The following is a 57671-nucleotide window of genomic DNA, read 5'->3' as shown; positions in this document are numbered from 1 at the left end:
CCGATGGCCTTGTTCAGAAGCGTGGCACACACCGAAGAGTCTACTCCGCCCGACAGTCCGAGGATAACACGATCATTGCCTAATTGTTCTTTAAGCTCTTTTACGGTTGTTTCAACGAATGAAGAAGGGCTCCATTCCTGACGGGAATGGCAGATATCTACGACAAAGTTACGGAGCAGTGTTTTACCTTGTGTGGTATGAAACACCTCCGGATGAAACTGAACCGCCCATAACGGGACCGACGAACCGGCATAAGCGGCGAATTTTACGTCGGCCGTAGAGGCGATGACATGGCAATCTTGCGGAATTGCAGTAATGGTATCGCCATGACTCATCCATACTTGTGAGTTTTCATCAAAGCCTTTGAACAGTGGATTTCTGGCATCGAACTGCTGCAAGTTTGCCCGTCCGTATTCGCGAACGCCCGTCTGTTCCACCTTTCCGCCGTTGGCATAAGCAATGAACTGCGCACCATAACAGATGCCGAGCACGGGATATTTACCGATGAAATCGCCCAAATCGCACTTGAAAGCCTCCTTATCGTGCACGGAATAGGGCGAACCACTCAGGATTACTCCGATTACAGAAGGATCGTTCTTTGGGAACTTATTGTAAGGAAGAATTTCGCAGAAGGTATCCAGTTCGCGCACCCGTCGGCCGATGAGCTGCGTTGTTTGCGAACCGAAATCAAGAATTATAATCTTCTGTTGCATAATATAAAATGAATTTAAAAGCCTCACACCACGCTCTACTCTGCAGACGAAAGCCGACAGGAAGCCTTGCTCGGGCCATAATATATATTTACTTATTTAGTTCTTTCAAAAAGCTGTCTGCCTCGTGCAGCGAGTCTAATTTTCCTACATCCAGCAATTTCAAGTCTTCCTTCACGCATCCGTGAACGGAATAACGGCTACACCATTTCAGATAAAAGTCTACAATACCGAATTTGCTCGGCATTTCTTCCATACAAGGAAACAGAGACGGAGAAAGTACATGTATGCCGCTAAAGGCATACATATCGCAGGACGCGGGATCGAATCCTTCGTATGAGCTCTTTACTTCGCCCGTCTCGACGTTCGTCCACCCTTTCAGAAAGCGAGAAGCATCTTTGGAGAAAAGCAGATAACGTTTGGTTTTTCGCCGACTGACAAGCAACGTAGCATCGGCATTTCGCCCTTCTTCGTAAATACATTTAAGGTCTACGTTGCTTAGAATATCCACATTATGAATTAAGATTGGGCTATTGGCATCGAAAAAGTGCATAGCTTTTTTGACACCTCCGCCGGTATCGAGCAACATTTCGCGCTCATCACTCACACAGATGTCCAGTCCGAAATTATTATTTGTCCTTAAATAGTCTATGATTTGGTCGGCAAAATGGTGTATGTTTACGACAATTCTTTCAAAGCCGGCACTTTTCATTTCCATGATCACATACTTCAGCAACGGCTCACCGCCCACCTTTACCAACGCTTTGGGTATCGTATCGGTGATAGGCTTGAGGCGTGTGCCCAATCCGGCCGCAAAAATCATTGCTTGCATCATAGAAATGTCTTTAATGCATGCAAAGATAGCGAATATATTTCAGTCTGCAAAAAGTTTCATAAACAAGATATAAAAAGAAGAGGCGCGAAATGTAAACGATATATAGTGCTTTTATCGGGCATAGACAGCATTTTTATCCGGCTTAGATGTCGCCTCTATCGATAACTGGCATGTCGCCTATGCAACATATTTTCGACCGTCGGGATTGATGAAGGAAACAGATATAAAAAGCATGGGCGACGAAGATGGTATGTATCTTTGCCGCCCATGTGATGAAAATATTTTGTTTCTTTGCTTATTTCTTTGCTTCAAGCACCTGTGAAATGCCTTGCTCGCGATGCACGATATGCACTTCGACACCGAATTTATCATGCAAATGCTCGGCTAAATGCTGCGCGCTGTACACAGACCGGTGCTGTCCGCCGGTGCAACCGAACGAAAACATCAGGCTCGTGAACCCGCGCTGTATGTAACGCCTTACGTGGTGATCGGCCAGTTTGTACACGTTTTCCAAGAACGTAAGTATCTCGCCGTCGTCTTCGAGGAAACGTATAACGGGCTCGTCGAGCCCTGTAAGCTTTTTATATGGCTCATATCGCCCGGGATTATGCGTAGCCCGACAGTCGAACACATAACCTCCGCCGTTGCCGGAAGTATCTTCGGGCAGTCCTTTATGATAGGAAAAACTGTACACGGTGATCACGAGAGGGCCTTTTCCATCATATTTCGAAAACGTTGCAGGCCCATCGAGCGGGTTCGCAGGATATACCTTGCTGTCGGTTATCTTGTATCCGTCGGCTCTATTCACCAAGGGTTTCTCGGCTATAGCGAATTGCGGTAGCTCTGTCAGCCGCTTCAACATATCCATCATATAAGGATAAGGGAAGACGTCTGCACTCAACTTCAGCAGTTCTCGTAAATTCTGCATCGCTGCAGGTATCGAATCAATAAAATGTTTCTTGTGTTCAAAGTAGCCGCGAAAGCCGTATGCGCCCAGCACTTGTAATGTCCGGAAGAGCACGAACAGGTTAAGACGCGCCACGAAATGCCTTACGGTGGGCACTTCGGTATAGTTCTTCAGCGAATTGTAGTACTCGTAAACCAGTTCTCTGCGCAATTTAAAAGGATAATGTGCCGAAGCTTGCCACAGAAAAGAGGCAAGATCGTAATAGAACGGCCCTTTCCTACCACCTTGAAAATCTATGAAAAAGGGATGTCCTTGGGCATCGAGCATAACATTTCGGGCCTGAAAATCGCGATAAAGAAAGCTCTCACCCTTCTCTGCCGTCAGGTCTTTGGCAAACATACGGAAGTTTGCCTCGAGTTTAAGTTCGTGGAAATCGAGTTCCGTAGCTTTCAGAAAGCAATACTTAAAGTAATTAAGGTCGAAAAGCACGCTGTCTTCGTTAAATTCCGGCTGCGGATAGCAGTTCGACCAGTCGAGTCCGTGGGCGCCGCGTATCTGAATATTCGGCAGTTCTCGTATGGTATTGATGAGCAATTGCTTCTCATGCTGGTTATATCTGCCGCCTGCATCGCGCCCGCCACGTATGGCTGAAAACAAAGAAACGTCGCCGAGGTCGGTCTGAAGATAGCACAGCTCGTCGGCGCTTACCGCCAACACTCTGGGCACAGGTATCCGATTCGTGGCGAAGTGATTGGCTAAATAGACGAAAGCGTGGTCTTCATCGCGGCTCGTACCTATGACTCCAATCACTGTTTCGCCTTTATTGTCGGTCATACGATAGTAAGCGCGGTTGCTACCTGCGCCGGGTATTTTCTCTACATTTGCAGGCTGCGCCCCCGACCACTTTAAATATAAATCGTTCAACTCACTCATAAACGGTAATATTTTACCGGCGGAACAGCAGCGATACCGGTCTTTTCTCCATTCGCATCCTGTCCGCCCACTTCTTTTCAGCTTTTTCTGTTACAAATCTTTATTCTTTTTCCGTTTTTCATCCCACGCCGCGATCAGGTGTTCCACAACAAAGAGCAGAAGGAAAATAGCAAGCGATAACACGAAAGAACCGGTAATAATAATCAAACCGCCGGCAACTATCACAAATATTCCGAGGCGTATCCAGTCGATATTATGCTTCATACTGCCGACAAAGATACTAAAAAGTTGAGAGTTGTACGGCGAATGCCGAAAGTTTTTTTGCTTTTATTACTCCTATTCATCCGCTTTTTAGTACCTTTGCCACGTTAGCAATCGAACATTATGCAGACGAACAAATACTTGATAGCCAACGATACAGACCTGCAATGGGGACTAACCGTAAGCACCGTGGGCTACGAAGAAATAAAGCGAAACGAACCCTATCCGACGACCGGCCACGCAGACGGATACTACTTCCACATCGACAAAGGCAGAATACTGAACGAATATCAAATGCTCTATATCGTCGAGGGCAGCGGCACGTTCAGTTCAGCCCACCTGAAAAACGTATCCATAAAGGCCGGCGACATCTTCTTCCTTTTCCCCCGAGAGTGGCACTCGTATCACCCGCAGCCGCAAACGGGCTGGAAAAGCTATTGGATCGGCTTCAAAGGAGAGAATATGGACAAGCGCGTGGCATGCGGCTTCCTCTCGCCCGCCAAAGCCATCTATCACGTAGGATATTCTGCCGATATCATCCGGCTGTACGAACTGGCGCAAGACACGGCCAACCGCGAGCAGGCATATTCGCAGCAGATGCTCGCCGGCATCGTGAACCATCTTATCGGGCTGGTGTATTCGCTCGAACGAAACATGTTCTTCAACAAAGATTCCGCACAAGTGGAACTAATCACCAAGGCCCGCCTAAAAATAAGACAAAACCTTCAGACCGACATAACCATACAAGACATCGCCACCGAGCTGGGCGTGAGCTACTCCACCCTGCGCAAATTATTCAAGGCATATACCGGATTTCCGCCCGCCCTGTATCAGCAGGAGCTTCGGCTTCAACGGGCCATGGAGCTGCTGTCGTCTTCGGAAATGAGCGTCAAAGAAATTGCCTATCTGCTGAATTTCGATTCTTCGGGCTACTTCTCCACCAAATTCAAAAAGAAAACGGGAGTCACGCCAAAGGAATTTAGGGAGAAAATAAAATAATTTCCCAAACGCTTCATGATAATCCCGCGCATAAAACGGATTTTCAGTCCGAACGAGCCCCTCGATTGCACATAAAACAATTTTTTAGCCCGAGCAAGCCCCTCGCCCGCGCACAAAACAAATTTTCAGCACAAGAAAGCCCCTCGCCTGCGCGCAAAACGGATTTTCAGTCCGAGCGAGCCCCTCGATTGCGCGCAAAACAGATTTTCAGTACAAACGAGCCCCTCGCCTGCACGCAAAACTGATTTTTCGCCCGAGAAACCCCATCGCCTGCACGTAAAACAGATTTTCAGCCCAAGAAAGCTCCTCGCCTGCGCATAAAATCTTTCGAGGGTTGCGGCGGGCGCGCTACTCCCCCACCGTGCGAAGCATTTCTTCGGAAAACAAAAGCAGGCTGCCCGTGTATGAGGCAACCTGCAAAACTTATCACCAATTATAAACCTAACGGGGAATACCCCATGAAGATTATTCTTCTGCCGGCTTCATGTTCGTGTAGACATTCTGCACGTCATCGTCGTCTTCAAGCAAATCTACCATCTTGTCGATCGTCTCGCGCTGCTCCGGCGTAACGTCTTTCAAATCGTTCGGAATGCGCGTAAACTCGGCTCCTTTTACTTCGAAACCGTTGTCTTCGAGATATTTCTGAATGTCGCCGAAGCTTTTCGGATCGCCGTAGATGGTAATTTCGCCCTCTTCCTCATCGACGTCGTAATCATCGTCTACCCCGAAATCGATCAGTTCAAGTATCAGCTCATCCATGTCTACGCCGTCTTTCTTCTTGAACGTGAACACGCATTTATGATCAAACAGGAAGGAAAGCGAGCCCATTGTGCCGAGGTTGCCGCTGAATTTGTTGAAAACGGCGCGCACGTTCGCCACCGTTCGGGTTGTATTGTCCGTAGCAGCGTCTACAAAGATGGCGATCCCATGAGGGCCGTATCCTTCGTACGTCATTTCCTTATATTCGCTCTGATCCTTGCCCATCGCGTTTTTAATGGCGCGCTGCACGTTGTCGTTCGGCATGTTCTCGCGCTTTGCGGTTTGTATGATGGCGCGAAGATGCGGATTGTTTTCCGGATCGGGCCCTCCGGCTTTCACCGCAATAGCGATTTGTTTGCCGATCTTTGTGAACGTGCGGGCCATGTGCCCCCATCTTTTTAGCTTTGTTGCTTTACGATATTCAAATGCTCTTCCCATTGAAGTTTATTGTTTTAATTGTTTGTCGTTTCTAAAATGTTGTTATCTCAATTGTGCGCCGAGCTTCGTGGTGAGCTGCGTTATGAGTTTATTCATAATGGCATCGATCTGCTTGTCGTTAAGCGTTTTCTGCTCGTCCTGCAAAATAAAGTTCACGGCATAGCTCTTCTTGCCCGCGGGCAGATTCTTGCCTTCATACACATCGAACAGTTCTACGCGTTTCAGGAGTTTCTTTTCGGTCTGTCTTGCCAGCCGGTCTATCTGCTCGAACTGCACATCTTTGTCTATCAGCAATGCCAAGTCGCGACTCACGGCGGGGTACTTGGATATTTCTGCGAACTCAACCTTATGCTTGCGCACGGCTTTCATAACTGCCGTCCAGTTTATGTCTGCAAAATATACATTGCCGGAAATGTCGGTCCGCTTCTTCAACTCTGTGCTCAAGATGCCCATCTCGGCAAGCGTCTTGCCGCCTCTGTTTTTAACCGCCAAACCTTTTGAAAAGATGTTGTTGTCGCTGTTTTCCACAACATACATGCCCGGCACAATGCCTAAACGGGCAAAAACGTTCTGCACATAAGCCTTCAGTTCAAAAAAAGAAGATACTTCATCAGGATGCGCCCACGATCCTTCTACGCGCTTTCCTGTTACCCAAAGTCCGAGGTGGCATTCTTCCGTATAGCCTTTAATCGGCTCATCGGCCGTCCATTTGTCCTTATCATAATGGTAACAGTTGCCGAATTCGAAAAATTTCAGGTTCGAATTCTTGCGGTTCGCATTGCGCATGATACTCTCCAAACCGCCGAAAAGTAATGTCTGCCGCATCACACCGAGATCTGCGCTCAGCGGATTCATCACCTTTACCGTGCTTTCTTCCGTGTAATGATTGAGCCCGGCGTAATAAGAAGTCTTCGTCAACGAGTTATTCAATATCTCGCTGAAACCGCACCCCACGAGCTGTTCGCTAATAATATTTTGCAGGTGATCGGCTTTGTCTTCCTCCCCCTGAACAGTCAATGAGTTCTTGAGCTGTGCGGGTATCTCAACGTTGTTATAGCCATAAATGCGCAGAATATCTTCCACAACGTCGCAAGGGCGCTGCACATCCACCCGATAAGCCGGCACAAGAAGTTCCAAGCTACGGTCTTCTTTCTCGGCTTCAATCTTCATTTCCAAGCTCGTTACAATGCTTTTTATCGTATTATGACCGATCGCTTTGCCAATCAATCTATCCACATAATCGTATTCAAGCATTACTCTGCTGCCGGCAATCGGCTCGGGATACACGTCTTTGATCTGCATGGAAATCTTTCCTCCCGCAAGTTTTTTACATAGAATGGCAGCCTGTTTCAGTGCATAAACGGTACCATCGGGATCGATTCCGCGCTCGAAACGATAGCTCGAATCGGTGCTTAGTCCATGTCTGCGCGCGCTCTTACGAATCCACGTAGGATGAAAATAAGCGCTCTCGAGTACCACGTTCTTGGTCGTATCATACGTTCCGCTGCCTTTCCCGCCGAATATTCCGGCTATGCACATAGGCTCTTCGGTATTGCAAATGCTTAAATCGTGTGATCCGAGCGCATGTTCCTCACCGTCTAAAGTTACGAATTTTGTTCCTTCGGGCTGCGTCCGCACGACAATCTTCCTACCTTTCACCATGTCGGCATCGAAACAATGCATGGGCTGTCCGTAAGCCATCATAATATAATTGGTAATATCTACGATATTGTTTATCGGGCGCAAACCTATCACGCGCAGTTTATTTTGTAGCCATTCAGGGCTTTCCTTTACCTCGCAATCCGTTATAGAAACGCATGCATAACGCTTGCAGGCATCGGTATTTTCTATTTCAACATCTATCGGCAGCGCCTCGTTGTCTACTTTAAATGCACTGCAATCCGGTCGGTGTAACGATGTTCGATAACCGTTCTGCAACAGCCATGCATACAAATCGCGTGCTACGCCGTAATGACTTAATGCATCCGACCGATTCGCTGTAATATCTATTTCGATCAGCCAATCGCTTTCAAGATGATAATATTCTGCTGCCGGGGTTCCCACAACAGCATCGCTCGGAAGTACGATAATTCCGTCATGTCCGGTACCTATGCCTATTTCGTCTTCGGCACAGATCATCCCGAACGAGTCTACACCGCGAAGACGCGATTTCTTTATGGTAAATTCATTATCCCCCTCATAGAGCACACAGCCCAGATCGGCAACAATAACTTTCTGCCCTGCGGCCACGTTCGGGGCTCCGCAAACAATCTGTTGCGGCTCTTCTTTACCGAAATCCACCGTTGTGACATGAAGATGATCGCTATCGGGATGCGCCTCACAGGTAAGAACTTTACCGACAAACAATCCTTTCAGACCTCCCTTCACGGTCTGTACCTCTTCGAGAGAGTTTACTTCAAGACCGATAGAAGTCAAAGCATCCGCCGTTTCCTGTGGAGTTAAATCGAAGTCTACATACTCCTTAAGCCACTTATAAGAAATATTCATATGCCGTTATTGTTATGTTCAGAAATATTGCTGCAAAAGTACGAAAAAAACGTCATTATGCAAAAATAATCTTACGAAAGTTCATTACGGAAACCGATTTGCACAATTGTAAACCTTATATCCGTTTTCTGCCGTAAAAAGATTACATATCTATCAATGATAGACACGCCACCTATATCCGATAGAAAATACATCTATGCAGTGTAGATATACCATGTTCCGAAATATCTTATTTATCCCGTCGCACAAAGATCATTTGCTTAGGCAACTTAACCCACTTTCGGTTTCTTGCTATTTTAAGGGAACTGCCGCTTATTTGCTTAAAGCTAAAAGTGCTGTCGGCATTGAATGTCAGTGTTGCATGAAAATCTTCACTGCCATAATCATTCGTTAAGTTCAACTCAGCAAAATGGTTATTCACACACTTAGCAGAGGTAATGAACCATTTCCGGGAGTCTGTATAATCGCCGAAGAAGCCGGCCATCTCGCCCAAAAACTCTTGTCCGGGCACTTTTATGTTATTAGCATAAAAATCAATTGTCAGATATACATTGTACTCCTTATTATATATAATACCCTTAAAGACACCGTCGGTTTGTGCCATGCAGCCCGATAAAGGTATTAAAAACAATGCTATCGTTAAAATAATTTGCTTCATAATCTCGATTAATTATTTAATACAAAGGTACTTGATTATATCAAGAAAACAAGAACTTTTATAAAAATATATCTGCTTAAATTGCGTTTTTATGAATTTTATGTTATCTTTGCCCACATTATCATCAATTGTATATGGGCAAAAACAGATTGTTTCCTGATTATATTTTTGAAGCAAGTTGGGAAGTATGTAATAAAGTAGGCGGTATATACACCGTTCTTTCTACAAGGGCAGAAACATTGTGTAAACGGATGAACGACCACCTTATTTTCATAGGTCCCGATTGTTGGAAAAACACAGGTTGCCCTTATTTCACGGAAGATAAATCTTTATTTCACGATTGGCGGGAATCTGCCATTGCTGAAGGACTAAAATTAAAGATAGGCCGGTGGGATATACCCGGCCAACCGATAGCCATTCTCGTAGATTTCTCCACATTCTTTGCTCAAAAAAACGATATTTATACCCGCTTATGGGAATTCTATCAGGTGGATAGCCTGCACGCTTACGGCGATTACGACGAGGCTTCGATGTTTTCGTACGCAGCAGCTAAGGTGGCAGAAAGTTTCTATCATCATTATTTAGACAAAACTAAACGGGTTGTTTATCACGGGAATGAATGGATGACAGGCTTGGGATTACTCTACTTGCGCCATGAACTTCCGCAAATAGCCACAGTCTTCACTACTCATGCAACCAGCATTGGGCGTAGCATAGCCGGTAACAATAAGCCGCTTTACAAATACCTTTTTGCTTATAACGGCGACCAAATGGCGGCCGAACTCAATATGCAAAGTAAGCATTCTATTGAGAAACAGACAGCCAAGCATGTAGACTGCTTTACCACGGTAAGCGATATTACAGCCAACGAATGTAAAGAATTGCTCGACAAGCCCGTCGACTTTGTATTGCCAAACGGTTTTGAAGACAGCTTTGTTCCTAAGGGAAATGCCTTTACTGCCAAACGAAAAGCAGCACGAAAACGTATGCTTTCGATTGCCAATGCGCTGATGGGAACCAATTTAAACGATGATACTTTAATCATATCAACAAGCGGACGCTACGAATTTAGGAACAAAGGAATAGACGTTTTCATAGAATCTATGAACCGTCTTTCGCAGACAAACGAACTTAATAAAGATGTTTTGGCATTCATTGATGTTCCGGCGTGGGTGAGCGAACCGCGGCAAGACCTTATTGAAAGGTTGGGAAGTGGTAAACAATACGATACGCCTCTCCCCTATTCAATGCTGACGCATTGGCTCCATAACATGGATAACGACAATGTATTGGGCATGATGAAGCATCTCGACATGCAGAATAAAAAAGACTGCAAAGTGAAAATTGTATTCATGCCTTGCTATCTTACCGGAGACGATGGTATTGCCAACATGTCTTATTATGACATTATATTGGGTAACGATTTGTGCATCTATCCCTCGTATTACGAGCCTTGGGGATACACACCTTTAGAATCTATCGCATTCAAAGTGCCTTGCATAACCACGGATCTTGCCGGTTTCGGCCTGTGGGCCAACTCTGTTAAAGGGGCTTACAGCGAGATAGAAGACGGCGTAAAAGTAATACATCGCACCGATGATAACTACTACGAAGTAGCCGAACAAATCAAAGAAACTGTTATCAAATATACTGCTTTCGGCGATACTGAAATAAAAAAGGCACGGAGCAATGCCGACAAATTATCAAAAAAGGCACTGTGGGAGAACTTTATCGAATATTATTACGCCGCATACGACTTTGCATTAAGGCGTGCAGAAAGAAGAAAATAAATAACAAATAAACAAAAACATTTTTTATGAAAATTAAAGCCGATTACGCTAATGCTCCCCAATGGAAAAGCATGACTATCAAGTCGAGGCTTCCGGAGGAGATGAAGTGTTTGGACGAGTTAGCCCATAATATGTGGTGGGCATGGAACTATGAAGCCCGAAACCTATTTAAAAGTTTGGATGAGAAACTTTATGAAGAGGTTGGACACAACCCTGTTCTGTTATTGGAACGTCTCAGTTACGACCGCAAGATGGCGCTTGTAAAAGACAAGGTTGTGATGAAGAATATAAATAAAGTATATACGGATTTCCGTACATATATGGATGTAGAACCCGATAAGAAGCGCCCCTCCGTGGCTTATTTCAGCATGGAATATGGACTAAATCAGGTTCTGAAGATTTATTCAGGCGGGCTCGGTATGCTTGCGGGCGACTATCTGAAAGAAGCATCAGATAGTAACGTGGATATGTGTGCGGTTGGTTTTCTTTATCGTTACGGATACTTCACACAGTCGTTAAGCATGGATGGTCAGCAAATAGCTAAATACGAAGCGCAGAACTTCAGCTCGTTGCCGATCGAACGTCAACTGGACGAGAACGGTAATCCCGTCGTTGTAGACGTTCCGTATCTGAATTATCTGGTCCATGCTTATATATGGCGCGTAAACGTAGGGCGCATCAAACTGTATTTACTCGATACAGACAATGAGATGAACTCCGAGTTCGACAGACCTATCACCCACTCCCTTTACGGCGGTGATTGGGAAAATAGGCTGAAACAAGAGATACTTCTCGGCATCGGCGGTATATTGACATTGAAGAAACTGGGCATAACCAAACAGATATACCATTGTAACGAAGGCCATGCCGCCCTCTGCAACCTGCAGCGACTCTGCGATTATATAGATGGAGGCCTGTCGTTCAATCAGGCTATGGAGTTGGTGCGTGCTTCGTCTCTCTATACTGTTCATACCCCCGTACCTGCCGGTCACGACTATTTCGACGAGACTCTTTTCGGTAAATACATGGGCGGCTATCCTGCAAGACTCGGCATCACATGGGATGAGTTCATAGGTATGGGACGCCAAAACCCTGAAGATCACAACGAAAGGTTCTGCATGAGTATCTTCGCATGTAACACTTGTCAGGAGGTAAACGGTGTTAGCAAGCTCCACGGATGGGTAAGTCAGAAGATGTTTGCGTCGATATGGAACGGGTATTATCCCGAAGAAAATCATGTCGGCTACGTAACGAACGGCGTACACTTCCCCACATGGACGGCCACAGAGTGGAGAAAATTGTACGATAAATACTTCGCCCCTAACTTCATAAAAGACCAAAGTAACGAAGAGATATGGCACGCCATCTACGATGTTTCCGACGAGGAAATATGGAAGACACGTATGGCATTAAAAGAAAAACTTATCAAACACATACGTGAGAAGTTCACCGAAAGCTGGCTGAAGAACCAAGGTGATCCTTCGAAAGTCGTATCTATTATGGAACGCATTAACCCCAATGCATTGATGATAGGCTTCTGCCGTCGCTTTGCCACGTATAAGCGTGCCCATCTTTTGTTCACTGATCTCGATCGTCTGTCAAAGATAGTAAACGATCCGGAGCATCCTGTACTGTTCTTCTTCTCCGGTAAAGCCCATCCTGCGGACGGTGCAGGACAAGGACTCATTAAGAAGATTTTTGAAATAAGCCAGCGGCCAGAGTTTTTGGGGAAGATTATATTCCTCGAAGACTATGATATGCAATTGGCAAGACGCCTCGTTTCGGGCGTGGACATCTGGATGAATACGCCCACACGCCCGCTCGAAGCATCGGGTACATCCGGCGAGAAAGCCGAGATGAACGGCGTTGTAAACCTGTCGGTTCTCGATGGATGGTGGGTAGAAGGCTATCGCGAAAACGCCGGTTGGGCACTTCCGCAGAAACGTACCTATCAAAATCAAGAATACCAAGACCAGCTCGATGCCGCAACCATCTACTCGCTTCTCGAAAACGACATCATTCCGATGTACTATAAGAAGAACAAGAAAGGCTATAGCGAGAACTGGATCAAAGTCGTTAAGAACTCTATAGCAACCATCGCACCTCATTATACGATGAAACGACAGCTGGATGATTACTACACAAAGTTCTATACGAAAGAAGCAAAACGCTTTGAGAAACTCGCTGCAAAAGACTATCAGCTGGCCAAAGAAATTGCTTTATGGAAAGAGACCGTTGCAGAGCGTTGGGATGGAATACACGTTGTTTCCAAACAGACAGGACTACTTGAGAAAGGTGGTGAGACCGGTGTCAAGTATAAAATGCAATACGTAATCGACGAACAGGGATTGGATGACGCTATAGGATTGGAACTTGTAACGCTGAAAAACGAGCAAAGCGGCGATGAACGCGAAATATTCAGCATACATCCTTTTGAAGTCGTGGCGCACGATGGCAACAATTACACTTTTGAAGCTGTAATAGAACCGGACGAGGCTGGTGCTTTCCGCACATGCGTACGTATGTATCCGAAAAATAAGAACCTACCCCATAGGCAAGATTTTTGCTATGTAAAATGGCTTGAATAATCGGAGATATCCGTATAAACATATAAAAAATGCACCAAAGACACGGAAATATCTTTGGTGCGTTTTTCGTATATTGCATTTTACTATTATTATATCACGGTGTGAACTACGGAGGTTGACGCCATGAACCACGGAGGTTGACATCGTGAACTACGGAGGTTGACATCGTGAACCACGGAGGTTGACATCATGAACTACGGAGGTTGACGATTGAGAGCACCCATTCTGTCGCGGTACACATATATCTTATCTGCAACAGAAATGCAACCTATCGGACTTATCTATAGCATGTTTTTCCGGTAAATCGCAACCTATCCGGCACACATATTACTATTTTCCCCAAATAACGCATACAAAAACTTTACTATCAATAACCGGGATTTTGCACCAGATTGGGATCTATCTGCATCTGATCGATAGGAATAGCAAACCAATAACTCTTTGGAGCTGTAAATTTAGACCTGTCTATATACGTCCCATCATTCATCTCCGTTAATTTATAGTACGCATCAGCTGTTTTTCCCGTAATGTCCCATGCTTTTTCTTTATGTTGGAGCACCTTTTCAGCAATCTTCCATCTGCAACATTTTGTCGGTATTCCACTCTTTTACAGTAGTGGGCCCGCCGTTATTTAGCAATTTAGCCTGCAGTGTTATCAGGCTTGATTCGAACAACAACAAAAGCATCAAAAGTTGCCTTTGCCAATAACAAAATTTACTTTTCATCTGTTTTCAAGTTATAAAATTATTATATGGTTCATTGACTAATGAATTGTCAGGTCTTTATATCAATTTATCAGGCAATAGTTTATCAAACTACGCCAAACAGGTCTAAGTAATAGTTTTTCAATAAATTATTGTAGTTTCACGATACCAGTATAATATTGGATTGTAACAAAATAAAGAATAGCCATTGGATGGTCGCAAAAATAATTAATTTTAGTTAGAAATCCAAACTTTTTCTTGCAAAATATTAAATGTAAAACGGATTTCTGATGTTTTTACATGATTTAAATCTATCAAATAGTTCTGCCAATAAATAAAGGCATAAAAAATAAAATTTATGGATATATTACAATGAAAAAACCTAATTGAAATATGTCTTGAGATGATATACATAACTCCTAATCACGCCATATACAGCCTCTATCAGCATTAGGATAATCATATATGAACAATAAACATACTGTGGGTTATAACAATATCAAAACAACATTTTCATGCTTCCTTATTTTCATTATCCACCGAAAGTATATAATATCTTGTTCAAAATAACAAAAAAGCATGTAAAACATATCGCAACCGTTCTTTATCAGCAAACTGTTGCAACATGCTTTACATGCCCTATCTGTATCAGAAATTTATTCTCCCTCGGGAGTAATCAGTTTATAACCCTTGCCATGGATATTAATGATTTCGATTTGATCATCGTCTTTCAGATGTTTGCGTAACTTCGTGATATATACATCCATAGAACGAGCATTGAAATAGTTGTCATCTATCCATATCGTTTTCAGTGCAAAATCTCTTTGCAGTATTTCATTGGCATGAGCACACAACAGAGCGAGCAGTTCATTCTCCTTTGTTGTGAGCTTTGTCTGCTTATCTCCGATAGAAAGTAACTGCTTCTGTGTGTCGAATGTAAAGCGCCCGATATGGTAAAGCGTAGACTCTTTATTCTTCTTTCCGCGCACACGACGCAGGATTGCCTCTATACGTAAAACCAATTCTTCCATAGAAAATGGCTTGGTAATGTAATCGTCTGCCCCGATTTTAAATCCTTCAAGGATATCTTCTTTCAATGTTTTAGCCGTAAGGAAAATAATAGGTATCTCTGCATTAGCTTGGCGGATTTCCTGTGCTAATGTAAAGCCATCTTTCTTAGGCATCATTACATCGAGTACACAAATGTCGAACTTACTCTTCAAGAATTCCTTATAACCAACTTCACCATCAGGACATAATACTGCCGTATAGTCCTTTGCCTGTAAATATTCGCGAAGTAACATACCTAAATTTTCATCATCTTCGCACAATAAAATTTTCAACTTATCTTCCATAATTTTTAATGTTTATATATTAATAATTCTTATCAGCATAATCAGTCTTCCTTAATAACAGGAAGTTTGATTGTAAATTCCGTACCTTTTCCGAACTCACTGTCTACACGAATTTCGCCATTATGCAGATCAATAATCTTCTTTACATAAGCCAAACCAAGCCCGAAGCCCTTTGCATCGTGCACATTACCCGTATGCACACGGTAGAACTTTTCGAATATACGCTTCAAATTTTCTTTTTTGATGCCAAGTCCTGTATCGCGAACTGACAAATATAGATAATCGTTATCATTCCATGTCTTCAGATAGATATCGATAGGCTTATCTTGTTTTCTATATTTTACGGCATTATCCATCAAATTAAATATCACATTTTGGAAGTGCATTTCATCCACATAGATAGTAGAATCGATGGCACCTATATCAGTATAAATCTTTCCTCCCGTATGCTCTACGCGCAATGTGAAAGAGTTAGCTATATTCTCCACAATCTCATTCAGGTCGAGACGTTTCTTTTTGAACACCGCTTTCTTGCGGTCGAACATTGACATCTGCAATACTTTCTCAACAAGGAAACGCAAACGTTTGGACTCATCGTTGATCACTCCACCGAGATGTGCCATCATTGCCTCGCTCTTGCTAACCGACTTATCATTAAGCATCTGGGCTGCAAGCGATATACTTGCTATAGGTGTTTTTAATTCATGAGTCATGTTATTGATAAAATCGTTTTTGATTTCTGTATATCTCTTTTGCCTAAAGATGATAACTATCGTGAAAACAAACGTTACCAAGAGCACGAAAGTAAACACAACTGCCGGTATAAGGAACCGCACAGAAGAGAATATGTACTCGTTCATCTCCGGAAAATGTATCTTGACAACTCCCATATTCGACTGTGGATCGTTGCGAAAGAGCACTTGAGAATAGGTATATTCTTCTCCATCATCAGAATAATCCGGACATCTATAGACTTCTCGCCCGTCTTGTGTGCTTACAGTAAAGTGGTAAGGTATATTAATTCCGTTATTCATCAGCTCCGCTTTCAAATCCTGATCGAGCAATTTAAAGTTGACTCTTTCCTTTAATGGTTTTTCTGAAGCTGAATATAATATGGAGTATACTACCTCATCGAGCAATGCCTTTTGATAAACATAGCGATTTTTAACGATTTCCTGTAACGACTTGGAAGCCTCTGACAATGAATTTTTATCGTTATGTAGGATCATCGCTTTAGGCATTTGAGACGGTTTCGTTGTTATTGTTTTCAACTCGAATGATGAATAGACCGTTCCATCATTACCTGCAACGGAATATTGATGAGACTGTTGAATAGTACCATCAGGTTGCCCCGATCTCGTGCCAATAGAGTCTTGTCGGAAGGCTTTGCGTTCTGTTTCGTTTACATCCTTCTCAAGATAGCGTAAAGTTTCATTGAGTTCCAAATTACGTGCAGCCTGATAAAGCGCACGGTTCACAGACTCATCGAATTGTTCTTTCTTCATATTTGTCATTTCGCGAATATATTTCAATTGCAAAAATAGCAATGCAAGGAAAGAAAATCCCATTATAATCGATATAATCCAAATCGTTTTCTTCTTCATGTCAGCAAAGATAACGAATCTCTTAACTCATTAACACAACCATGTTAAACAAACATATAAAATTTAACAATATTAACATTATGTGCCGTTTTACATTCGTATATATGCACAATGGTAAAAGATGTGAGTGTATTCATAAAAAGAAACAATAGATTTATTGAAGGGCAACACGAGCGGGATAAAATAATAAATAACAAAAATATGTATTCTTACTTCACCTTATTAAGGTTTTTGCAAGAGTAAGAGATAAACTAATTTCCTATTTAAAACTGTATGTACACAACATTTTGCTTTCTTGTCATCAGCATCAATCAGGCATTAATTTCCCTGTAATCAACAGATTACATACTCTGCAACTCTATGACAGAGAAATTAGATCAACATAAAACTGTATATAAAGACTTCTCGATATTCACTGAATTCATGTATATAGATGCTAATCCATAATATGTTTTTCTTAAACTGTATACATTTATTAAGGCACAAAACAAAAGCAGGAGAGAGGCAAACATAGTCTCATCTCCTGCGTAAACTTGATTTTAAAATATATCGTTAATTATTGACACTTCCTCCGACAATATCAAGCAATTCGTTTGTAATAGCCTGTTGCCTACTCTTGTTATATTGTAAACTCAAATCACGCAATAATTCATCCGCATTATCTGTTGCCGTCTGCATTGCTACCATGCGTGCAGCATGTTCGCTTGCATTACTGTCCAACAATGCGGTATACACCATTAAGTTGAGCAATTTCGGAGTTAAAGTCTTCAATACTATCTCAAGATTTGGCTCTACAATAAAGTCATCATTCAATGGTTTCACCTCTTCGGCATTCGATTGTTCTTTCTGTTTCTTCTTACGTAGATATTCCTGTGCCTTAGCAGTCGCCATATTTGAACTCAAATCACGATCGTTATCTGAACCGATCTCTGTAGATAAATCTATCGGTAAGAAACATTTTCTTGTTAATACCTGAGAACCGGCACTCTTAAAATGATGATAAATCATTTCTACCTTATCAACTTCTCCTTTCAAAAACTTTGCAGATAACTCCTTGGAAATTTCAGCACATTGCTTTGCATCCGGTTTTTCGGCAAGCTCAGTAAAGTTACCGACACATCGTAACCCGAGTCTTACCGCTTTTTCGGCAATCTTTCTTCCTATAGGATAAATAGTAATATCATCAATGCCTTGCTGTTTATATTCACCAACAGTTTGCTGCATCACCTTGATAATATTGCTATTAAATCCTCCGCAAAGAGAGCTGTTAGAAGAGAATACCATAAGCACCACTTTCTTAACGTCCTTATGTCCGATCTCAAATGAGCTTTCGGCTTCCTGTCTGCTTGCAAGAAATGCCTTAAGAATATGCTCCAACAAATTTTCATAAGGAAGCATATTTTGAATGGCGATCTGAGCATGATGCAATTTAGACGATGCCACCATCTTCATAGCACTCGTTATTTTACGTGTACTATTGACAGACGCTATACGTGTTTTGATCTCTTTTAATGATGGCATAGGCTATCAAGCTTTATATTGTCCAGCTATATCGGCCATAGTGTTTTCTATCGTGGCCGTCACTTCATCGGTAAGTTGTCCGTTTGCCAACATCTCAATAACATCCGGATGCGATGTACGCATCTTATCAAGGAATGTATCTTGGCATTTTCTTACTTGATCGACTGGCACGCTTTGCATCAGTCCATGAACTCCACAATACAGAATAGCAACCTGTTCACCCACCGGCATTGGTGTATATTGAGGCTGAATAAGAAGCTGGTTATTCTTCCGCCCACGATCAATCGTCATCGCCGTTACAGGATCCATATCGCTTGAGAATTTGGAGAAAGCCTCCAGTTCACGGTACTGTGCTTGATCTATTTTCAGTGTTCCGGCAACCTTCTTCATGCTTTTTATCTGCGCAGAACCTCCAACACGAGAGACGGATATACCTACATTGATAGCCGGACGGAAGCCTTCATTAAAGAGATTAGTCTCCAGATAAATCTGCCCATCTGTAATAGAAATTACATTGGTCGGGATATATGCGGAAACATCTCCAGCCTGCGTTTCGATAATCGGGAGAGCAGTTAATGAACCTCCGCCTTTTACATGCCCTTTCATACATTCCGGCAGATCATTCATTTGCTCTGCAACTTCCTGCTGATCGTTTATACGTGCTGCACGTTCAAGTAAACGGGAGTGAAGATAGAACACATCGCCGGGATATGCTTCGCGCCCAGATGGACGTCGGAGAATTAATGAAACTTCTCGATAAGCAACAGCCTGCTTACTAAGATCATCGTATACAACAAGGGCAGAATATCCTCTGTCACGGAAATATTCACCGATGGCCGCTCCTGCAAACGGAGCATAATACTGCATGGCTGCAGGATCGGCAGCCGTTGCACTTACAATAATCGTATAAGGCATAGCCCCATGCTCTTTAAGTGTCTGCACAAGTGCAGCAACGGTAGATGCTTTCTGTCCGATTGCAACATAAATACAATACACAGGCTTTCCTGCCTCATAAAAACTTTTCTGATTAATAATAGTGTCAACCGCAATTGCAGTCTTTCCCGTCTGACGGTCACCAATGATAAGCTCTCGTTGTCCACGACCTATAGGAATCATAGAGTCTACAGCCTTTAGACCTGTCTGTAAAGGTTCTTTTACTGGTTGACGATAGATGACACCGGGTGCTTTCCTATCAAGAGGCATTTCAAATGCGTCTGTAATGTCAATATCTCCTGATCCATCAATAGCCTGTCCCAAAGGATTAACGACACGTCCGAGGAAGTTATCATTAACGCGGATAGAAGCAATTCGGTGAGTACGTTTTACCGACAGTCCTTCTTTGATACCTGTAGTAGAACCGAGAAGCACACAACCGACATTATCTTCCTCCAAGTTCATCACAATAGCCATCGTACCATTCTCGAATTCAAGGAGTTCATTCGCCTCGGCATTGCGAAGTCCATAAATACGAGCGACACCATCACTGACAGTCAGCACTGTACCAATTTCTTCAAAATGTTCTCTTTCGTTAATCTGTCGGAGCCGCTGAAGCAATACCTCAGACACTTCACTTGGTTTTATTTTATCTGACATTTTATTTATTTTATTTCTTAAATTCTGTTAGAATACGGCGAAGTTTAGTCTTTACACTGGCATCCAACCGATATGTATCATATTCTAAGATAAATCCACCAATGATATCAGGCTCTACTTCCGTATTAAACTTTACAGTTCCATGAGTTTTGCTTTCGACCATCTGCTTCATTTTCTGTTCTGTAACAGCATCTACAGCAGTAGCAGTGACAAGTTTTCCGAGAGTGATATTTTTATCTTTCCTGTAAAGAGTAATATACGATGCAGCTATGAATTGCAAAGCATACTCCCTATCCTCACTCAATATAAGAGCGATAAACTTCCTTGTTAACGGATTGGCAGTATTACCACAAGCTGTTTCAAGTAACATCTGCTTCTTACTCTTTGAGAGAATAGGATTATCTATCGTAATTCTCAGTTCAGGCACTTCGACATAACTCGCCATCAGATATTGCATCTCATGATAGAGTTCGTCTTCCCGCTTTTCCATAACTGCACATTTGAGAAGGGCACGGGCATATCGAACTGATATTACACCTAAATTCATAAACTACAATTTAATCTTTATTTTTGCTTTTAGAAACGTCATCTAACAGTCGATCAATCATTTCCATTTGCATATCATTTGAGGATAATTTTTCGCGTAAGATATTTTCTGCTATTTGAATACTAAGCTCAGCCACCTGAGTTCTAATATCCCGAACAGCATTCTGCTTATCATTTTCGATTTGCGCCTTGGCATCTGATATTATACGAGCACTTTCTTCATGTGCCTTTACCTGTGCCTTCTCGACTATAGCATCACGAGTTACGGCAGCTTCATTTATGACTTGGGCCTGTTTCTCACGTGCTTCTTGCAATATAGCATCTCCCTCCTGTTTAATATTATCAAGACGTTCCGAGGCTTCATGTGCCTTGCGCAGGCTATCATCTATATATTGCTTACGCCCCTCCACCATCTTAATAATAGCGGGGAACCCGAATTTAGCAAGGACACCAAAAACCACCAAGAACGCCAAGAACATCCAAAACAGCAGTCCGAAATCTGGCGTTAATATTGATGGGAAATTATTCATCTATATTTTTATTACTTGATAACGAATGCACAGGCTGCAATAGCAAAAAGAGCACATCCCTCTACGAAAGCCGATGTCAATATCATATTTGTCATAATCTTACCAGAAGCTTCGGGTTGACGTGCAATAGCATCCATTGCGTTACCACCGATTTTACCAATACCCAAACCTGCACCAATTGTTGCAATACCTGCACCGAGACCGCAGCCCAGCTGTGCCAGACCTTCAGCAGCCAATAATGTTGAAATCATCATAATTCTTTTTTATTTATTAATTATTTGTTATTATTCTTTTTATTCTGTTTGTGTTACTCAACTTCATGCTCTTTATGAGCCATACCGATAAACACTGCGCTCAATAATGTAAACACATAGGCTTGAACAAATGCCACCAATAGCTCAAGACAATTCATAAAGAGGAGCATAATTACACTAAAAAGATTTAAACCTATACCATAACCAACTCCCATAGACCAACCAAGGAAAATCACACATGTGAAACTCAATATTACTGCATGGCCAGCCATCATATTAGCAAAAAGACGGATCATCAAGGCAAAAGGTTTTGTAAATATTCCGAATAATTCTATTACGGGCATCAGAGGTATAACTTTTAAAAAAATCGGAACCTCCGGCCAAAAGATTTCTTTCCAATACTCTTTGTTGCCAAATAGATTAATTGCAAGCATAGTACACACTGCAAGAAACATTGTAATATTAATATTTCCCGTAACATTTGCACCTCCGGGAAAGATAGGAATTAGTCCTACCAAATTACATGCAAGTATGAAGAAAAATACAGTAAGCAAATAAGGAGCATATTGTTTATAATGCTTCTCACCCACCGATGGCCTTATCACTTCATCATGAATGGTCATCACCAGCATTTCCATTGCTCCAACAAAACCTTTCGGGGCATCGCTCTTTTCATTCCTTTGGGTATACCACCGCGCACATGAAAGAAAAACGATAATAAGTATTATCACCACTATCCATATTTGCAAAACAGCTTTCGTGATACTTAAATCAATAGGATGTACACTACTGCCATCTTTCAAACGTTCATATATTTTACCATGATGATTTTTATCGAAAAAGAAACCTTTAGGCAAACTATGAACAGTACAAAAATGCCACTCACCTGTAGATTCACTCCTTATAATAATAGGTAGCGGGATACTTAAATATTTTCCATTATAAGTCGTTATATGCCATTCATAAGAGTCTGATAAATGCTCAAGTACAATCTCCGATATATCCAACTTGCTATTATTGCCCTCGTTGGCTTGGCTCTGCATCGGGACAAGCATCACCATCATTAGAAAAAGTATTGCTTTTATCTTTTTCATTATTTTAATATCTATATTCATTTCATACATGTTATATTCATCCTCATGATTTCTGCATTTTCGCAAAAAACAGTGTGTGATGTATTATCAACATAAGGTAGAATACAAGAAATATCAAAAAGAAAACTGATATTTCACTACGCCCTGCAATAAGATAATAGACAAAGAATACTATCAAAGCCAAAAGCATTCTAAAACCAGACACAGCCATAAAAAATGTAGGTAGGCTGTCAACCGCCCTTTGAGCAACACGACACCAGACCTTAGCTTCTGTTATTTCAGACATAAGAGAAAAGACAACAGCTACAGTTAAGGGAACAAGCATCCCTTTTATTGCTCCGATCCACATTATAGACAGTATAAGAAAGCTCAAAGCAATAATTGCCCAAAGGCCCTGCTTGATATACAATTTGCACAATTTGTTTATATCTGTCATCTTTTCGTCCATATTCTTTCGTACGAAAAATTAGATTTCAACGCACATACTCACTTCATTTTTCTGAACTTCTACAAATCCCCCCAAGATGTCTATTGCCGTCTTTTCACCTTTAGGCATAATAAACCGGATCGTTCCTTTTTCAAGAGAAGATATGATCGGAGCATGATTAGATAAAATCTCAAATTCTCCGAGAGTTCCCTGAACAACTACGCTGTCTACTTCTCCAGTGAAAATAATTCTTTCGGGAGATATAATTTTAAGTTTCAGCATATAAACTTATAATTGCTAACATTTACCACCTTACACATTTGCTGCGGCAAGAAGTTTTTTTGCTTTCTCCTTGGCATCTTCAATCGTACCCACATTAAGAAACGCTTGTTCCGGCAAATCGTCAACCTCTCCATCAAGAATAGCATTAAAGCCTTTTATGGTTTCTTCAATCGGAACCATCACACCGGGTAACCCTGTAAACTGTTCTGCAACAGCAAACGGTTGAGATAAAAATCTTTGTACACGACGCGCACGGTTCACAGTTAATTTATCTTCGTCTGACAATTCATCCATGCCAAGGATAGCGATAATATCTTGCAACTCGTTATAACGCTGAAGCAATTGTTTAACACGTTGAGCACAATCATAATGCGCCTTCCCTACTATCAACGGATCAAGAATACGCGATGTACTTCCCAGCGGATCCACCGCCGGATAAATTCCGAGCTCAGCTATTTTACGTGAAAGTTCTGTTGTTGCATCCAAATGCGTAAACGTCGTAGCTGGCGCCGGATCAGTCAAGTCGTCTGCCGGTACATATACAGCTTGCACAGATGTAATAGAACCTTTCTTGGTAGAAGTGATGCGTTCCTGCATAGCTCCCATTTCAGATGCCAGCGTAGGTTGATAGCCAACAGCAGAAGGCATACGCCCTAATAATGCAGATACTTCCGAACCTGCTTGTGTAAAACGGAAAATATTATCGATAAAAAACATAATATCAGCCGGTTCACCATTCTGACCTCCATGGTCACGGAAGCCCTCGGCAACGGTCAAACCAGACAACGCAACAGAGGCACGTGCGCCCGGTGGTTCGTTCATCTGTCCATAGACAAGAGTCGCCTGAGACTTTTGCACTTCTTCCGGATCAACGAGACTTAAATCCCATTTGCCTTCTTCCATAGCCTTACGGAACTTATCTCCATAACGGATAACTCCCGATTCAAGCATATCTCGAAGCAAATCGTTACCTTCACGGGTTCTCTCTCCGACTCCAGCGAACACAGAGTACCCATTGTGTCCTTTAGCTATATTATTGATAAGTTCCATAATAAGTACGGTCTTACCAACTCCCGCGCCACCAAATAATCCGATTTTACCACCTTTCATATATGGTTCCAACAGGTCAATAACTTTGATACCTGTTGCCAACATTTCTTTATGAGTAGATAATTCGTCGAACTTAGGAGCTGCACGGTGTATCGGATATGAGCCTTCCATATTCAATGCACTCATACCGTCTATCGGCTTTCCGATAACATTCATCATTCGTCCTTTTATCTGATCACCTGAAGGCATTGTAATAGGACTACCCGTAGGAATAACTTCCAAATTACGTTGCAGACCGTCGGTATTATCCATAGCTACGCAACGCACGGTATCTTCGCCAATATGTTGCTGAACTTCTATGACAAGATCACTTCCGTCAGGACGCTTCACTTTCAGCGCATCATAGATTCTCGGAAGCACCTTTTCGGGCTCTTCTCCTTTTGTATCAAAATAGACATCAATAACAGGTCCGATAATCTGAGATATTCGTCCGCTAATTTGTGACATAATTATTATATTATATAGTTTTACTTCTGCAATATTGTCGCAAAGATAAAAATAAAATTCAGCACAAACAAATTTATGCTGTATAATTCTTACAATGCAGACCTAATTTAAATACTCAATTCATCTAATACTTTTATCAGTTTTCTATCGAACGGCTTATCAGATCTTATTGCCTCGGATAAAGGTACGTATACTACTTCGTTATTGCGCACTCCGACCATGACATTCCGCTGTCCTTGCATGATTGCTTCTATAGAACCGACACCGGTACGTGATGCAAGTATACGGTCATGAGCTGTCGGCCTTCCACCACGCTGCAGATGTCCTAAGATAGATACCCGGACATCATATTGGGGAAATTCATTACGTACACGGTCTGCATAATACAATGCACCACACTTAGGACTTTCGCTTACTATAACAATACACGAACGTTTAGACTTTCTTATACCACGTTCCATGAACTGTGCCAATTGGTCTACATCTGTACGGTCTTCAGGTATAATGGCAGCTTCTGCACCAGATGCGATCGCACTATTTTGCGCCAAGAAACCGGCATCCCTACCCATAACTTCTACAAAGAATATGCGTTCGTGGCTTTGAGCCGTGTCTCTTATGCGGTCTACACATTCCACAATCGTATTTAATGTCGTATCATAGCCTATCGTAGAATCTGTTCCATAGAGGTCATTGTCAATTGTTCCCGGGAGTCCTATACAACATACGTCATAATCTTTGGCAAACTCCATCGCTCCGGTGAGCGAACCGTTACCGCCAATCACCACCAAAGCGTCTATTTGATGTTTTACAAGAGTATCGTAGGCATTACGTTTACCTTCGTCGGTCATAAACTCCATAGAACGAGCAGTCTTAAGTATTGTCCCTCCGGACATAATAATGCCGCTGACATTTTCCGTTGTAAAATCGGTCACTTCATTGTTTATCAATCCATCATAACCCCTGTAAATTCCTTTTATTTTAAATCCATTGCATATCCCCGCACGAGTAACAGCTCTTATTGCGGCATTCATGCCCGGAGCATCGCCGCCGGAAGTAAGAATTCCTATTGTTTTTATCTGTGCCATTTTAACTTTATAGATTAATTATAATATACAACACTGCAAAACCGAATATGCCGCCGACCAAAGTCTTTCCGCCTATTGTTTTCAGATACCATCCCATACGCATGCGTTCGGTCTTCATTAAAATCAGCCCACTCATCGAACCTATCCCAAATAGATTTCCTCCTACTGCAATGGCATAGGCTATAATTTTCCAATATTCGTCATTGAGAACCGGATTTGTCTTTAATGCAAAGAAACTGATTGCCGTAACAAAGTTGTCGAGAATAGTACTTGCCAAACCTGCAAATATGCCCATCAACCAGTCGTTGTCTATATATTTCAGGAAATGAGACACAAACCATTGCACAGCACCGGTCTCTTGTACGACACCTATCGCAAGCATAAATCCCATTACAAACAGCATCATTTGTATGACACCATATTGGAATATCCGCGGTATTCGGCGTTGTACCAGCACATCCGCATTCATCAACTTCCTATTGAATATCTCATTAACGATCCACAACACTGACAATACGCACAAAGCACCGAGGAAAGGACTCAGTTGAGTGATATTATGAAAGGTGGGAATAAACCAAAGACCTCCTATTCCAACGAACAACATCAAGGCACGTTGCCATGTATTTAATCGTGTATCATCGCCACGATAAGGCATCGTTACCCACTCTGTCTCAATACGTTCAGGCAGTCTGGCGCTTATCCACCATGTAGGTATGGCCCATGCAACCAAGCACGGCAGCAACAAGGTCATAGAATAATCGGTAGGAGTTACACAACCATTATTCCACAAAACCAACCCCATTGGCTCTCCGATTACCGTTAAAACACCTCCGCAGTTGGCCGATATCAACACTACTGCGCCGTATACCATACGATAGCGCCGATTAGGGATAATTTTATGAATAATGGCAAGCATCATTACCGTGGTCGTAAGGTTATCCAAATTTGCAGATATAATAAATGTAACACTTGCCAATATCCATAACATCGCCTTGCTTTTGCGTGTACGCAGCAATTGAGGAATGAAATCGAAACACCCATTGATATTCAAAATCTCTACAATAGACATCGTTGCCAATAAAAATAAAACAACCTCTGATGCTTTTCCTACATATTTCAGAAAAATATTTTGGGCAATAAATTGTTTTACGGTATAGCTCGTAGACAGTCCGTTTTGCAAGAAATTATGATATTCCGAGCTGTGTAATCCCATAACAAAGTCGGCACCATAGCATATATATAAAACCCAACCAACCGTACCTGCGAATATTGTTACGGCAGCTTTGTTTATATTTGTCATACGCTCTGTTGCCAAGAGAATATAGCAAAGAAACAATATCGTTACTATAATGGGAGCCATCATTCTATCTTCATGGCAAAAGTAACAAATATTCTTTATAATTCAATATGTAATCTTTAGGTTTTATATCGATTTAACACTGAAAACAATTGAAACAAACAAAAAGACTACAATTAATTACAAATCGGATATAATTCATAATAAATCAGTCGCGATTACGACTGCTGAACTTCCTACTCACCTTATTTTTCAGACTTTCCCATAACTTTGTTTTATCACGCATAATTCTCAAAGAGAAACAGGAACTTACGCCTATCCATAAAATTCCCACACTCCAATAAAGAACATCGGATACTATATGTGTCGAAGCATAGGCAAATAATCCTAAAAGGAATTGGAAAGAAAAATATTTCATTACCGGAACAGACATGCGATACGAATATATCAAATGGGTATAAACTACGACAAATAACGTTTCCACCACCGCTGCCAACGCCATAAAAATACCAATTCCTTTTAGTCCGTAACTGTTGTATCCCCAAACAACGAATACAACAAGCAAGACTGCACTGAAAGCTTCCTGAAAAAAATATATCAACGAATTGCCGCGAGAAAGTGCTATATATTCCATAGGAAGGTAAACCGCCCGCAAAAACATGGCCAGTACGGCTGCCTGAGTCATACCAAGAATAGCCATAAACTCACTGCTATACAGCAATGGCAGTAGTATAGGCAATACGATCATCAATGCTATAAGCAACGGTGAAATCAGCAGTATCGACACTTCTATCTGCTCGTTCACCGTACGGTTCAGCTCTATACCCGTATTTCTCACGGCAGACAAGCGCGGATAAAAGTCTGTTTCCATGGCCGAGAATATCATGCCAGCATAAGTTATCGTTATCATGAACCCCGCATTATATAACCCCAAAGCCTCCAATGAACCATGGTTATTAAGGTAAGAGCGTATCAGAAACTCGGCTCCACTCCCCATTATACCGGCCACAACAAATGCCAATCCCAATTTCACCATACCGAAACCCTTACGTATGAGTACACCATTGAAAGACAGGTGTAAGGGATAATTCCGGTAGGAGTACATAACGGTCAGCAACATCTGCACAAAAGCTGCAATAACAAGCGACGGTACGATCGCTGCCTCGCGCCAAACGACGTAGAGAGGCACCGATATAATCAATGCGGCTATCACACCATACAGTGATATGCTGGCAAGGTTCATGAGCTTTCGGGTACCTTTCAGTATGGCAAGTTCGCCTCCTGTAACTGCTGTAAAGCCTATCACCGGAGATAATAATATAAAATGAAGCGTATGATCTCCCCACTCAAAAGTCCACGCATTGAGCAACGGGCTCAATGCCACGCACGCAATAGTTCCGATAAATGCCGTAAATATCGTCCATAAACGTACCGTCTGAATGGAATAGACCAAACGCCTATCGTCATTACTTTTATAATCTTCCGCTATTTCCCTTACCGCACTGATCGGAATACCCAACCCTGTACCGTCGGAAAATAGCCTTATAGTGGAATTAAACAGAGAAATAAGCCCCATACCATCCGGCCCTAAGAGCATTGCCACAACCTTATTGCGTATGATCCCGATAAATATGCTCAACCCTTGCACGCCGCCGAAGATACCCATATATTTAAGTATGTGGGAATAGTTGTTGTCTTTTTCCTTATTTTCCATTGCTTTCTTAACGCGAATAAAAACTTTTTATTATCTTTGTAGGTATGAAATTGAGCATTGTTGTTCCGGTTTTTAATGTGGAAAACTCTCTTGATGAATGTATAGAAAGTATTCTTCAGCAATCATTTCATGATATTGAAGTGATATTGGTCGACGATGGTTCTACAGATAATTCTCCTTCTATCTGCGACAGATGGGCAGATAAAGATACGCGGATTATCGTTATTCACCAACCGAACGGTGGTTTAAGCAATGCAAGAAACAATGGGATAGAACATGCTAATGGCCACTATATTACATTTGTAGATAGCGACGACAAGATCAGCCGTGACACCTATGAACGGCTGATGGACATATTGCTTGCTCATCCCGAATATGATCTGTTGGAATATCCCGTAACCGAGCGATACGGAAATCGTAACCGACAGCACTTGCTTACCTTTCCGACACGAACATACCACGATATGAACACATATTGGCTGGCATGCCGTGCCTACGACCATGCCTATGCATGGAACAAAATATATAAGAAAACTTTATTCAACAATGTACGCTATCCCGAACAACACGTCTTTGAAGACGTATATACACTACCGAAAATTCTTTCAAAATGCCATATCGTGGCAACTACAAACCAAGGAATGTATTACTATTGTTGGAATTCAAACGGCATTACGGCACAAGCCGATGGCAAACAACTGCAATATCTATTGCTGGCACATGTAAATATTTGGAACGGATTATGCAAACAGAAAGGACGGTTAGACTCCCGTTTGATGCGCGATTATTATGCCCGTTTGCTGAATATACAGTTGGATGTATATGAACTTACCGGTAATGAACCGATACTTCCCCAAGCAGATTACACAGGTAACTATAAATTAAGACTCTTACATTTTATTGGACTGAAAAAGATATGCCGACTCAACAAATTACTACACCGAATAATAAAACGGAGAAGATAAGCTTTATCATTACAGCTTATAACCTCCCTTTGCACATGATCAAAGAGTGCCTAAAAAGCATTTTAGTATTGTCTTTGAACCGCAAAGATAGAGAAATCATTATCGTAGACGATGGTTCCGATCTTTCTGTAATAAACGATCTGATAGATTATAGGGACGATTTCGTCTACCTAAGACAACCGAATAGGGGTGTCAGTGCTGCAAGGAATGCAGGCTTGAGATTGGCAACAGGCAAATTCATACAGTTTGTAGACGGTGACGATTACATCTTGCAAGCACCCTATGAGCACTGCATCGATATTGTAAGATATTACAATCCCGATATCGTTCTTTTCGATATGACGAATAAGAAGCACACCGAACCGCAATATGATTTTACAGGTCCTGTAGACGGAAGTGAATACATGTTGCATAACAATATCCATGGAAGTGCATGCTGTTGTATTTTTAAAAGGGATATGTTGATAGACCTTCAATTTACAGAAGGCAGAAAATACGGAGAAGACGAAGAGTTTATTCCTCGTTTGATACTACGTTCGGAACGACTTTTCTACACTAATTCGCAAGCATACTATTACAGAAAGCACGCTGCTTCCGTACTCCACAAAACTTCCCCAAAAGATAAAATCAAGCGATTAGACGATAATGTTTCCGTTATCCTCCGCTTATCTCAGCTGGCAGATACACTGACACCTCTTGAAAGAGAAGCACTGAACAGGAGAGTTGCTCAACTCACTATGGATTATATCTATAACGTAATAACACTTACTCATAACAGTCATTACCTTGAGAATTGCATCAGAAGACTCTACGAACGAGGATTATTTCCACTACCCGACAAAAAATACACGACAAAATACGCGTGGTTCCGAAAATTCACCATGACTAAAACCGGACGAAACTTCTTATGTAAATTTTTACCTCGGCTCTCATGAAGATATTGCTAATAGGAGAATATAGTAATGTACACGCCACACTTGCCGAAGGATTAAGGTACTTAGGACACGAAGTAACGGTACTTTCGAACGGTGATTTCTGGAAGAATTATAAACGGGATATCGATTTAGTGAGAATTCCGACTAAACTCGGAGGACTTATTTATCTGCTGAAATTGATGCGTATACTGCCTAAACTGCGGGGATACGATGTCGTACAGCTTATTAATCCTATGTTTCTTGAATTGAAAGCCGAACGCATCTTTCCCATCTACAAATATCTCAGGAAACATAACAAAAAGGTTTTTCTCGGTGGTTTCGGTATGGATTGGTATTGGGTAAGCACATGTCGCACGACAATGCCATTGAGATATAGCGATTTTAATATTGGGAAATCACTCAGAACCAATCATGATGCGATAAAAGAAACCAAGGATTGGATCGGGACAACTAAAGAAAAACTCAACAAATACATTGCCGCCGACTGTGACGGAATTATAACCGGACTCTATGAATACTGGGCTTGCTACTATTCATATTTCCCTGATAAGGCTGTATATATCCCATTCCCAATTGAGATGCCTTTGCATCTACCCGCCATACCGCAGGCACATAAGAAGCTAAAACTCTTCATCGGTATCAACAAAGCACGCAGTGAATATAAAGGTACAGATATTATGTTGGCCGTTGCACAAGATATTAAAGCAAAATACCCACATCATATAGAACTGCGTATTGCAGAAAGTGTTCCTTTCGAACAATACCAAGAAATGATGAATGATGCGGACGCTATTCTCGATCAACTGTACAGCTACACACCCTCTATGAATTCTTTGCTGGCGATGAGCAAAGGAATTATCTGTATCGGCGGAGGCGAACCGGAATGTTACGATATTATCCATGAAGAGATTTTAAGACCGATCATCAACGTTCAACCTACCTATGATAGTGTGTACCATGAATTGGAAAATCTCATACTACATCCGGAAATTATTCCAACATTAAGAAAACAGAGTATCGAATATGTAAAAAAACATCATGATTACATAAAAATAGCGCGGTTATATGAACAGTTTTACAGCCGTACACCCACAATTTAGCAACGTAAGATTATTTCATAAAAAACAAAAAGAAATATTTGGTACTTAGAAAAAAACACTGTACCTTTGCCGTCGCAATTGAAAATAAGCGCCCTTAGCTCAGTTGGTAGAGCAACTGACTCTTAATCAGTGGGTCTAGGGTTCGAGTCCCTAAGGGCGCACTTTTCAAAGGCCAAACAAGCGCCCTTAGCTCAGTTGGTAGAGCAGCTGACTCTTAATCAGTGGGTCTAGGGTTCGAGTCCCTAAGGGCGCACCGCTCTCTACACGAATTACAAATTTCCAATTCTTTTTTCTCTATAAAGATTTATATTGATTAAAAATTCCTTTTAACTGAGTTCTTCATAACTCGCATCGTATATTATCTCATAAATAAATAGCCTCACTAATTTCGTCAATCTCGTGTAAAAATAGTACTTATTCTTTATATTCATAAATTAAATATTACACTGATTTTGACTAAAAGAACAAAGAAGATAAAAAATATGTGTTTTATTACCATCTACTATTACCCGCATAACCTATTGCTTATCACTAAATATAATTATTTTATAAATGACAGTATGACAGGAAAATGGCAAAAGTTTTCAGCATACAGAACTATTTTGAGTAAGATTCTTCTTTTTTATAACAATGATATGCATCGATATAGAAATAGATATTCTACACCAAAAATAATCGTCTAAAATTAGCATACATTATCGATAGGAATAGATATATTGCCTATATCTCATATCAAACTTTAGTAAAAATTTATCTTTACATCCTAAAAATATAAATAACAAAAAAGAGAAGCTATTCATACGAATAACTTCTCTCTGTCGGGGCGACAGGATTCGAACCTGCGACCGCCTGGTCCCAAACCAGGAGCGCTACCGGGCTGCGCTACACCCCGATGAGAAATATTCCGAAGTAATACCTCCTCTATTTGCGAGCACAAAGGTAATGATTTTACTTGGGCTTTGCAAATTTTGCACTTGCTTTTTTATGATCCGTCCGCTGTAGCATGCTCATTACTTACTACTATGGAAACTTTTTATTTAATAATTCCTTCCTGCACGAAGATCTTTTTCAAGGCTTGAACACCACGTTCTACCTCCTCTTCCGTGTGAGTTGCCATCAATGCAAAGCGTACTAAGGTATCCTGTGGAGCACATGCAGGTGGTATAACCGGATTGATGAATACTCCCGCATCGAAAGCCAGCTTCGTTACATAAAACGTTTTATCTATATCGCGCACATATAAAGGAATGATCGGACTCTCGGTATCACCGATTTCGAATCCCTCTTCACGAAAACGTTTCAACGCATATTTTGTAACATTCCAAAGATGTTCTATGCGTTCCGGCTCCTGTTGCAAAATATGTAAAGCCTCCATAGCGGCAGCCGTTGCTGCCGGGGTATTAGATGCACTGAAGATATAAGTACGACAAGTGTGGCGCAGATAATTAATCGTATCCTTATCGCCGGCAATGAAACCGCCGATAGAAGCCAAACTTTTAGAAAATGTACCCATAATTAAGTCTACATCATCCGTAACACCAAAGTGGTCGCAAACTCCTCTACCATCTTTACCGAACACACCTAATCCATGGGCCTCGTCTACCATGAGCGAACAGTTATACTTATGTTTCAGCGCAACCATTTCCGGTAATTTGGCTAAATCGCCTTCCATGGAAAATACACCATCTACAATAATGAGTTTAATAGCCTCATGAGGAAGTTTCTGAAGCACACGCTTCAAATCTTCCATATCATTATGTTTGTAATGTAACTGCGTTGCGAACGATAAACGACGCCCGTCAACGATACTTGCATGGTCGCGATCGTCGCAAATCACATAATCGTTTCTTCCGACAACCTGTGCTATCACACCCTGATTTACAGAGAATCCGGTAGAGAAACACAATGCATCATCTTTATGTTCGAATTCTGCAAGTTCTTTTTCCAGTTGCACATGAATATCCAAAGTTCCATTGAGGAAGCGACTTCCGGCGCACCCCGAGCCGTATTTTTCAAGCGCATCTTGAGCCGCTTTAATTACTCGTTCATCACCGGTTAAGCCGGTGTAAGCATTGGAACCGAACATCAGAACCTTATGCCCTGCCATATCTACTTCTGTTCCTTGCTTGCTCGTAATGGCACGGAAGTAGGGATATACTCCGGCATCCATATACTTTTGAGGCTCACGATAATTCTTGTATCTTTCTTGTAATTGTCCCATTTTATTTAATAGGTGTAAAAACACTTTGTTTATTTTAGTGCGCAAAGTTACAAAAAAAAAAACATTATACATCATTTTTTCATAAAGAAATCATGGTTTTAGTGTTTTTTATTTATTTATAAATAGATATTCGAACTAAAATAATTACTTTTGCTAAATGAAGAATATATGGATTTAGAAGCTAATTATGAAAAGGAAAATTGTCTTCATTTTAAACCCCATATCTGGTACGAACAGTAAGGCAGGCATACCGAAACTGATTGAAAAAACAATCAACAAAGATCTATTTGATTACGAGATAAAACCTACAGAATATGCAGGACATGCGTCGAAGATCGCTACCGAAGCCAAAGAACGGGGCGTCGATGTGGTGGTAGCGGTGGGAGGAGACGGTACCGTCAATGAAGTAGCGCGTGCCATCGTACATTCCAACACAGCACTTGGTATAATACCTTGCGGCTCCGGCAACGGTTTGGCCCGCCACCTGCTCCTTCCAATGAATATCAGAAAGGCCATTGAAGTTATCAATAAATGTGAAATACACGATCTTGATTACGGTATCATCAACGGTTATCCATTTTTCTGCACGTGTGGTATGGGCTTTGACGCGTTCGTTAGCATGAAGTTTGCCGAATCAGGAAAGCGCGGACCGATATCATATGTGGAAAATGTATTGCACGAGGGGCTGAAATATAAGCCCGAAACCTATGAAATACAAGATGAGAACGGCACCACGCGATATAAGGCTTTCCTTATATCGTGTGCCAATGCATCGCAATATGGCAATAATGCTTACATCGCTCCACAGGCATCCATGAGCGACGGGCTAATGGATGTTATCATCATGGAGCCGTTCGATATGCTCGACGCACCGCAGATCAGCATCGATATGTTCAATAAAACGCTCAACAAAAACTCTAAAATCAAGACTTTCAAATGTAAGAAACTTCATATTCACAGAAGTAAGTCCGGCGTGATACATTACGATGGCGATCCCGTTATGAGCGGTGAAGACATTGACGTGGAATTACAAGAAAAAGGAATAAAGATTATTGTCAATCCCGATGCAAATAAGAATTTACGTAAACCCAACGCCTTGCAAAGCGCAGCATCTGAGCTTCTTAACGAGATAAACATCGTACGCGAAGACATTACCAAGCAAGGGCGACACATTCAGGCGCTCAGCAAAATCTTACAACGTAAACTCAATATCTGACAAACATGTATGCACTATAGCAAGCAATGCATTACATTGCTTAGCATAGGGTGTATTCGTATCAATGCCAGACAGCATTTTCCGACAATTTTATTCTACAAAATAGGATTTACATTTTTTATGACAATCTACATCACATTATTCTCGTATTTCCAATCTATATCTCGCCCACTAAAAAAGAACAAGATTTCTATAAACTACAAATCGCCATTTTATAAATATTAGGTGCTCCATCTAATTATCATACATCCCTATCCTACCCTTGTTACACGGTATATATATTCGCTCTATCCCACGACATTCCCATGCAGAAAATATAAGAAAACAAAGATATCTTTGCCATCTATCTCCTCAATACAGTAACTTCTGTTGAAATAACAATGTACTTAGCAGAACAAAAGAACTATTTTTATCTTTATTATCAGATTTTAGAAATACGATTAAAATATCATCTTTTATAACATTCCGAGGCGTTCTGCATTATGGAGAACGGTATCTGGCAAGTCATAAATCAGAAATATATTCTACTTGTCCAAATAAAATTGCTTAGTCAGCTGCCCATACCACTCCGACGGCATGCCGTCATTGCAATACAGACATACACTTTCCGTCTCTAATATATCCTTAGGTTGTTTACCGAAAGCAAGTAAAAAACGTTTTACAGGCTTACTTGCCACTGTTTTTACCGCAATTTTACGATAGAGATACAAACCGGCAATATATCCCTCGGATATAAATTCGCCACTGTTATCAAACGGTATTATGGCAGAGAAGACACCGGTTTCGGCAAGTAAAATCTTCACACTACGAAATAAATCTGCATAAGGTAACGTGCTTGTATGGCGTGCCACACTGCGCTGCTTATCGGGATTTCTTAAACTGTTCACAAAGAAAGGCGGATTACTCACGATACTGTCGAACCTTATACCGGGCAGATAATCCTGTAAACAGGCATTTATGATTTCCACACGAGATACAAACGGACTCTCTGTCACATTCTGCTGTGCCTGTAAACAAGCATCTACATCAATTTCAACCCCTACAACTCGGCTCTCTGCAAAGCGCTGAGCCATCATCAAGGCGATAAGTCCGGTACCCGTGCCAACATCGAGTATCCGCATTCCTCCTTCAGCCCACGCACCGAGAAGCACTCCATCGGTACCCACTTTCATGGCACATCGGTCTTGATGCACCGTAAACTGTTTGAATGTAAATATATCTTTACCCATATCGATATATGCATATAACGAAAGATATTACCGTTTATTTTAATCATTTTACAGTTTTACGCGTACATCATATATAATTTTCATTTCCGTATTTTCGGGTTTCAATTAAAAGTAGTACCTTTGCACTCCATAATCAACAACGAAATATGAACGATAAACCAAATACATCCATCCAGATGATAGCCGATTACGACGGCGACATCTCAAGTCTCCTGAATGTGACTGTTGAGGGCGATACGCCTATTCTTGCTACAAGAAACATGGTGTTGTTTCCGGGAGTACTTACCCCGATCCTTATAGGCAGAAGTGCAAGTATGAAGCTCATTGAAAAGGCCAAAGACGATCCGAACTTCGTATTCGCCCTGTTTTGCCAGAAAAATGCTGAGGTAGACGATCCGCAGCAGAAAGATCTGTACGAGTTTGGGGTTTACGGGAAGGTGGTAAGAGTGCTCGAAATGCCGGGGCACGGCCATAACCTTACAGCCATTGTGCAAGGGTTGGGCAGGTGTCGCCTTGAGGAACTGACCAAGAAAAAGCCCTATCTCATGGGCAAAACATCATTGGCTCCCGAAGATATTCCTTCTGTCAAGGACAAAGAGTTTAGAACTGCAATCGACGATTTACGCCAAACTACGATAGAATATATCAAGAAGAACGACGAAATACCCGACGATTCGCAATTCGCATTAAATAATATTCAGAATGATATCGTAGCCATCGGGTACATTTGTACTAACATTCCGTTCTCGATTGCAGACAAAATAAAGATGCTCGAGGCCCGCTCTATGACTGACAGAGTGTTCACTGCACTAAAATGTCTGCATAAGGAATTGCAATTGCAAGACCTGAAACAGACCATCAGATCGAAAACTCGCGAGGATATAGACGAGCAGCAGCGCGAATACTTCTTGCAACAACAGATCAAAAACATTAAAGAAGAGCTGGGCAACGGTGACGGTTCGCCCGAACATCATGACCTCGAAGAACAGGCAAAGATAAAAAAATGGCCTGCCGAAGTGGGCAAAGTGTTCTATAAAGAGCTTGATAAACTCGATATGTACAACCCGCAAAGTCCGGAATATAGCGTACAGTTGAACTATCTGCAAACGATGGTGAACCTGCCGTGGGGCGAATATACGCAGGATAATTTGGACTTGAAGCGTGCTCAACGCATACTCGATCACGATCATTACGGCATGGAAAAGGTAAAAGAGCGCATACTTGAGTACATGGCAGTATTGCAATTGCGGGGCGATCTCAAGTCTCCAATCATCTGTCTTTATGGTCCTCCGGGCGTCGGAAAGACCAGTTTAGGTAAAAGCATTGCCGAAGCAATGAAGCGAAAGTATGTCAGAATGTCGCTCGGAGGGGTACACGACGAGTCGGAAATACGCGGTCATCGCCGTACATATGTCGGTGCCATGCCCGGAAGGATTATTAAAAGTTTGCAGAAAGCAGGCTCTTCCAATCCGGTGTTCATTCTCGACGAGATCGACAAAGTAACACAAAATTCCATCAATGGCGATCCTGCATCGGCATTGCTCGAAGTACTTGATCCGGAACAAAATAATACCTTTCACGACAATTACCTCGATGTAGACTACGATCTTTCCAAAGTACTGTTCATAGCCACGGCAAATGATTTAAATACGATACCTCGTCCGTTGCTCGACCGAATGGAGATTATCGAGGTAAGCGGATATATCACAGAAGAAAAGATAGAGATTGCCAAGCGACATCTTGTTCCCCGAGAGTTGAAAAACGCTGGGCTCGACAATATTGAACCTAAAATCAAGTTCAGCAAGCCTTCGCTTGAAAAGATTATAGAGCAATATACTCGAGAAAGTGGTGTGCGGCAGTTGGAAAAACAGATAAATAAGGCATTGCGAAAAATGGCATATAACAAGGCACTCGAAGGTACGCTTTCCGACACAAATATTACCCCTGACAAGTTGCAAAGTCTGTTGGGTAAGCCGCCTTTTTATCGCGACATTTATCAGGGAAACGACTATGCAGGAGTGGTAACCGGACTGGCTTGGACAAGCGTGGGGGGCGAAATTCTGTTCATCGAAACCTCTCTGAGCAAGGGAAAAGCAGGGAAACTTACCCTTACTGGCAATCTCGGCGACGTGATGAAAGAGTCGGCAATCATTGCACTCGAGTATGTGAAGGCACATGTTGACAAACTCCATATCGATTACCGCATATTCGATCAGTGGAACATCCATATACATGTACCCGAAGGAGCTACCCCAAAAGATGGCCCCTCTGCCGGTATAACCATTGCAACCAGCATTGCTTCGGCGCTCACCCAACGTAAAGTGCGCAAAAATACTGCCATGACGGGCGAGATAACTCTTCGCGGCAAGGTGCTTCCGGTTGGTGGTATCAAAGAGAAGATACTCGCTGCAAAGCGTGCAGGCATTACAGATATCGTTATGTGCAAGGAGAATAAGAAAGATATAGAGGAGATCCCGGAAAAATACCGCAAGGGTGTAACGTTCCATTATGTGGAAAATGTGCAAGACGTATGGGATTTTGCGCTAACCAATGAGCGTGTCCAGAATCCGGTAGACCTAACGGTTTCCGACGATAAACCGATAGAGAAATCGGCTTAAAGATTATAAATGACATTCGAATTACAACATACAGACAGCGCAAGTGATGCCCGTACCGGTATTATAACCACAGCCCACGGACAGATCAAAACACCGATATTCATGCCGGTAGGTACTGCCGGTACCGTTAAAGGTGTTCACTTCAGCGAATTGCGCGAACAGGTAAAAGCGCAAATCATACTTGGCAACACCTATCATCTATATCTCCGCCCGGGATTGGACATCCTGAAAGCTGCGGGGGGCCTACACGGTTTCAACGGTTGGGAACGCCCTATCCTTACCGATAGCGGCGGTTTTCAGGTGTTCTCCCTTACAGGCATCAGGAAACTTCGTGAAGAAGGTTGTGAATTTCGATCGCATATAGACGGTTCAAAACACATTTTCACGCCGGAAAACGTTATGGATACCGAGCGTATCATCGGGGCGGACATCATGATGGCATTAGATGAATGCCCACCCGGTCAAAGCGATTATGCCTATGCAAAGCGAAGTCTCGGTCTTACTCAACGTTGGTTGGATCGTTGCATCAAACGTTTCAACGAGACGGAACCGCTTTACGGCTACAATCAAAGTCTCTTCCCTATCGTTCAGGGCTGCACCTATAAGGACTTGAGGCGCGAAGCAGCGAAGTTCGTAGCCGACAAAGATGCCGATGGAAATGCCATCGGGGGGCTCGCCGTAGGCGAACCGACAGAGGTAATGTATGAGATGATCGAGGTTGTAAACGATATTTTGCCCAAACAGAAGCCCCGCTACCTGATGGGAGTGGGCACTCCACAAAACATACTTGAGGCAATCGAGCGCGGCGTAGATATGTTCGACTGCGTTATGCCCACCAGAAACGGGCGCAATGCCATGCTCTTTACCTATAACGGCACAATGAACATGAAGAACAAGAAGTGGGAATACGATTTTTCGCCCATCGATGAAACGGGCTGCGATGTAGATCGCGTCTATACCAAGGCCTATCTGCACCACCTTTTCAAAGCACAGGAACTCTTGGCGATGCAGATAGCCAGTATCCACAACCTCGCATTCTATCTCCGATTGGTTAGCGATGCACGGCAGCATATCGAACAAGGTGATTTTGTAAGATGGAAAGCCGATGTTATCGAACAGCTGGGGAAAAGGATTTAATAACGACTATTTACAACGGATGATCAGCTTTCATAACATACGAAAATATCACAGTTTTCTTCATTTGCTCTCATTCAAACGATTGCAGAAACGCCTGCCATGGCTTCAAGCAATAACTGTTTTTTTCGATAAGCACTTGGGATTTCTGCATTCTCTCAACCTCAATAAATACATAAAACGGCTGGATAGGTACATTATAAAGAAATTTATCGGTACTTATATCTTCTCCATCCTGCTGATCATTGCCATTGCCATCGTATTCGATTTTAACGAAAATCTGTCGAAGTTTACGCAATACCATGCCCCGCTCCATGCGATTATCTTCGATTATTACGCCAATTTCATTCCTTATTACTCCAATCTGTTCAGTCCGTTATTTGTATTTATCGCCGTTATCTTCTTCACCTCGAAACTCGCAGGCAACTCAGAAATCATCTCGATGCTTGCTGCCGGCGTGTCTTTCCGTCGCCTGATGCGCCCTTACATGATATCCTGCGTCCTCATATCGGCATTGTCTTTTTACCTCAGTGCCTATGTTATCCCACACGGAACCGTTATTCGACAGAATTTCGAGTCTTTATACAGGAACAATAGGAAGCTGACCTCGGCCGACAATGTACAACTTCAAGTAGGCACCGGTATCATTGCCTACATCCAACATTACGACGACAGATCGAAACGAGGCTATGGATTTTCGCTCGACAAATTTCAAGAGAAGAAGCTCATCAGTCACATGACAGCGACGGAAATCAGCTACGATACCATCTCCGAATCGAAGTATCACTGGACTGTGCGTAACTGGAAAATCAGACAACTGAAAGGTCTGCGCGAGCATATCACATCGGGTGGCGAGAAAGATACGCTCATCCAAATGGAACCGACCGACCTTGTATACTCCAAAGGCCAGCAGGAAACCTTCACCAGCCCACAGTTGAAAGACTATATATCTAAACAAATCGACCGCGGATCGAGTAATGTAGTGCAGTATCAGGTAGAATACCACAAGCGAATAGCTGCCTCATTCGCCTCATTCATTCTAACGATTATCGGAGTATCTCTATCTTCCCGCAAACGTAAGGGCGGCATGGGACTTTATTTGGGAATAGGAATGGGACTGAGCTTCGGCTATATTTTACTGCAAACAGTATCGTCCACATTCGCCATCAACGCCGGTGCACCGCCGATGCTTGCTGCTTGGGTACCCAACATTCTATTTGCCTTTGTCGCCTATTTCTGTTACAGACAAGCACCGAATTAGGCAACAGACACTATTATCAACAAGTATTCATATAATTATACATCTATAACATCGTGTATTTCGACGAATTAAATTTAAACAATAACGTGCTTGATGCACTGTATGACATGCATTTCGACACGTGTACACCGATACAGGAACGCTGTATTCCGGAAATATTAAACAAGAGAGACGTGCTCGGTGTGGCGCAAACAGGTACGGGAAAAACCGCCGCATATCTGCTTCCGATACTGAGTATGCTAGATGATGGCGGCTATCCGAAAGATGCCATCAATTGTATTATTATGAGCCCGACGCGCGAGTTGGCACAGCAAATCGATCAAGCCATGCAGGGCTTCGGCTACTATCTAAACGGGGTAAGCAGCGTGGCTGTGTACGGCGGCAACGACGGTAACCGATACGACCAAGAACTGAAGAGCCTTCGATTGGGGGCAGACGTTGTTATTGCCACCCCCGGACGGTTCATTAGTCACATTAGTTTGGGCAATGTAGATCTGAGCAAAGTGTCGTTCTTCATCCTCGACGAAGCCGATCGCATGCTCGATATGGGCTTCTCGGAAGACATTATGACCATTGCAAAGCAATTACCCCCTACATGTCAGACCATCATGTTTTCGGCCACCATGCCCGATAAGATAGAAAAGCTGGCCAATACACTGCTCAAAAATCCGGTAACCATTAAACTTGCCGTAAGCAAGCCCGCCGAAAAGATCAGGCAGAGCGCCTACGTGTGCTACGAAACACAGAAGATGGATATCATCAAAAATATCTTTAATGCAGGCGATCTGAAACGCGTAATCATCTTCTCCGGCTCAAAACAGAAAGTTAAGCAAATTACCAAAGCGCTGCAGCAGAAGAACGTAAACTGCGGAGAAATGCACTCCGACCTTGAACAAGCGCAGAGAGACGACATGATGTTCAAGTTCAAGAGCGGGCAACTCGACGTGATTGTTGCTACCGACATCATATCGCGAGGCATCGACATCGATGACATAGCCATAGTTATCAACTACGATGTGCCCCACGATGCCGAAGACTATGTGCATCGCATCGGTCGCACAGCACGGGCCGACCGCGACGGCGTAGCCATTACCTTGATCAACGAAGACGATATCTATTATTTCCAGCAAATTGAAAAGTTTCTCGGGAAACCGGTAGAGAAAAACGCCTTACCCGAAGGACTGGGCAAAGGACCGGAATATAAGTCGCACGGAAAACCGCAACGCAGCGGGCGTTCGGCCAAAGCCATACGCAGAAAGAGTCGCGACACCAATGCCCATCGCCATAAGCCCAAGGTAAACGGCGATGACAGGCAACCCCACAGGCCCGGCAGCAGCAACGACACAAAAACGGAGAGGTTCCGACAGACCGGCGATAAAGAGCGAAACAACAGAAACAAGAGCTGCCAGCAACAGAGCATTAAACCGCGACACAACCGCCAACAGCAGTCCGAAAGCCCCCAACAGCAGCAGGCAGAAGACCGGCAGCAACGAAACGGCAAGCAAAACAGACAGCAGGATAATCGGCAACAGCAGCGTGGAAATCAGCAACGCAAGTCTAATTCCAACAAGAATAGAAATTACAGACAGAACAGAAATAAGTCTGCTGCGCAGCCGGCAAAGACTGCTCCGAAACAAGAAAGCCGTATCAAACAGCTGATCAAGAAACCGCTGAAGTGGTTGAAATCTTTTGGAAGATAAAAGATTGAAAACCGTCTAAAATCTAAATAAGGCTGGCGCTTTTGCAACGCCAGCCTTATTTAGATTTTATATTCGCTAACTTTTTGAATATCATGAACGGCACACATATCAAACATGGGCAACATTCCTATCCACCATAACCGGCACCCCTGTCAAGCATAGTCCTAATCTCAATCAGGCACAGCAGATACAGCCATCTCTACCCCTCGTTCCACCCAAAAAACGAAGCGCCTTGCAGAAATTGGCATTCTCCTTACCCGTTCATTTTTTCGGACATCGCCTTTTTGCTTTTCCCTCACGGTTCCTTTCCAGTTGAAAGAACCGGAGAAGATGAGAAACTCAATGATGTTCGGGTACTACGGCGAAGTATTTCACATTGCGGCCGGTCAGATTTTCCATGTAATGGCTGTGCCCCATCGGACAATAATGCACCTCTCCGGCGTGCACCTCCTCTACTCTACCGTCGTAATGAAAAGTCAGCGTGCCCTCGAGCACATAAATAATTTCGCAGTTCCGCTCGTGCACATGGCTACCGCTCGATGCCCCCGGTGCGAGCGTAGAGAGCATAATCTTGCACTTTTCATCAGCGTAATTGCGCGAATAGAGTCTGCCCCGCCCGCCTTTGAAACCGTCAACGGCAATTTCCTCGATATCGTCAAAATCGATTACCATAAAGTTTCTATATTGATAATATATAATAATGTGAAGCAAAGGTAAGAAAAAATACAGACAGGCAGTCACATTAAGGTCGCATTTTTTATGAAGAAAGCGCTTCTAAGGCATCGCCCGACCAATGCTATCACACGCACCGCACGATAGAAATATGACGAAAGCCGGCTTCACTTCGGGAACCGGCCTCCGCAATAAGAGTTCCGTGTTTCAAGAATACGCTTGCCGTGCAAATTCCACGAGAACAGCTTTACACGGCAACGCGTTCAGAACGTATACTTCAAGCCGATCTGTCCACGCCAGCGAGAATAGTAATCGTCTGGGTTTTTCAGCACGTAATCGGGCGTCTGAAGGAACTGGAACTTGCCGTTGCCGCTATAGGTGAGCGGACTCATGAACTCGCTCGAATAGCCCGAACCATAGCTGCGCCCCCAGTTCTTGTTGAGCAGATTGGCCACGTTCATAATATCCATGCTCAGCTCAAGGCCGTGCACGTACTTTCCAACCCTGATATTGACCTTCTGGGCCACGTGCAAATCGAAATGGTTTTCAAACTGCAGATTGTCCGCATAGCGCTTGTAATACTCTCCCCTGTGGTCTCTAAGGTAAGGCGTATTGGCAAGCCACTGCTTGAAGTTAGCCCGCTGCTGATTGGCGGTGAGGTCTTTAGTCGGCACGAACTGCATTTGATCGATCTGCTCGTCGGTTGGTATGAACATCAGGTCGTTGCCCCGTCCGTTATCGCCATTGATATCATTTCTATACAAGATGGAATATGGCGAACCGCTGCGCCCCTCGTAAATGATGCCGACAGTAGTCGTGAGGAGTTTGTTTCGGCCCCAATCGAGATGATAAAAGGCAGAGGCCTTGATAATGTGGGGAATATTGAAGGCGCTGTTGCCCAGTTCAGGGCTGTTGGAGAAGCGATACGTATGCGTATTGTTCCAGTTGCTGGCCGCTACGGACGAAGTAACGCTGCTGATGCTCTTCGATTTGGTGAAGGTATAGCTTGCCGTGAGGTCGAGACCGAAGTCGAAGCGCTTTTCACCCTTTATGGAAAGACTGTAAGTATATCCCTTGCTCGTGTTCTTCAGCAGATAGATGTCGCTATACGGCGTGCCCTTGGTTTTACGCTCGTACATGGGCCGGTTGTCCCACGCATAGCCGTAAGGCATCTGGCTGAATGTTTTTCCGGTTTCCTCGTATGCAATATTCTGGTAGTACACATCGTTCAATGTTTTCGAATAAATGGCTTCGGCCGTCCAGTCGATGCCCAGCAGATTGAAGTCGAAGCCGAGGTTGAAGCGGAGGCTCTGCGCGAACTTGAAGTTCTTGTCGAACAGATTGATCGTCTGGCTTCCGCTCGCCTTCAGGAGCGCAGCGTTGTCTTCTTGCTTATTGGGATCGAGGATAAGGCGCAAGTCTTTCGTGCCGCTGGTGCGGTAATTAGAGAACTGCACGCCCGTGTTGGAGAAACTGTTGCTCAGCCAAACGAACGGGATGCGGCCGGTAAAAATGCCTACGCCTCCACGGAGGATAAACTTGCGGTTGTTCTCGATGTCCCAGCGGAAACCGGCCCGCGGACTCCACATCGGCGTAGAGCTGAGCCGCTGGTTGGTCTTGTAGTCCCATCCCTGTGCGGCAGCATACTCGTTTAGGCCCTTGTTCTCGGTGGGCGTGTCGAAGAAGAGCGGCATATCCATACGCAGGCCGTAGGTGAGCTGGAAGCTGTTCGTTACGTCCCATTTATCCTGCACGTAGAACCCCAGTTGGCCGGCGCCGAATTCGGGTTTCCAGTGCGCGTCGCCCGTCACGTCTACGTTGGCCCGCTGAAAGCGGTAGTCCTTGATGCTCGTTCCGTCGGGATTGCCGGCTTTCCAGTTATCGTAATAGTTTTTGAACTCGTCGTAGCTGTCGAAGGTGTAGCCGCCGTAAAGATTCGGAATATATAGGTTGGCAAACTGATAGAACTCGTTGTGAGTTCCGAACGTAAAGGTGTGGTTGCCCTTATACCACGTAAGGTTGTCTTCCAAGGTAAACACGTCTTGGTCGAGGCTGTTGGCCATAGAATTATAGTCGTTGCCGATATATACGGCCCCGCCTCCGGTGCCAACGTTTGAAACCGTCACCGAGGGGAAAGGCGCCCCCGAGGTACGCGCATCGCGCACGTTTACGTAAGTGGCGCGGGCTTCGTTGCTCAGTACTGCCGACAAGCGGCTCTGTAGTTCCGCAATAAACGTATGCGTTTTCGAGGCGAACTCGTAGGGGCGGTCGCCGCTCACCAGAATCTTCCGGCCTCCGTTCGCCTTTGTTTGGTTACCCTTCACGTAGCTCCAGCGCACGGAAAGTTTATTGAAGTCGTTGATATTCCAGTCGAGCTTCAGTCCCATTTTTTCGCTTTTGGTATAGATCGACGGCGTAACGTAGTCTTGCCCGTAGTTGTAGCCCTGTGCCGATGCCATTTCTTTGATATTCTCGAGAATTTCTTTGGCGCGGTCTACGGGTACGTCAGAGCCTTCGGCTCCTAAGCCATACTGGTTGGGATAATGCTTGTCCGACTTCTCGTAATTGGCGAAGAAGAACAGCTTATTCTTCACGATCGGGCCGCCGAGCGTAAAGCCGAAGAGGTATTCCCGCTCGTCTTGGTAAGGCTGGGCATAGGTGCCGTCGGGATTTTTATAGTGGCGCCCGACGAGGTTTTCATTATTCCCATAGGCATATGCGCTGCCGTGGAAATCGTTGGTGCCGCTCTTGGTGATAGCATTGATGGCCCCGCCGGTGAAACCGCTCTGGCGCACGTCGAACGGCGCGATGTTGATCTGTATCTGGTCGATGGTTTCCATGGAGACGGGCTGCGTGTTTGCCTGTCCGCCGTTGCTTCCGCTGGCAGTCAGTCCGAACACGTCGTTGTTCATGGCGCCGTCTATCTGGAAAGCGTTGTAGCGGTTGTTGGTTCCTGCGAACGACATGGCGCCCGACTGATTGTTCGTAGTGAGCTGCGGATTCATGCGGGCTATGTCGGAGATGCTGTGCGACACCGACGGCATCCGGCTGATCATGGTTGCATCGATGCTCATGGCCGCCCCCGTCTTGCTGGCATCCAGCCCCGATTTTCCCGTAACCACAAGCTCTTGCAGCTCGTGTGCGTCTTCTTCGAGAGAGCAAGACAGGTTGCGCGTCTCGCCGAGCAGCAAAGTCACGTTGTTGAAACTCTTGGGCTGGTGCCCCACGTAGGTTATCTCCACGGTGTAAGGCCCTCCCACGCGCATTCCCTGTATGGTGTAGCGCCCGTCGGTGTTGGTTATGGCGCGATAAACAGTGCCTGAGGGTTCGTGTTTTGCCGTGACCGTGGCTCCGATCACTTCGCCGCCTGCCGAGGTGATCTTTCCGCTGATGCCCGACGTTGTGACTTGCGCCATGACGGCAGAGGCGAGCAAGAGCATCGCCGCCGTCAGAACTTGCATTTTTCTAAGCATACGTTGGTGTTTTTAATTAATGATTGCGGGGCGTAGCGCCCGCGCCGTGTTAGTATTATGTTGCAAAAATAAGCAAAATAATTCGAAAATCGTTGCTGCGCATGCAAAAACTTCATGCGCGCCCCATAAATAACGGCAGAATGCCCGCCACGTGAACGGGTATCCTGCCGCCATGAGTTTTCGGGCCGGTGGGCGCTGCCCGCCACGAGGCGTAGCGCCCGCGCCGCCGACAGCGCCGTGTTTACTTTTCGTACGCGGTCTTCTTGAGCAATTGTTTCATTTCTACGCCCGGGGTGAACAGCACGCGTGGTTTTATCTTTGTTGTGTCGAACGAGTGGCTGTCTGCCGCGCCGTTGCTCGAGAGCGAAACGCGAAGCGTGCCGAATTCGCCCAGCTGCACGCTGAAGCCGTCCATCAGATATCCGGGCAGGCAGTCGAGAAGATTGAGCAGCACGTTTTCTACATCGCCTCGGGTGAGCGACGAGCGCCCCGCGATTTCCTTAGAAATGTCGTGCAGCGTCTTGCGCCCGGCGTTCACGGCGTTAGCATAGACTTTCGATTTCGTCTTGTCTTGCGGATTTTTCCGTCTTACTAATTTAATTTTCATAATCTGTAAGGTTTAAATGATTAATAAATTGTTACTAAAAATCGCTACGATGGGCAGTGGCACTGTTTCCTCTGCCCGTGCATCCGTTTTCCTTTTATCTATTCTGCTACTCGCTGAAGCCTTTATAGTTCCTCGCTGCAACCCTTCCTGCTCCTCACTGCAATCTTTCCGCCTCCCTGCCGCAGTTTATTCAATTTTTCGCTGACATATTTCCAGCTCCCCACCGCCACTTCTTTATCCCCACCCCGTTACCTTTCCAACTCCTCGCTGCCCGCCCGTTTGCCTCTCCCGACTTTCGTGACGGCGGCGGGCGGAGCCCGTGAAAAGCGCATGCGGTTGCAGGAAAAATTACATACGGCTGCACGCAAATTTCTTCCCGCTTACAAATTTATTTACATACGGTTGCACGTAAATTTCCTCCCGCCTACGAATTTATTTACACACACCGTCGCTTAACTCCTCTATTTTAGATGTTCTCATACGCGCGCGCGAAGCGTTGTGTATCCCCCATAAACAAAGGGCTCACATAAGTTCCCTTTGTTACGTTTTTCATGTACTTTCATCAAACTTTGAAAGACAAAATAAGCACAATTTTATACTAAATATTTAACTATAAAACAAAGAGGACATGAAGAAATTTTTACTATTATCCCAACCATCACATCGCCCACCGACAACGGAGAAGACATCATCTTCGATCCACAAGGGCGGCGCGTAACAAATCCTGCCAAAGGTATCACAGAATAAACGGAAAAAAAGAAAATCATTAAACAAACATACAACACAATGAACAAGAAAAAGACATACATAGCTCCCGACATCAGGGTTATCCACCTCGCGATCGAAAAAGGCATCACACAATTCGTAGTAGCCTTTCACAACACCGGTGAGGACGAAAGTGAGGCTAAACAGGGAGTATCAGACGACGAAGAATGGCAAGTAAACAACATGCAATGGAACAACCGATAATCCATAGCTTATAAGGAGACGGTCTCCTTATCGTAAAGAGGCCGTCTTTTTATCGTAAAAAGGCCATCTCCTTAGCATAAAAAGACCGTCTCCTTACAACAAGAAGCTGAACTCTTTATAAATAACATATTTAACCCTTTAAAACCAAACGATTATGGCAGTAAAATACAAGTTGTATCAAGACAACCGCAAGAACAGTGCCTACAAAGGCAAATGGTATGCCCGAGCAGTGATAGACGATGTGGTAAACCTCGAAGAAATCAGTCAGGAAATACAAGACAACACCACGGCTAAACAGGCCGATGTATACGTAGTGCTGAAAGAAATGATCAATGTGTTCCGCCGTCATCTGCAGAACGGCGACCGCGTGGTGCTCGAAGGCTTCGGTGCATTCAAGGTAGGGCTGAAAAGCAAACCTGCTAATTCGCCCAAAGACTTTAATTCTACAGACCACATCGTGGGCGCACGCATCAACTTCCAGCCCGAAACGCATTGGACGGCTACAGATCCTACGCGTCGTAAGCAGTTTCTGCAAGGTCTCGAAGTAAAGTTAGAAGGCGAAAAACCAACCCAAACACCGCCTCAACCGGGGGCATAATACAAAATGAAATAAAGAACGAAGGAGCGCAAAAGAAAATTCTACACTAATCGATTGCACAACACGCAGCAATCGGCTTAATACCGAACTTCGCTTCAGAATTCAACATTTGGCATTTGAAATTATTTTATAACTCTCTATGATATCCCGATCCGCCATTTTTGATCGTCGCGACGACGAGAACAGGATCGGGATTTTTTCATGCCCTTACCTTAACCGCGAACTGTAAACGCTATCGATGTCCGGCCAAACTCGCGATGTTTAAAAAAAACTCGTGCACACGGGTATCGTTTGTAAGCTCCGGATGAAAAGCCGTTACCAATTGATTTCCTTCGCAGGCGGCAACAATTCTCCCTTCGACCGTGGCCAGCGTTTGGCATTCGGCACTCAAAAGAGTTTGAATGTAAGGCGCGCGAATAAACGGCATGGGAACTTTCTCCCCCACTCCCTCCATCATGCTTTCCGCATAGAAACTCCCTAGCTGGCGCCCGTAAGCATTCCTGCACGTTTGTATATTCATGGTAGAAATTCCACCGTAAGCCTGTCCGTCTACTTTCTTCGAAAGCAGTATCAGTCCGGCACATGTTCCGAAAACCGGCATACCGTCTGTAATCATCCGGCGTATCGGCATTAACAAATCAAGATCGTTCAACAACTTAAGCTGTACGGTGCTTTCACCTCCCGGAATAACCAAACCGTCTACGGGTTGGTTTAAATCGTCGTTCTGGCGGATTTCAAACGTATCGGCTCCTAAAGTTCGGAGCATTTGCGCGTGTTCGGCAAATGCTCCTTGTAAGGCTAATATTCCGATTTTCATTACTTACCCCGTTCGGCCATTAACAACTGTATTTCCTGTTCGTTGATGCCGACCATCGCCTCCCCGAGATTTTCAGACAGTTCGGCAATCATCTTGGCATCGTTATAATTCGTTACGGCCTTTACGATTGCGGCGGCACGCTTTTCAGGATTACCGCTCTTGAAGATGCCGCTGCCAACAAACACGCCTTCTGCCCCAAGCTGCATCATCAGTGCGGCATCGGCAGGCGTGGCAACGCCTCCGGCAGCAAAGTTCACAACGGGCAGCTTTCCGTTATCGTGTACGAACTTCACCAGCTCATAGGGCGATTGCAATTGTTTAGCTGCTTCGAAGAGTTCATCTTCGGCCATCGATACGAGTCTGCGTATTTCGCTTTGCATCAAACGCATGTGGGTAACGGCCTGAATAATGTCGCCTGTTCCGGGTTCGCCCTTCGTACGGATCATCGTTGCACCCTCGGCAATTCGACGCAACGCTTCGCCTAAATCTTTGGCACCACAAACAAAAGGCACGGCAAACTGTGTTTTGTCGATATGGTAAATGGGATCGGCAGGCGACAGCACTTCGCTTTCATCGATATAATCTATCTCGATGGCCTGCAATATCTGCGCTTCTGCAAAATGGCCGATACGGCATTTCGCCATCACGGGAATAGAGACAGCCTCTTGTATTCCTTTTATCATCTTAGGATCGCTCATGCGCGAAACGCCTCCGGCAGCACGGATATCGGCCGGAATCCTTTCCAATGCCATTACGGCACATGCCCCTGCCTGCTCGGCAATACGCGCTTGTTCGGGCGTTGTTACATCCATAATTACTCCGCCCTTCAACATTTGAGCCAGATTACGATTTAATGTTTGTCTTTCGTTTGTCATATTATTTTTCTTTTAATTTACAGTTATTTTATTGATGGAGATCGCATACTAACACCGAAATTATAGGTGCCATGCATACTTTTCGTTCGATCGGTGCAGAAATCGCCGATTTCGCAACTACTGCACCACTTTGAACCGAATGCGATAAGCGTGTTTCTCCTCATCCCAGTTTGTACCGAGGATTTCAAATCTACCTATCTGACTCGTCGACCGCACATGTTTGCCAATACAAAGGCAAACGTCGTAATCGCCAATCCGTACAAGCCGGAGCATATCTGAGGCGTCGGCAGGCAGGCGATCGGTTTTTACATCGACAGGCAAATGGTCTCTGTCTACGACTTCATAGGTTATGGGGAGGTCTGCCCGTATCAGCTCGTTCATCTTATCTTCTATGGCCTTTTCCTCCTTACGGTCTGGCTTATGGTCCAAGATATAGGTAATTTTGCTCTTCTTCCGCTCTATATGTGCATTATTCGAACGCTCGCAACCGAACATTCTCATCATAGTTTGATTGAGCAGATGCTCCGCAGTGTGTGCAGGAGGGAAATCTTCCTTGTTATGGTCGTTGAAATTAATGTCTATATTCGTCATCGATAAATTGAATTTAAAAATACATCCACTGTATGGAGATACCATTGTTGCTATCACACCATCTTTCCTTAATGCAATGGTCTGGCTTTTACCCGTCAGCAGTTCTACACCGTTGGTAACGCACTCCGTCATCCTAAGACAATCGAATGCGTGTTCGGGAATAATCGTAGCTGTCTGCACCGTCTTATCAGAGAAGTTAACGATGATAAACAGCAATGTGCTTCGGTACTTTCGCAGAAAAGCATACTGATAACGGGGATCGAAACTATCCGACATAGGATTTACATATATCAAATCGAAGAAGTCGCCTTTCGCAACAACCTGCTCTCGTTTAGCGATATTCAAAATCTGTTTATATCGTGCCGCCAGTTTTCGTTCTTCCGGTTTCAACTGCAGCTTGGCAAAATATCCTCTGCGTATTGCATCAACCGACCAGTAGTCGAAGATGCTCGTACGACCATCAATTCCGCTGAAGCCTTCCTTGTCCATCCCGCGTTCACCGTATTCTTGTCCGGCATAAAGCATAAACGGGTTTTTACGCATCAGCGCACTTACCATCACTCCCGGAATGGCCTTACGAGCATCGCCGCAGAAAAAGTCGCTCGCAATACGCTGTTCGTCATGGTTCTCCAAGAAGTAGAGCATACGCTCATTGATGTCATCGACATGTTGCCATTGATATGTAATGGCGCCAGCCGGACGATTTCCGCAGATAACATCCCGTAGGCAGTCGTACATCCCCACCTTATCGTAAAGATAATCGAAACCGCTTTCGATATATGCTCGATACTGATCAGAAACATACACTTCACCGATAAAGACTGTCTTAGGAAAACGCTTTTTTACAATACTGATAGCATATGCCCAAAAAGCAGTGGGAACCATTTCCACCATATCGCAACGAAAGCCGTCTATCCCCTTAGCCATCCAATACAAAAGTATATCCGTCATCTTTAGCCATGTATTGGGTATGGGATCGAAATGGTAAGAACGTCCACTCGCATCGCAATAATCAACACCGTAATTCAGCTTCACGGTTTCGTACCAATCGTTCAGTCCCGGGCAATTGTCGAAATGATCATTACCGGTAGCTTTGGCAGGCATCTCATAATAAGTATTGTGCTTCTTATTGATAAAACCAAGAGACAGCTCTTGATTAGGACAGTAATAAAAGTTATTCTGTTGGTCGAATTGCCTGTCAGTTCGGTCGTTCTCTCCCAAATCTTTTACTCCATTTGGCTTGCATATCGACCGATATTCCCTCGCTACATGGTTGGGAACGAAGTCCATAATAACTTTCATGCCCGCATGATGGGTACGCGCAATCAGGCTCTCCCACTCCTGTATACGTTTTTCCACATCTATGGCAAGGTCAGGATCCACATCGTAATAATCGGCGATAGCATACGGAGAGCCCGCTTTTCCTTTCACCACCTCCGCATGTTGGCGTGGTATGCCGTAACGTTGCGAATAGTCCGTTGTGGTTGCATGACGAATAACGCCCGTAAACCATACATGCGTAACTCCCAAATCACGAATTTGTTTCAAGACTTTCGGCGTAAAGTCTTCCATCTTTCCTACACCATTTTCGGCAACCGAACCATTCTCTTTACGAGTTTGGTTACGATTGCCGAAAAGACGTGTGAGAACTTGATAGATAATAATTTTCTTACTATCCTCCATTGATTATGCTTCTTCAATACCGTGAGCCGTCACGCTATTATCAATACGGCTGATCATTCCCTGCAATGCCTTGCCCGGCCCGCACTCCGTAAAATCATTTGCACCGTCGGCAATCATATTCTGTACCGAAGAAGTCCAGCGTACGGGACTTGTCAGCTGGGCAATTAAATTGCTTTTAATTTCGGCAGCATCCGTATGCGGTTTACCATCCACATTCTGATAAACAGGACATTTAGGGGCATTGACAGTAGTCTGTTCAATAGCTACCTGCAATTCCTCTTTAGCCGGTTGCATCAATGGAGAGTGAAATGCACCGCTGACTTTCAAAGGTAGAGCACGCTTTGCTCCCGCGGCTTTCAGCTTTTCGCATGCCGCATTTACAGCATTTACGTTCCCCGAAATTACCAACTGCCCGAGGCAATTATAGTTAGCAGGAATTACCACATTATCTTCCGTGCTGACTTCTGCACAGATTTCCTCCACTTTCTCGTCCGGTAATCCGATAATTGCAGCCATAGTTCCCTCGCTTATCTCACATGCTTTCTGCATGGCAAGAGCACGAGCGTGCACGAGACGAAGGCCATCTTCAAAGCTCAACGCTCCAGCTGCAACCAACGCAGAGAACTCGCCCAACGAGTGTCCGGCCACCATTGCAGGAGCAAATTCATTGCCCATGCAAAGTGCAAAAATCACACTGTGCAGGAATACGGCCGGTTGAGTAACCTTAGTTTGCTTTAGTTCATCATCGGTTCCGGCAAACATAATATCTGTAATCTTAAAGCCAAGGATTTCATCAGCTTTGTCGAATAATTCTTTTGCAAGAGAGTTGTTTTCGTACAGGTCTTTACCCATACCTACAAATTGAGAACCCTGTCCGGGAAAAACAAATGCTTTCATTTCCTAATTCAAATTAATTAATCTGTTTAAAATATTTGCCCTGCAAAGTTAAACTAAATCAAACAGATTACAAAATATTGAGTTATATATTTTTATTGGAGGTATATTATTAATGCGAAATGCCCAAATTGAATAAAAATCGAAACAAAAATCCCAATTACCTTATACGGTAATCGGGATTTTTATATTGGTTTGCTTTACAGTGCAAATTATTATTCTGCAGGAGTTTCTTCAATCTTGGCAACCTCCTCTACTACTGTTTCAACAGGCGCTGCCACAACAGGAGCATTTTCGGCAACCACTTTTACCGGTATTTTTATCTCAACTTCCTTGTGGAAGTGAACAGTTGCTTCGTAATCACCGACTTTCTTGGCATCATGCATAGTAATAATCTTACGATCTACTTCTATGCCCAATTTCTTCAACTCTTCTGCAACATTGGCAGCACCAACAGAACCATATGTAACGCCCGTTGCGCTTACCTTTGCCGAAATAGTTAAAGCAACATCTTTCAAGGCCTCTGCTCTCTTCTCAGCCTCTGCTTTCAAAGCAGCAATCTTGTGTGCCTGTTGCTTTAAATCCTCTGCAAGTTGTTTCTTTGCCGAAGGAGAAGCTATAACACCCTTTCCTTGTGGTATAAGATAGTTACGGCCGTAACCGTTCTTTACATTCACAATATCGTTCTTGTAACCAAGTCCGATGATATCTTCTTTCAGTATTATTTCCATTCTGTTTCCTCCTCTTTAATTATTTCATCAAGTCGGTTACGTAAGGAAGCAGTGCTATCTGGCGTGCACGCTTTACAGCCTGAGCAACGCGACGCTGATACTTCAAGGATGTTCCGGTAATGCGACGCGGAAGAATTTTACCTTGTTCATTCAAGAATTTCTTAAGGAACTCGGGATCTTTATAGTCAATATATTTGATACCGCTTTTTTTGAAACGGCAATACTTCTTTTTCTTGACGTCGATAGAAGGAGCGGTCAAATAACGAATTTCTGAATTATTCTGTTCTGCCATGATTATGCCTCCTGTTTTTTAGCGTACTTTTGTTTCCTCTTCTCTGCATACTGAACAGCATATTTGTCGAGACTTACGGTAATATAGCGAATTACCTTTTCGTCGCGGCGATAGCCTGTTTCGAGCTTATTCACAATTGTTGGCTCACCTTTAAACTCAAACAAACAGTAGAAGCCCGAGGTCTTCTTCTGAATTTGGTAAGCCATTTTCTTTAGTCCCCAAGCCTCTTCATTCACGATCTCCGCACCATTATCGGTGAGCAGTTTCTTGAATTTAGCGACCGTTTCCTTCATCTGTTCATCAGACAAAACGGGAGTCAAAATGAAAACGGTTTCGTATTGATTCATACTACTTTAAATTTATAAAATAATTAATAATAAAATGCACCTTATACAAATGCGGTGCAAAAGTACGTTTTTTTTTTGATGCAGACAAATATTATTAGTATTTTTGTCCGAAAATCTGCTATAAAATGAAAAGATACATCAAATACATAGGGCTTCCATTCGTATATCTTGGTGTGGCATGCCTATGCATCGAATACGTTACGAACATAAAATCCAATATTCTTTTGGGTATCGGGCTACTGTTCATCATATGCGGAATAATAGGCTATATGGCTTATCAGAAAAAAATCGAGAAATACTGAATAGATGGTTGAATGCGCCTTACAATATAAAAGATCGGATAGTGGTTTTTCTATCCGATCTTTTATATTACAGTTTCACACGTTTTTTACGTCCTTTGCTTTCATTGCTCATTTTATCGAGAGATGTAACAACATATATGCATTTCTTTGTTCCATTTACGTAAGGGAGCTTATAATAAGTTTTGTTCGTTATTGCCAATATCTTCGATGGTTTTTCAAGATCGACTTCTTCCCCATCCTCAAAACGATACACAACATATTTCTCTACCACATCATCCCATTTGCTCCCTTTAGGCTGTTGCCAAAACAGAATATACCCGTCGTTAGTCCATACGGGTTTCACCTTTTTGGGTTTCTTGGGGGCTTTGCTGTCAATGAACGGCATGAGCGGCTGCAGTGCAGGCCGTTTCCAATAATAATTGCGAAGTGCTGTACCATAACTGCCTACATTGTCTACCACCGCCTTAGCATACCACAGCACGGTACCGTTCACATAGGGCAAACGGTCATGCAGGTTGAACTTTGCGTTCATTTGATTATTCTTCGGATTATTTTTGTCGGGATACTCCGTTGTTCGTATCACGTTCTCCCCAATAAAGAGCGGACGGTTCTTGGCATATTTGTTCCACCAAGTAATTAGAGTTTCGTAATCTGCCGCAGGATGCCCTATTTGCCAATACAACTGTGGCACACAGTAATCCACCCAACCATTGTTGATCCATAGCAATACATCGGCATACAGATCATCATAATTCTGCAAACCATTGGTATTACTTCCTATAAGTGGGGCGTTTTTCTTGTTCCGATAAATACCGAAAGGTGATATGCCAAACTTCACCCATGGCTTAAGACTGTGAATATTCTCCGAAAGCTGTTTTATCAACACGTTTACATTGTCGCGCCGCCAATCGTTCTTATTAGCTATACCATTATTATATAGCCTAAACTCGCGGTCATCGGGAATTTTTTCGCCAGCTGCAGGATACGGATAAAAATAATCATCCATGTGAATGCCGTCTACATCATATCGCCGAACAATATCTTCTACCACCTTATATATATGTTCTCTGTTAGCCGGATTTCCGGGATTTAATATAAATTGATTAGCATAAGCAAATACCCGTTCGGGATGTTTGATAGCCACATGCGTACCGGCAAGCGTCGCCGTAGACTTAGTTTTGGCACGATATGGGTTTATCCATGCATGCAATTCCATACCTCGTTTATGACATTCGGTAATCATCCATTGCAACGGATCCCAATAGGGCGACGGAGCAACGCCCTGCTTTCCCGTAAGAAAGCGGCTCCAAGGCTCCAAAGAGCTATTATATAATGCATCGCATTCTGCCCTAACCTGAAATATGATGGCATTAACACCATCCTTTTGCAACTCATTCAATTGGTAAGTCAGCATACGTTTCATATTCTCTGTACCAATTCCTTCGAATTGACCGTTGACACATTGTATCCATGCACCTCTGAACTCTCGCTT

49 protein-coding genes and 3 tRNA genes (2 of these 52 only partly in view) are annotated in these 57671 nt (G+C 43.5%); 15 read left to right on the top strand and 37 right to left on the bottom strand.

From position 1 onward, the window contains the following. From guaA to BN3912_RS12310, 4 genes are all read right to left on the bottom strand, one after another. Positions 1 to 713, bottom strand: partial view of a glutamine-hydrolyzing GMP synthase gene (gene guaA / locus BN3912_RS06385; protein ID WP_023983141.1) — the 5' end (the start) only. It extends 832 nt beyond the left edge of the window; 713 of the gene's 1545 nt are visible here — the first part of the coding sequence; it begins with the start codon at positions 711 to 713; its stop codon lies beyond the left edge, outside the window. A gap of 88 nt (positions 714 to 801) precedes the next feature. Continuing rightward, positions 802 to 1545, bottom strand: a complete 744-nt coding sequence (locus BN3912_RS06380; protein ID WP_036858917.1) for a nucleotidyltransferase family protein — start codon at positions 1543 to 1545, stop codon at positions 802 to 804. Between the two features lie 295 nt (positions 1546 to 1840). Continuing rightward, a complete protein-coding gene (locus tag BN3912_RS06375; RefSeq protein ID WP_023983143.1) occupies positions 1841 to 3385 on the bottom strand; it encodes a RapZ C-terminal domain-containing protein in 1545 nt (514 codons plus the stop codon). Positions 3386 to 3475: 90 nt separating this feature from the next. Then, positions 3476 to 3649, bottom strand: a complete 174-nt coding sequence (locus tag BN3912_RS12310) for a hypothetical protein (protein ID WP_195906772.1) — start codon at positions 3647 to 3649, stop codon at positions 3476 to 3478. Positions 3650 to 3769: 120 nt separating this feature from the next. Between BN3912_RS12310 and BN3912_RS06370 the strand changes: the two genes are divergently transcribed. Beyond that, the gene (locus BN3912_RS06370; RefSeq protein ID WP_064972276.1) at positions 3770 to 4645 is read left to right on the top strand and encodes an AraC family transcriptional regulator; all 876 of its coding nucleotides are present in this window, start codon (positions 3770 to 3772) and stop codon (positions 4643 to 4645) included. Between the two features lie 465 nt (positions 4646 to 5110). On the opposite strand, the gene BN3912_RS06365 is transcribed toward BN3912_RS06370, so the two are convergent. The 3 genes from BN3912_RS06365 to BN3912_RS06355 form a co-directional block, all read right to left on the bottom strand. Further along, positions 5111 to 5842, bottom strand: a complete 732-nt coding sequence (locus BN3912_RS06365) for a YebC/PmpR family DNA-binding transcriptional regulator (RefSeq protein WP_023983146.1) — start codon at positions 5840 to 5842, stop codon at positions 5111 to 5113. A 42-nt stretch (positions 5843 to 5884) separates the two neighbouring features. Continuing rightward, positions 5885 to 8350 (bottom strand): phenylalanine--tRNA ligase subunit beta, encoded by a 2466-nt coding sequence (gene pheT / locus BN3912_RS06360; protein WP_064972275.1) that lies wholly within the window; start codon positions 8348 to 8350, stop codon positions 5885 to 5887. Positions 8351 to 8579: 229 nt separating this feature from the next. Beyond that, a complete protein-coding gene (locus tag BN3912_RS06355; RefSeq protein WP_023983148.1) occupies positions 8580 to 9008 on the bottom strand; it encodes a hypothetical protein in 429 nt (142 codons plus the stop codon). A gap of 134 nt (positions 9009 to 9142) precedes the next feature. Here BN3912_RS06355 and BN3912_RS06350 point away from each other — a divergent pair, with 134 nt between their 5' ends. Then, positions 9143 to 10798, top strand: a complete 1656-nt coding sequence (locus BN3912_RS06350) for a glycogen/starch synthase (RefSeq protein WP_023983149.1) — start codon at positions 9143 to 9145, stop codon at positions 10796 to 10798. Between the two features lie 26 nt (positions 10799 to 10824). Further along, the gene (gene glgP, locus BN3912_RS06345; protein WP_023983150.1) at positions 10825 to 13386 is read left to right on the top strand and encodes an alpha-glucan family phosphorylase; all 2562 of its coding nucleotides are present in this window, start codon (positions 10825 to 10827) and stop codon (positions 13384 to 13386) included. Positions 13387 to 13753: 367 nt separating this feature from the next. Here glgP and BN3912_RS12630 read toward each other — a convergent pair whose 3' ends face one another. From BN3912_RS12630 to BN3912_RS06270, 16 genes are all read right to left on the bottom strand, one after another. Then, on the bottom strand, positions 13754 to 13945 hold the full coding sequence (locus BN3912_RS12630; protein WP_036858925.1) for a RagB/SusD family nutrient uptake outer membrane protein: 192 nt from the start codon (positions 13943 to 13945) through the stop codon (positions 13754 to 13756). Between the two features lie 4 nt (positions 13946 to 13949). Beyond that, entirely contained in the window at positions 13950 to 14111 is a 162-nt protein-coding gene (locus tag BN3912_RS12175; protein ID WP_023983151.1) for a hypothetical protein, read from the bottom strand. Between the two features lie 635 nt (positions 14112 to 14746). Continuing rightward, the gene (gene rprY, locus BN3912_RS06335; protein WP_004370596.1) at positions 14747 to 15445 is read right to left on the bottom strand and encodes a response regulator transcription factor RprY; all 699 of its coding nucleotides are present in this window, start codon (positions 15443 to 15445) and stop codon (positions 14747 to 14749) included. A gap of 41 nt (positions 15446 to 15486) precedes the next feature. Beyond that, on the bottom strand, positions 15487 to 17049 hold the full coding sequence (locus BN3912_RS06330) for a sensor histidine kinase (protein WP_004370597.1): 1563 nt from the start codon (positions 17047 to 17049) through the stop codon (positions 15487 to 15489). A 552-nt stretch (positions 17050 to 17601) separates the two neighbouring features. Next, positions 17602 to 18570, bottom strand: coding sequence for a F0F1 ATP synthase subunit gamma (locus tag BN3912_RS06325; protein WP_023983153.1), 969 nt, complete (start codon positions 18568 to 18570; stop codon positions 17602 to 17604). A gap of 6 nt (positions 18571 to 18576) precedes the next feature. Beyond that, positions 18577 to 20163: a F0F1 ATP synthase subunit alpha gene (gene atpA, locus BN3912_RS06320; RefSeq protein WP_023983154.1), complete on the bottom strand. Its 1587-nt coding sequence runs from the start codon at positions 20161 to 20163 to the stop codon at positions 18577 to 18579. A 10-nt stretch (positions 20164 to 20173) separates the two neighbouring features. Beyond that, positions 20174 to 20710 (bottom strand): F0F1 ATP synthase subunit delta, encoded by a 537-nt coding sequence (locus BN3912_RS06315; protein WP_023983155.1) that lies wholly within the window; start codon positions 20708 to 20710, stop codon positions 20174 to 20176. 10 nt (positions 20711 to 20720) lie between these two features. Continuing rightward, positions 20721 to 21239 (bottom strand): F0F1 ATP synthase subunit B, encoded by a 519-nt coding sequence (gene atpF / locus BN3912_RS06310; RefSeq protein WP_023983156.1) that lies wholly within the window; start codon positions 21237 to 21239, stop codon positions 20721 to 20723. Between the two features lie 11 nt (positions 21240 to 21250). After that, positions 21251 to 21493: an ATP synthase F0 subunit C gene (atpE, locus tag BN3912_RS06305; RefSeq protein WP_023983157.1), complete on the bottom strand. Its 243-nt coding sequence runs from the start codon at positions 21491 to 21493 to the stop codon at positions 21251 to 21253. 53 nt (positions 21494 to 21546) lie between these two features. Further along, on the bottom strand, positions 21547 to 22587 hold the full coding sequence (gene atpB / locus BN3912_RS06300) for a F0F1 ATP synthase subunit A (protein WP_036859115.1): 1041 nt from the start codon (positions 22585 to 22587) through the stop codon (positions 21547 to 21549). A gap of 43 nt (positions 22588 to 22630) precedes the next feature. Continuing rightward, positions 22631 to 23035, bottom strand: a complete 405-nt coding sequence (locus BN3912_RS06295; RefSeq protein ID WP_023983159.1) for a hypothetical protein — start codon at positions 23033 to 23035, stop codon at positions 22631 to 22633. 18 nt (positions 23036 to 23053) lie between these two features. After that, positions 23054 to 23296 (bottom strand): ATP synthase F1 subunit epsilon, encoded by a 243-nt coding sequence (gene atpC / locus BN3912_RS06290; protein WP_023983160.1) that lies wholly within the window; start codon positions 23294 to 23296, stop codon positions 23054 to 23056. Positions 23297 to 23326: 30 nt separating this feature from the next. Further along, positions 23327 to 24853 (bottom strand): F0F1 ATP synthase subunit beta, encoded by a 1527-nt coding sequence (gene atpD, locus BN3912_RS06285; RefSeq protein ID WP_004370606.1) that lies wholly within the window; start codon positions 24851 to 24853, stop codon positions 23327 to 23329. Positions 24854 to 24960: 107 nt separating this feature from the next. After that, complete coding sequence (gene pfkA / locus BN3912_RS06280; RefSeq protein WP_023983161.1) at positions 24961 to 25938, bottom strand: 6-phosphofructokinase; 978 nt, start codon at positions 25936 to 25938, stop codon at positions 24961 to 24963. A 7-nt stretch (positions 25939 to 25945) separates the two neighbouring features. Further along, entirely contained in the window at positions 25946 to 27298 is a 1353-nt protein-coding gene (locus BN3912_RS06275; protein WP_036859117.1) for an SLC13 family permease, read from the bottom strand. Positions 27299 to 27443: 145 nt separating this feature from the next. Further along, positions 27444 to 28949, bottom strand: a complete 1506-nt coding sequence (locus BN3912_RS06270; protein WP_023983163.1) for an oligosaccharide flippase family protein — start codon at positions 28947 to 28949, stop codon at positions 27444 to 27446. A 44-nt stretch (positions 28950 to 28993) separates the two neighbouring features. Between BN3912_RS06270 and BN3912_RS06265 the strand changes: the two genes are divergently transcribed. The 5 genes from BN3912_RS06265 to BN3912_RS06245 all read left to right on the top strand — a co-directional run bounded on the left by BN3912_RS06265 (position 28994) and on the right by BN3912_RS06245 (position 32202). Beyond that, the gene (locus tag BN3912_RS06265) at positions 28994 to 29914 is read left to right on the top strand and encodes a glycosyltransferase family 2 protein (RefSeq protein WP_023983164.1); all 921 of its coding nucleotides are present in this window, start codon (positions 28994 to 28996) and stop codon (positions 29912 to 29914) included. Next, positions 29866 to 30849, top strand: coding sequence for a glycosyltransferase family 2 protein (locus BN3912_RS06260; protein WP_023983165.1), 984 nt, complete (start codon positions 29866 to 29868; stop codon positions 30847 to 30849). Before BN3912_RS06265 ends, BN3912_RS06260 begins: the two co-directional genes overlap by 49 nt. Continuing rightward, positions 30846 to 31949, top strand: coding sequence for a glycosyltransferase family protein (locus BN3912_RS06255; RefSeq protein WP_023983166.1), 1104 nt, complete (start codon positions 30846 to 30848; stop codon positions 31947 to 31949). The genes BN3912_RS06260 and BN3912_RS06255 overlap by 4 nt, the downstream gene beginning before the upstream one ends. Before the next feature lie 88 nt (positions 31950 to 32037). Beyond that, a tRNA-Lys gene (locus BN3912_RS06250) sits at positions 32038 to 32110 on the top strand. Positions 32111 to 32129: 19 nt separating this feature from the next. After that, positions 32130 to 32202 (top strand) — tRNA-Lys (locus tag BN3912_RS06245). 565 nt (positions 32203 to 32767) lie between these two features. Here BN3912_RS06245 and BN3912_RS06240 read toward each other — a convergent pair. Continuing rightward, positions 32768 to 32841: transfer RNA gene (locus BN3912_RS06240), tRNA-Pro, on the bottom strand. Positions 32842 to 32982: 141 nt separating this feature from the next. Continuing rightward, positions 32983 to 34170: a serine palmitoyltransferase gene (gene spt / locus BN3912_RS06235; protein ID WP_023983168.1), complete on the bottom strand. Its 1188-nt coding sequence runs from the start codon at positions 34168 to 34170 to the stop codon at positions 32983 to 32985. 187 nt (positions 34171 to 34357) lie between these two features. Here spt and BN3912_RS06230 point away from each other — a divergent pair, with 187 nt between their 5' ends. Continuing rightward, positions 34358 to 35386, top strand: a complete 1029-nt coding sequence (locus tag BN3912_RS06230; protein WP_023983169.1) for a diacylglycerol/lipid kinase family protein — start codon at positions 34358 to 34360, stop codon at positions 35384 to 35386. Positions 35387 to 35910: 524 nt separating this feature from the next. On the opposite strand, the gene BN3912_RS06225 is transcribed toward BN3912_RS06230, so the two are convergent. Next, positions 35911 to 36615 carry a tRNA1(Val) (adenine(37)-N6)-methyltransferase gene (locus tag BN3912_RS06225; protein WP_023983171.1) on the bottom strand — a complete coding sequence of 235 codons (705 nt, stop codon included), beginning with the start codon at positions 36613 to 36615 and terminating at the stop codon, positions 35911 to 35913. 146 nt (positions 36616 to 36761) lie between these two features. On the opposite strand from BN3912_RS06225, the gene lon reads away from it, so the two are divergent. Genes lon through BN3912_RS06205 form a run of 4 tightly spaced genes read left to right on the top strand, consistent with a single transcriptional unit; the run spans position 36762 to position 43328 of the window. Continuing rightward, complete coding sequence (lon, locus tag BN3912_RS06220) at positions 36762 to 39233, top strand: endopeptidase La (RefSeq protein WP_023983172.1); 2472 nt, start codon at positions 36762 to 36764, stop codon at positions 39231 to 39233. Between the two features lie 9 nt (positions 39234 to 39242). Further along, positions 39243 to 40370 carry a tRNA guanosine(34) transglycosylase Tgt gene (gene tgt, locus BN3912_RS06215; RefSeq protein ID WP_023983173.1) on the top strand — a complete coding sequence of 376 codons (1128 nt, stop codon included), beginning with the start codon at positions 39243 to 39245 and terminating at the stop codon, positions 40368 to 40370. A gap of 19 nt (positions 40371 to 40389) precedes the next feature. Next, the gene (locus BN3912_RS06210) at positions 40390 to 41628 is read left to right on the top strand and encodes an LptF/LptG family permease (RefSeq protein ID WP_036859124.1); all 1239 of its coding nucleotides are present in this window, start codon (positions 40390 to 40392) and stop codon (positions 41626 to 41628) included. 53 nt (positions 41629 to 41681) lie between these two features. Beyond that, positions 41682 to 43328, top strand: a complete 1647-nt coding sequence (locus BN3912_RS06205; protein ID WP_023983175.1) for a DEAD/DEAH box helicase — start codon at positions 41682 to 41684, stop codon at positions 43326 to 43328. Between the two features lie 339 nt (positions 43329 to 43667). On the opposite strand, the gene BN3912_RS06200 is transcribed toward BN3912_RS06205, so the two are convergent. The 3 genes from BN3912_RS06200 to BN3912_RS06190 form a co-directional block, all read right to left on the bottom strand. Beyond that, positions 43668 to 44000: a cupin domain-containing protein gene (locus BN3912_RS06200; protein ID WP_023983176.1), complete on the bottom strand. Its 333-nt coding sequence runs from the start codon at positions 43998 to 44000 to the stop codon at positions 43668 to 43670. A gap of 263 nt (positions 44001 to 44263) precedes the next feature. Next, positions 44264 to 47473 (bottom strand): TonB-dependent receptor, encoded by a 3210-nt coding sequence (locus BN3912_RS06195; protein ID WP_064972274.1) that lies wholly within the window; start codon positions 47471 to 47473, stop codon positions 44264 to 44266. A 241-nt stretch (positions 47474 to 47714) separates the two neighbouring features. Further along, positions 47715 to 48080: an HU family DNA-binding protein gene (locus BN3912_RS06190; RefSeq protein WP_064972273.1), complete on the bottom strand. Its 366-nt coding sequence runs from the start codon at positions 48078 to 48080 to the stop codon at positions 47715 to 47717. A 786-nt stretch (positions 48081 to 48866) separates the two neighbouring features. Between BN3912_RS06190 and BN3912_RS06185 the strand changes: the two genes are divergently transcribed. Together BN3912_RS06185 and BN3912_RS06180 are read left to right on the top strand one after the other, a co-directional pair. After that, entirely contained in the window at positions 48867 to 49049 is a 183-nt protein-coding gene (locus tag BN3912_RS06185; RefSeq protein ID WP_023983179.1) for a hypothetical protein, read from the top strand. Positions 49050 to 49203: 154 nt separating this feature from the next. Next, complete coding sequence (locus BN3912_RS06180) at positions 49204 to 49647, top strand: HU family DNA-binding protein (protein ID WP_023983180.1); 444 nt, start codon at positions 49204 to 49206, stop codon at positions 49645 to 49647. 232 nt (positions 49648 to 49879) lie between these two features. Here the strand turns inward: BN3912_RS06180 and pdxT are convergent, their stop codons facing one another. The 8 genes from pdxT to BN3912_RS06140 all read right to left on the bottom strand — a co-directional run. Next, a complete protein-coding gene (pdxT, locus tag BN3912_RS06175) occupies positions 49880 to 50464 on the bottom strand; it encodes a pyridoxal 5'-phosphate synthase glutaminase subunit PdxT (protein WP_023983181.1) in 585 nt (194 codons plus the stop codon). Further along, positions 50464 to 51339, bottom strand: coding sequence for a pyridoxal 5'-phosphate synthase lyase subunit PdxS (gene pdxS / locus BN3912_RS06170; protein ID WP_023983182.1), 876 nt, complete (start codon positions 51337 to 51339; stop codon positions 50464 to 50466). The genes pdxT and pdxS overlap by 1 nt, the downstream gene beginning before the upstream one ends. Positions 51340 to 51456: 117 nt before the next feature. Further along, complete coding sequence (locus tag BN3912_RS06165) at positions 51457 to 53613, bottom strand: alpha-amylase family glycosyl hydrolase (protein WP_023983183.1); 2157 nt, start codon at positions 53611 to 53613, stop codon at positions 51457 to 51459. Positions 53614 to 53616: 3 nt separating this feature from the next. Continuing rightward, positions 53617 to 54510 (bottom strand): ACP S-malonyltransferase, encoded by an 894-nt coding sequence (fabD, locus tag BN3912_RS06160; protein WP_023983184.1) that lies wholly within the window; start codon positions 54508 to 54510, stop codon positions 53617 to 53619. A 212-nt stretch (positions 54511 to 54722) separates the two neighbouring features. Then, complete coding sequence (gene rplI / locus BN3912_RS06155) at positions 54723 to 55238, bottom strand: 50S ribosomal protein L9 (protein WP_023983185.1); 516 nt, start codon at positions 55236 to 55238, stop codon at positions 54723 to 54725. Positions 55239 to 55257: 19 nt separating this feature from the next. Further along, positions 55258 to 55530, bottom strand: a complete 273-nt coding sequence (gene rpsR, locus BN3912_RS06150) for a 30S ribosomal protein S18 (RefSeq protein WP_004370537.1) — start codon at positions 55528 to 55530, stop codon at positions 55258 to 55260. A gap of 2 nt (positions 55531 to 55532) precedes the next feature. Next, positions 55533 to 55877: a 30S ribosomal protein S6 gene (gene rpsF, locus BN3912_RS06145; RefSeq protein ID WP_004370536.1), complete on the bottom strand. Its 345-nt coding sequence runs from the start codon at positions 55875 to 55877 to the stop codon at positions 55533 to 55535. Between the two features lie 369 nt (positions 55878 to 56246). Beyond that, positions 56247 to 57671 carry the 3' portion of a glycoside hydrolase family 10-like protein gene (locus BN3912_RS06140; RefSeq protein ID WP_023983187.1) on the bottom strand. Its footprint extends 87 nt past the window's final position, so the window shows 1425 of its 1512 coding nt (coding positions 88–1512); its start codon lies beyond the right edge, outside the window; it ends in the stop codon at positions 56247 to 56249.

The organism is Prevotella phocaeensis, from assembly GCF_900065875.1.
Lineage (GTDB): Bacteria > Bacteroidota > Bacteroidia > Bacteroidales > Bacteroidaceae > Prevotella > Prevotella phocaeensis.
Note: the sequence above shows the minus strand (reverse complement) of the source record. Positions and strands in the feature narration are given on the sequence as shown.

Coding starts and splice junctions, on each gene's coding strand:
- BN3912_RS06210 (WP_036859124.1), top strand. CDS start 40,390: ATGATCAGCTTTCATAACATACGAAAATATCACAGTTTTCTTCATTTG.
- rpsF (WP_004370536.1), bottom strand. CDS start 55,877: ATGAATCAATACGAAACCGTTTTCATTTTGACTCCCGTTTTGTCTGAT.
- rpsR (WP_004370537.1), bottom strand. CDS start 55,530: ATGGCAGAACAGAATAATTCAGAAATTCGTTATTTGACCGCTCCTTCT.
- tgt (WP_023983173.1), top strand. CDS start 39,243: ATGACATTCGAATTACAACATACAGACAGCGCAAGTGATGCCCGTACC.
- pfkA (WP_023983161.1), bottom strand. CDS start 25,938: ATGGCACAGATAAAAACAATAGGAATTCTTACTTCCGGCGGCGATGCT.
- BN3912_RS06195 (WP_064972274.1), bottom strand. CDS start 47,473: ATGCTTAGAAAAATGCAAGTTCTGACGGCGGCGATGCTCTTGCTCGCC.
- BN3912_RS06295 (WP_023983159.1), bottom strand. CDS start 23,035: ATGGACGAAAAGATGACAGATATAAACAAATTGTGCAAATTGTATATC.
- atpB (WP_036859115.1), bottom strand. CDS start 22,587: ATGAAAAAGATAAAAGCAATACTTTTTCTAATGATGGTGATGCTTGTC.
- BN3912_RS06375 (WP_023983143.1), bottom strand. CDS start 3,385: ATGAGTGAGTTGAACGATTTATATTTAAAGTGGTCGGGGGCGCAGCCT.
- rplI (WP_023983185.1), bottom strand. CDS start 55,238: ATGGAAATAATACTGAAAGAAGATATCATCGGACTTGGTTACAAGAAC.
- BN3912_RS06370 (WP_064972276.1), top strand. CDS start 3,770: ATGCAGACGAACAAATACTTGATAGCCAACGATACAGACCTGCAATGG.
- BN3912_RS06355 (WP_023983148.1), bottom strand. CDS start 9,008: ATGAAGCAAATTATTTTAACGATAGCATTGTTTTTAATACCTTTATCG.
- BN3912_RS06365 (WP_023983146.1), bottom strand. CDS start 5,842: ATGGGAAGAGCATTTGAATATCGTAAAGCAACAAAGCTAAAAAGATGG.
- BN3912_RS06315 (WP_023983155.1), bottom strand. CDS start 20,710: ATGAATTTAGGTGTAATATCAGTTCGATATGCCCGTGCCCTTCTCAAA.
- BN3912_RS06225 (WP_023983171.1), bottom strand. CDS start 36,615: ATGGGTAAAGATATATTTACATTCAAACAGTTTACGGTGCATCAAGAC.
- fabD (WP_023983184.1), bottom strand. CDS start 54,510: ATGAAAGCATTTGTTTTTCCCGGACAGGGTTCTCAATTTGTAGGTATG.
- BN3912_RS06270 (WP_023983163.1), bottom strand. CDS start 28,949: ATGGAAAATAAGGAAAAAGACAACAACTATTCCCACATACTTAAATAT.
- BN3912_RS06190 (WP_064972273.1), bottom strand. CDS start 48,080: ATGAAAATTAAATTAGTAAGACGGAAAAATCCGCAAGACAAGACGAAA.
- pheT (WP_064972275.1), bottom strand. CDS start 8,350: ATGAATATTTCTTATAAGTGGCTTAAGGAGTATGTAGACTTCGATTTA.
- BN3912_RS06260 (WP_023983165.1), top strand. CDS start 29,866: ATGCCGACTCAACAAATTACTACACCGAATAATAAAACGGAGAAGATA.
- BN3912_RS06275 (WP_036859117.1), bottom strand. CDS start 27,298: ATGGCTCCCATTATAGTAACGATATTGTTTCTTTGCTATATTCTCTTG.
- BN3912_RS06325 (WP_023983153.1), bottom strand. CDS start 18,570: ATGCCATCATTAAAAGAGATCAAAACACGTATAGCGTCTGTCAATAGT.
- pdxS (WP_023983182.1), bottom strand. CDS start 51,339: ATGACAAACGAAAGACAAACATTAAATCGTAATCTGGCTCAAATGTTG.
- BN3912_RS06350 (WP_023983149.1), top strand. CDS start 9,143: ATGGGCAAAAACAGATTGTTTCCTGATTATATTTTTGAAGCAAGTTGG.
- atpC (WP_023983160.1), bottom strand. CDS start 23,296: ATGCTGAAACTTAAAATTATATCTCCCGAAAGAATTATTTTCACTGGA.
- pdxT (WP_023983181.1), bottom strand. CDS start 50,464: ATGAAAATCGGAATATTAGCCTTACAAGGAGCATTTGCCGAACACGCG.
- BN3912_RS12175 (WP_023983151.1), bottom strand. CDS start 14,111: ATGAAAAGTAAATTTTGTTATTGGCAAAGGCAACTTTTGATGCTTTTG.
- BN3912_RS06200 (WP_023983176.1), bottom strand. CDS start 44,000: ATGGTAATCGATTTTGACGATATCGAGGAAATTGCCGTTGACGGTTTC.
- atpA (WP_023983154.1), bottom strand. CDS start 20,163: ATGTCAGATAAAATAAAACCAAGTGAAGTGTCTGAGGTATTGCTTCAG.
- BN3912_RS06265 (WP_023983164.1), top strand. CDS start 28,994: ATGAAATTGAGCATTGTTGTTCCGGTTTTTAATGTGGAAAACTCTCTT.
- BN3912_RS06185 (WP_023983179.1), top strand. CDS start 48,867: ATGAACAAGAAAAAGACATACATAGCTCCCGACATCAGGGTTATCCAC.
- BN3912_RS06230 (WP_023983169.1), top strand. CDS start 34,358: ATGAAAAGGAAAATTGTCTTCATTTTAAACCCCATATCTGGTACGAAC.
- BN3912_RS06330 (WP_004370597.1), bottom strand. CDS start 17,049: ATGAAGAAGAAAACGATTTGGATTATATCGATTATAATGGGATTTTCT.
- atpE (WP_023983157.1), bottom strand. CDS start 21,493: ATGATGATTTCAACATTATTGGCTGCTGAAGGTCTGGCACAGCTGGGC.
- glgP (WP_023983150.1), top strand. CDS start 10,825: ATGAAAATTAAAGCCGATTACGCTAATGCTCCCCAATGGAAAAGCATG.
- atpD (WP_004370606.1), bottom strand. CDS start 24,853: ATGTCACAAATTAGCGGACGAATATCTCAGATTATCGGACCTGTTATT.
- BN3912_RS06255 (WP_023983166.1), top strand. CDS start 30,846: ATGAAGATATTGCTAATAGGAGAATATAGTAATGTACACGCCACACTT.
- rprY (WP_004370596.1), bottom strand. CDS start 15,445: ATGGAAGATAAGTTGAAAATTTTATTGTGCGAAGATGATGAAAATTTA.
- atpF (WP_023983156.1), bottom strand. CDS start 21,239: ATGAATAATTTCCCATCAATATTAACGCCAGATTTCGGACTGCTGTTT.
- BN3912_RS06380 (WP_036858917.1), bottom strand. CDS start 1,545: ATGATGCAAGCAATGATTTTTGCGGCCGGATTGGGCACACGCCTCAAG.
- lon (WP_023983172.1), top strand. CDS start 36,762: ATGAACGATAAACCAAATACATCCATCCAGATGATAGCCGATTACGAC.
- spt (WP_023983168.1), bottom strand. CDS start 34,170: ATGGGACAATTACAAGAAAGATACAAGAATTATCGTGAGCCTCAAAAG.
- BN3912_RS12310 (WP_195906772.1), bottom strand. CDS start 3,649: ATGAAGCATAATATCGACTGGATACGCCTCGGAATATTTGTGATAGTT.
- BN3912_RS06180 (WP_023983180.1), top strand. CDS start 49,204: ATGGCAGTAAAATACAAGTTGTATCAAGACAACCGCAAGAACAGTGCC.
- BN3912_RS06165 (WP_023983183.1), bottom strand. CDS start 53,613: ATGGAGGATAGTAAGAAAATTATTATCTATCAAGTTCTCACACGTCTT.